This is a genomic window from Moorena sp. SIO4A1, assembly GCF_010672065.1.
Taxonomy (GTDB): domain Bacteria; phylum Cyanobacteriota; class Cyanobacteriia; order Cyanobacteriales; family Coleofasciculaceae; genus Moorena.
Window position 1 is genome coordinate 1 of sequence record NZ_JAAHHX010000026.1, and the last position, 57,671, is coordinate 57,671.

At 43.3% G+C, this 57,671-nt stretch carries 52 protein-coding genes and 5 pseudogenes; 30 read left to right on the forward strand and 27 right to left on the reverse strand.

Annotated elements, in window-relative coordinates:
* Positions 1 to 131: 131 nt before the first annotated feature.
* Positions 132 to 518 (forward strand): annotated as a pseudogene (locus F6K53_RS18210) (transposase); the annotation flags it as partial.
* Between the two features lie 110 nt (positions 519 to 628).
* Here the strand turns inward: F6K53_RS18210 and F6K53_RS18215 are convergent.
* The 6 genes and pseudogenes from F6K53_RS18215 to tnpA (F6K53_RS18240) all read right to left on the reverse strand — a co-directional run bounded on the left by F6K53_RS18215 (position 629) and on the right by tnpA (F6K53_RS18240) (position 5,928).
* Positions 629 to 874, reverse strand: a complete 246-nt coding sequence (locus F6K53_RS18215; RefSeq protein WP_293070336.1) for a hypothetical protein — start codon at positions 872 to 874, stop codon at positions 629 to 631.
* Between the two features lie 21 nt (positions 875 to 895).
* Entirely contained in the window at positions 896 to 1,795 is a 900-nt protein-coding gene (locus F6K53_RS18220) for a mechanosensitive ion channel domain-containing protein (RefSeq protein WP_293070334.1), read from the reverse strand.
* 1,076 nt (positions 1,796 to 2,871) lie between these two features.
* Entirely contained in the window at positions 2,872 to 3,798 is a 927-nt protein-coding gene (locus tag F6K53_RS18225; protein WP_293070332.1) for a hypothetical protein, read from the reverse strand.
* A gap of 46 nt (positions 3,799 to 3,844) precedes the next feature.
* The gene (locus F6K53_RS18230) at positions 3,845 to 4,417 is read right to left on the reverse strand and encodes a hypothetical protein (protein ID WP_293070331.1); all 573 of its coding nucleotides are present in this window, start codon (positions 4,415 to 4,417) and stop codon (positions 3,845 to 3,847) included.
* Between the two features lie 296 nt (positions 4,418 to 4,713).
* On the reverse strand, positions 4,714 to 5,190 hold the full coding sequence (locus F6K53_RS18235; RefSeq protein WP_293070330.1) for a hypothetical protein: 477 nt from the start codon (positions 5,188 to 5,190) through the stop codon (positions 4,714 to 4,716).
* A 178-nt stretch (positions 5,191 to 5,368) separates the two neighbouring features.
* Positions 5,369 to 5,928: pseudogene (tnpA, locus tag F6K53_RS18240) on the reverse strand (IS200/IS605 family transposase).
* Between tnpA (F6K53_RS18240) and F6K53_RS18245 the strand changes: the two are divergent.
* Complete coding sequence (locus tag F6K53_RS18245) at positions 5,842 to 7,101, forward strand: transposase (protein ID WP_293070329.1); 1,260 nt, start codon at positions 5,842 to 5,844, stop codon at positions 7,099 to 7,101. The pseudogene tnpA (F6K53_RS18240) and the gene F6K53_RS18245 sit on opposite strands and share 87 nt — an antisense overlap.
* Here the strand turns inward: F6K53_RS18245 and F6K53_RS18250 are convergent.
* From F6K53_RS18250 to F6K53_RS18270, 5 genes are all read right to left on the reverse strand, one after another.
* Positions 7,089 to 7,961, reverse strand: coding sequence for a hypothetical protein (locus tag F6K53_RS18250; RefSeq protein ID WP_293070327.1), 873 nt, complete (start codon positions 7,959 to 7,961; stop codon positions 7,089 to 7,091). The genes F6K53_RS18245 and F6K53_RS18250 overlap by 13 nt on opposite strands.
* 225 nt (positions 7,962 to 8,186) lie before the next feature.
* Complete coding sequence (locus tag F6K53_RS18255) at positions 8,187 to 8,456, reverse strand: hypothetical protein (RefSeq protein ID WP_293070325.1); 270 nt, start codon at positions 8,454 to 8,456, stop codon at positions 8,187 to 8,189.
* A gap of 81 nt (positions 8,457 to 8,537) precedes the next feature.
* Positions 8,538 to 9,635, reverse strand: coding sequence for a dTDP-glucose 4,6-dehydratase (gene rfbB / locus F6K53_RS18260; RefSeq protein WP_293081590.1), 1,098 nt, complete (start codon positions 9,633 to 9,635; stop codon positions 8,538 to 8,540).
* A gap of 384 nt (positions 9,636 to 10,019) precedes the next feature.
* The gene (locus F6K53_RS18265) at positions 10,020 to 11,093 is read right to left on the reverse strand and encodes a glucose-1-phosphate thymidylyltransferase (protein ID WP_293070321.1); all 1,074 of its coding nucleotides are present in this window, start codon (positions 11,091 to 11,093) and stop codon (positions 10,020 to 10,022) included.
* Between the two features lie 50 nt (positions 11,094 to 11,143).
* Positions 11,144 to 11,305, reverse strand: coding sequence for a hypothetical protein (locus F6K53_RS18270; protein WP_293018436.1), 162 nt, complete (start codon positions 11,303 to 11,305; stop codon positions 11,144 to 11,146).
* A gap of 63 nt (positions 11,306 to 11,368) precedes the next feature.
* On the opposite strand from F6K53_RS18270, the gene F6K53_RS18275 reads away from it, so the two are divergent.
* Positions 11,369 to 11,584 (forward strand): hypothetical protein, encoded by a 216-nt coding sequence (locus F6K53_RS18275; protein WP_293081593.1) that lies wholly within the window; start codon positions 11,369 to 11,371, stop codon positions 11,582 to 11,584.
* A 3-nt stretch (positions 11,585 to 11,587) separates the two neighbouring features.
* On the opposite strand, the gene rfbD is transcribed toward F6K53_RS18275, so the two are convergent.
* The 5 genes from rfbD to F6K53_RS18300 all read right to left on the reverse strand — a co-directional run bounded on the left by rfbD (position 11,588) and on the right by F6K53_RS18300 (position 15,044).
* Complete coding sequence (gene rfbD, locus F6K53_RS18280) at positions 11,588 to 12,478, reverse strand: dTDP-4-dehydrorhamnose reductase (RefSeq protein ID WP_293081596.1); 891 nt, start codon at positions 12,476 to 12,478, stop codon at positions 11,588 to 11,590.
* Positions 12,478 to 13,020 carry a dTDP-4-dehydrorhamnose 3,5-epimerase gene (gene rfbC, locus F6K53_RS18285; protein ID WP_293070315.1) on the reverse strand — a complete coding sequence of 181 codons (543 nt, stop codon included), beginning with the start codon at positions 13,018 to 13,020 and terminating at the stop codon, positions 12,478 to 12,480. The genes rfbD and rfbC overlap by 1 nt, the downstream gene beginning before the upstream one ends.
* A 398-nt stretch (positions 13,021 to 13,418) precedes the next feature.
* Positions 13,419 to 14,066 carry an alpha/beta hydrolase gene (locus F6K53_RS18290; protein WP_293070342.1) on the reverse strand — a complete coding sequence of 216 codons (648 nt, stop codon included), beginning with the start codon at positions 14,064 to 14,066 and terminating at the stop codon, positions 13,419 to 13,421.
* A 118-nt stretch (positions 14,067 to 14,184) separates the two neighbouring features.
* Positions 14,185 to 14,790: a hypothetical protein gene (locus tag F6K53_RS18295; RefSeq protein ID WP_293081599.1), complete on the reverse strand. Its 606-nt coding sequence runs from the start codon at positions 14,788 to 14,790 to the stop codon at positions 14,185 to 14,187.
* Entirely contained in the window at positions 14,787 to 15,044 is a 258-nt protein-coding gene (locus F6K53_RS18300) for a hypothetical protein (RefSeq protein WP_293044942.1), read from the reverse strand. Before F6K53_RS18300 ends, F6K53_RS18295 begins: the two co-directional genes overlap by 4 nt.
* A 38-nt stretch (positions 15,045 to 15,082) precedes the next feature.
* On the opposite strand from F6K53_RS18300, the gene F6K53_RS18305 reads away from it, so the two are divergent.
* From F6K53_RS18305 to F6K53_RS18325, 5 genes are all read left to right on the forward strand, one after another.
* Positions 15,083 to 16,603, forward strand: a complete 1,521-nt coding sequence (locus F6K53_RS18305) for a hypothetical protein (RefSeq protein WP_293070311.1) — start codon at positions 15,083 to 15,085, stop codon at positions 16,601 to 16,603.
* Complete coding sequence (locus tag F6K53_RS18310; protein WP_293070309.1) at positions 16,596 to 17,768, forward strand: DUF1822 family protein; 1,173 nt, start codon at positions 16,596 to 16,598, stop codon at positions 17,766 to 17,768. Before F6K53_RS18305 ends, F6K53_RS18310 begins: the two co-directional genes overlap by 8 nt.
* 80 nt (positions 17,769 to 17,848) lie before the next feature.
* Complete coding sequence (locus F6K53_RS18315; protein ID WP_293081601.1) at positions 17,849 to 20,281, forward strand: CHASE2 domain-containing protein; 2,433 nt, start codon at positions 17,849 to 17,851, stop codon at positions 20,279 to 20,281.
* A 60-nt stretch (positions 20,282 to 20,341) separates the two neighbouring features.
* Positions 20,342 to 21,031, forward strand: a complete 690-nt coding sequence (locus F6K53_RS18320) for a hypothetical protein (protein WP_293081604.1) — start codon at positions 20,342 to 20,344, stop codon at positions 21,029 to 21,031.
* A gap of 568 nt (positions 21,032 to 21,599) precedes the next feature.
* Positions 21,600 to 21,788, forward strand: a complete 189-nt coding sequence (locus F6K53_RS18325) for a hypothetical protein (protein WP_293045170.1) — start codon at positions 21,600 to 21,602, stop codon at positions 21,786 to 21,788.
* Between the two features lie 11 nt (positions 21,789 to 21,799).
* Here F6K53_RS18325 and F6K53_RS18330 read toward each other — a convergent pair whose 3' ends face one another.
* On the reverse strand, positions 21,800 to 21,949 hold the full coding sequence (locus tag F6K53_RS18330; RefSeq protein WP_293018454.1) for a hypothetical protein: 150 nt from the start codon (positions 21,947 to 21,949) through the stop codon (positions 21,800 to 21,802).
* Positions 21,950 to 21,966: 17 nt separating this feature from the next.
* Here F6K53_RS18330 and F6K53_RS18335 point away from each other — a divergent pair, with 17 nt between their 5' ends.
* The 3 genes from F6K53_RS18335 to F6K53_RS18345 all read left to right on the forward strand — a co-directional run bounded on the left by F6K53_RS18335 (position 21,967) and on the right by F6K53_RS18345 (position 23,063).
* Entirely contained in the window at positions 21,967 to 22,149 is a 183-nt protein-coding gene (locus F6K53_RS18335; protein ID WP_293070303.1) for a hypothetical protein, read from the forward strand.
* Positions 22,150 to 22,314: 165 nt separating this feature from the next.
* Positions 22,315 to 22,677, forward strand: coding sequence for a hypothetical protein (locus F6K53_RS18340; protein WP_293070344.1), 363 nt, complete (start codon positions 22,315 to 22,317; stop codon positions 22,675 to 22,677).
* Positions 22,617 to 23,063, forward strand: coding sequence for a putative sulfate exporter family transporter (locus tag F6K53_RS18345; protein ID WP_293081648.1), 447 nt, complete (start codon positions 22,617 to 22,619; stop codon positions 23,061 to 23,063). Before F6K53_RS18340 ends, F6K53_RS18345 begins: the two co-directional genes overlap by 61 nt.
* A gap of 319 nt (positions 23,064 to 23,382) precedes the next feature.
* Here F6K53_RS18345 and F6K53_RS18350 read toward each other — a convergent pair whose 3' ends face one another.
* A complete protein-coding gene (locus F6K53_RS18350; RefSeq protein WP_293070301.1) occupies positions 23,383 to 23,571 on the reverse strand; it encodes a hypothetical protein in 189 nt (62 codons plus the stop codon).
* Positions 23,572 to 23,608: 37 nt separating this feature from the next.
* Here F6K53_RS18350 and F6K53_RS18355 point away from each other — a divergent pair.
* Positions 23,609 to 24,154: pseudogene (locus F6K53_RS18355) on the forward strand (putative sulfate exporter family transporter).
* 244 nt (positions 24,155 to 24,398) lie between these two features.
* On the opposite strand, the gene F6K53_RS18360 reads toward F6K53_RS18355, so the two are convergent.
* The 3 genes and pseudogenes from F6K53_RS18360 to F6K53_RS18370 form a co-directional block, all read right to left on the reverse strand.
* Positions 24,399 to 24,974, reverse strand: a complete 576-nt coding sequence (locus F6K53_RS18360) for a Uma2 family endonuclease (protein ID WP_293070299.1) — start codon at positions 24,972 to 24,974, stop codon at positions 24,399 to 24,401.
* A gap of 82 nt (positions 24,975 to 25,056) precedes the next feature.
* Positions 25,057 to 25,842: pseudogene (locus F6K53_RS18365) on the reverse strand (endo-1,4-beta-xylanase); the annotation flags it as partial.
* A 29-nt stretch (positions 25,843 to 25,871) separates the two neighbouring features.
* The gene (locus tag F6K53_RS18370) at positions 25,872 to 27,254 is read right to left on the reverse strand and encodes a transposase (RefSeq protein WP_293045176.1); all 1,383 of its coding nucleotides are present in this window, start codon (positions 27,252 to 27,254) and stop codon (positions 25,872 to 25,874) included.
* Positions 27,255 to 27,285: 31 nt separating this feature from the next.
* Between F6K53_RS18370 and tnpA (F6K53_RS18375) the strand changes: the two genes are divergently transcribed.
* Complete coding sequence (gene tnpA, locus F6K53_RS18375; RefSeq protein ID WP_293018467.1) at positions 27,286 to 27,705, forward strand: IS200/IS605 family transposase; 420 nt, start codon at positions 27,286 to 27,288, stop codon at positions 27,703 to 27,705.
* Between the two features lie 52 nt (positions 27,706 to 27,757).
* On the opposite strand, the gene F6K53_RS18380 is transcribed toward tnpA (F6K53_RS18375), so the two are convergent.
* The 3 genes from F6K53_RS18380 to tsaB form a co-directional block, all read right to left on the reverse strand.
* Positions 27,758 to 27,958, reverse strand: coding sequence for an endo-1,4-beta-xylanase (locus F6K53_RS18380; protein WP_293070296.1), 201 nt, complete (start codon positions 27,956 to 27,958; stop codon positions 27,758 to 27,760).
* Positions 27,959 to 27,961: 3 nt separating this feature from the next.
* Complete coding sequence (dprA, locus tag F6K53_RS18385) at positions 27,962 to 29,098, reverse strand: DNA-processing protein DprA (protein ID WP_293081607.1); 1,137 nt, start codon at positions 29,096 to 29,098, stop codon at positions 27,962 to 27,964.
* Between the two features lie 124 nt (positions 29,099 to 29,222).
* The gene (gene tsaB, locus F6K53_RS18390; RefSeq protein ID WP_293070338.1) at positions 29,223 to 29,936 is read right to left on the reverse strand and encodes a tRNA (adenosine(37)-N6)-threonylcarbamoyltransferase complex dimerization subunit type 1 TsaB; all 714 of its coding nucleotides are present in this window, start codon (positions 29,934 to 29,936) and stop codon (positions 29,223 to 29,225) included.
* Positions 29,937 to 30,007: 71 nt separating this feature from the next.
* On the opposite strand from tsaB, the gene F6K53_RS18395 reads away from it, so the two are divergent.
* From F6K53_RS18395 to F6K53_RS18435, 9 genes and pseudogenes are all read left to right on the forward strand, one after another.
* The gene (locus tag F6K53_RS18395; RefSeq protein WP_293018474.1) at positions 30,008 to 31,285 is read left to right on the forward strand and encodes a valine--pyruvate transaminase; all 1,278 of its coding nucleotides are present in this window, start codon (positions 30,008 to 30,010) and stop codon (positions 31,283 to 31,285) included.
* A gap of 89 nt (positions 31,286 to 31,374) precedes the next feature.
* Entirely contained in the window at positions 31,375 to 33,120 is a 1,746-nt protein-coding gene (locus tag F6K53_RS18400) for a histidine kinase dimerization/phosphoacceptor domain -containing protein (RefSeq protein ID WP_293070291.1), read from the forward strand.
* 12 nt (positions 33,121 to 33,132) lie between these two features.
* Positions 33,133 to 34,242: an ATP-binding protein gene (locus F6K53_RS18405; RefSeq protein ID WP_293081610.1), complete on the forward strand. Its 1,110-nt coding sequence runs from the start codon at positions 33,133 to 33,135 to the stop codon at positions 34,240 to 34,242.
* Positions 34,243 to 34,485: 243 nt separating this feature from the next.
* Positions 34,486 to 36,021: a ferredoxin--nitrite reductase gene (locus tag F6K53_RS18410; RefSeq protein WP_293018480.1), complete on the forward strand. Its 1,536-nt coding sequence runs from the start codon at positions 34,486 to 34,488 to the stop codon at positions 36,019 to 36,021.
* Between the two features lie 127 nt (positions 36,022 to 36,148).
* Positions 36,149 to 37,522 (forward strand): CmpA/NrtA family ABC transporter substrate-binding protein, encoded by a 1,374-nt coding sequence (locus F6K53_RS18415; RefSeq protein WP_293045257.1) that lies wholly within the window; start codon positions 36,149 to 36,151, stop codon positions 37,520 to 37,522.
* Between the two features lie 452 nt (positions 37,523 to 37,974).
* Positions 37,975 to 39,495 carry an MFS transporter gene (locus tag F6K53_RS18420; protein ID WP_293018484.1) on the forward strand — a complete coding sequence of 507 codons (1,521 nt, stop codon included), beginning with the start codon at positions 37,975 to 37,977 and terminating at the stop codon, positions 39,493 to 39,495.
* A 279-nt stretch (positions 39,496 to 39,774) separates the two neighbouring features.
* Positions 39,775 to 39,855, forward strand: a pseudogene (locus F6K53_RS45905) (integrase); the annotation flags it as partial.
* Positions 39,842 to 41,488: a transposase gene (locus F6K53_RS18430; protein WP_364304686.1), complete on the forward strand. Its 1,647-nt coding sequence runs from the start codon at positions 39,842 to 39,844 to the stop codon at positions 41,486 to 41,488. The pseudogene F6K53_RS45905 and the gene F6K53_RS18430, both read left to right, overlap by 14 nt.
* Before the next feature lie 240 nt (positions 41,489 to 41,728).
* A complete protein-coding gene (locus F6K53_RS18435) occupies positions 41,729 to 43,990 on the forward strand; it encodes a nitrate reductase (protein ID WP_293071944.1) in 2,262 nt (753 codons plus the stop codon).
* Positions 43,991 to 44,016: 26 nt separating this feature from the next.
* Here the strand turns inward: F6K53_RS18435 and F6K53_RS18440 are convergent, their stop codons facing one another.
* A complete protein-coding gene (locus F6K53_RS18440; protein WP_293018490.1) occupies positions 44,017 to 44,232 on the reverse strand; it encodes a hypothetical protein in 216 nt (71 codons plus the stop codon).
* A gap of 254 nt (positions 44,233 to 44,486) precedes the next feature.
* Between F6K53_RS18440 and F6K53_RS18445 the strand changes: the two genes are divergently transcribed.
* From F6K53_RS18445 to F6K53_RS18480, 8 genes are all read left to right on the forward strand, one after another.
* Complete coding sequence (locus F6K53_RS18445) at positions 44,487 to 44,960, forward strand: DUF429 domain-containing protein (RefSeq protein ID WP_293071943.1); 474 nt, start codon at positions 44,487 to 44,489, stop codon at positions 44,958 to 44,960.
* A 582-nt stretch (positions 44,961 to 45,542) separates the two neighbouring features.
* A complete protein-coding gene (ltrA, locus tag F6K53_RS18450) occupies positions 45,543 to 47,267 on the forward strand; it encodes a group II intron reverse transcriptase/maturase (RefSeq protein WP_293081614.1) in 1,725 nt (574 codons plus the stop codon).
* A gap of 199 nt (positions 47,268 to 47,466) precedes the next feature.
* Positions 47,467 to 48,096, forward strand: coding sequence for an IS607 family transposase (locus F6K53_RS18455; protein ID WP_293081617.1), 630 nt, complete (start codon positions 47,467 to 47,469; stop codon positions 48,094 to 48,096).
* Positions 48,083 to 49,183 carry a transposase gene (locus F6K53_RS18460; RefSeq protein WP_293081619.1) on the forward strand — a complete coding sequence of 367 codons (1,101 nt, stop codon included), beginning with the start codon at positions 48,083 to 48,085 and terminating at the stop codon, positions 49,181 to 49,183. The genes F6K53_RS18455 and F6K53_RS18460 overlap by 14 nt, the downstream gene beginning before the upstream one ends.
* 2 nt (positions 49,184 to 49,185) lie before the next feature.
* Positions 49,186 to 49,497 (forward strand): hypothetical protein, encoded by a 312-nt coding sequence (locus tag F6K53_RS18465; RefSeq protein ID WP_293074749.1) that lies wholly within the window; start codon positions 49,186 to 49,188, stop codon positions 49,495 to 49,497.
* 75 nt (positions 49,498 to 49,572) lie between these two features.
* Positions 49,573 to 50,640: a magnesium chelatase ATPase subunit I gene (bchI, locus tag F6K53_RS18470; protein WP_293074746.1), complete on the forward strand. Its 1,068-nt coding sequence runs from the start codon at positions 49,573 to 49,575 to the stop codon at positions 50,638 to 50,640.
* 466 nt (positions 50,641 to 51,106) lie between these two features.
* The gene (locus F6K53_RS18475; RefSeq protein WP_293081622.1) at positions 51,107 to 52,507 is read left to right on the forward strand and encodes a CHAT domain-containing protein; all 1,401 of its coding nucleotides are present in this window, start codon (positions 51,107 to 51,109) and stop codon (positions 52,505 to 52,507) included.
* Positions 52,504 to 52,677 carry a hypothetical protein gene (locus F6K53_RS18480; RefSeq protein WP_293081625.1) on the forward strand — a complete coding sequence of 58 codons (174 nt, stop codon included), beginning with the start codon at positions 52,504 to 52,506 and terminating at the stop codon, positions 52,675 to 52,677. Before F6K53_RS18475 ends, F6K53_RS18480 begins: the two co-directional genes overlap by 4 nt.
* Before the next feature lie 19 nt (positions 52,678 to 52,696).
* Here F6K53_RS18480 and F6K53_RS18485 read toward each other — a convergent pair whose 3' ends face one another.
* Both F6K53_RS18485 and F6K53_RS18490 read right to left on the reverse strand, forming a co-directional pair.
* On the reverse strand, positions 52,697 to 55,510 hold the full coding sequence (locus tag F6K53_RS18485; protein ID WP_293081628.1) for a CHAT domain-containing protein: 2,814 nt from the start codon (positions 55,508 to 55,510) through the stop codon (positions 52,697 to 52,699).
* Between the two features lie 164 nt (positions 55,511 to 55,674).
* Positions 55,675 to 57,639, reverse strand: a complete 1,965-nt coding sequence (locus tag F6K53_RS18490; RefSeq protein WP_293067142.1) for a ShlB/FhaC/HecB family hemolysin secretion/activation protein — start codon at positions 57,637 to 57,639, stop codon at positions 55,675 to 55,677.
* Positions 57,640 to 57,671 lie beyond the last annotated feature (32 nt).

Below are 57,671 nucleotides of genomic sequence, written 5' to 3' on the forward strand. Positions count from 1 at the left end.
GCCACCAACAGATACATTGGAGCACTCCGAAAGGAAAGGATATCTAGGAGCCGTGTGAGGTTAAAGCTTCATGCACGGTTCTGAAGGAGAGGTGCTCCCCTTAATAGGGGACATCGACTCTAACAAAGGGATTACTGGATGAACATGATCTAGTAGCTCATGAGAAGCTAAATATTAAAGGTCTGGCTAAGACCAAATTGGCTAAATCTATATTAGATGCTGGGTGGGGTCAATTCCTCTCAATCTTGTCAGTCAAAGCCGAAAATGCTGGACTGGCAACGAAAGCAGTGAATCCCCGAAACACTAGCCAAAACTGTTCCAATTGTGGAACAAAAGTCCCTAAAGAATTAAAAGACCGCATCCATTCTTGTCCTCACTGTGGTTTTACAGCAGATCGTGATGTGAATGCGGCAATAAACATTTTAAATTTGGCGGTGGGGCGTCCCGTCAGGAGTAAAGCTTGCCGAGTAACCGAAGGGGTACCTGGTGTTGGCAAGAAGCCCGCGTTGTCCCGTTAGGGCAACGTCGGGAGTACGTCACCATCATAGCTAAGGCTGATAGCTGACGGCTGACGGCTGTTCGCCTAGCGTGAGCTTTTAGCTGACGGCTGACGGCTGACGGCTGAACACTAAATTATCATAGCCACACTGGGAGAGCCATTCTGCTTCAGCTGTTTGTAGTCTTGAAGTTGCTTTTCCAGCTCAACATGCAGGTGATCAATTTCCTCTTTTTCCAGGATTTGTAATAGGGCTAGATTCAAGTTTTGCTGGGCAGCAAAGTAGAGGTTGGGATCAATCACAAATACCCTAACTATAATCACACGAGCATTCTCTTCAATGTGGGAAAATAAAACTAATAGTTTCTGCTTGTGCAAGCCATCGATAGACGGAATTTTTTATTCAATAGCCTGACAAATTCGGCTAGTTTGCTCAGCCGAAATCCCATCAACTTTCAGAGTTAAATTTATGCCCCACTCAAAGGTATCGCCAGTCTTCTGGGACCAATTTTCCACAACGCCAGCAATCATTTTAGAATTGGGAACTTTTTTGATAGAACCCCACTCAGTCAGACGAAGCTGTGTACTTCTCAGACCAATACTGACGATCTGAACAAAACCATTTACGCCGTCCACTCCTACCCAGTCACCGGGTTTATAGAGACCATCAGCGTAGATAATCACCGTACAAAACCAGTCATAGATAATATCTTTCAATAACAAACCTAAGGCGACACCTGCGCCACCGACTAGACCGATCAGTGCACCGGCAGATGCCCCCAACAAAATCTCACTTGCTTTAATCACAGCAATCAGGATTGCTGCTGTCTGAAAAAGCCTTGGGAAGTAGGGGACGAACAAATCGTCCAGTTCAGTTTCAGTGTGTGCCGCCAATCCGGCTAGCAGCTCCCCCAGTAGTGGAGCAGCACGGTAAAGAATATAGGTGACAATGAACAGAGCGCTGACAAAGAGAATCTCGGGGATTTTCTGATTCTGTTCAGGACTAAGATGGGTTGCCACAACACTATTTACTAGCCATAGTCCAGCCAGCCAAATTAGCCAGCCTAATGGTGCTCTAAGAATCTTAATAAACTCATCGTCTAGGGTGCTTTCTGTAGCGCTAGTCAGACGCTCGATTCTGTCAATGATTATGGCAGTGAACAAACCTCGACATATGTGGGTGAGGAGGAGGATGACCACCACCATAAGTATCTTGGAAACAGGGATGTTGGCGAGCTGGAAGTCGGAATCAAATATCCTTTCTTTGATTAGGTTGATTGTAGTATTAAGGTTTTCCATAGTTTTGACTAAAATAGAACAGCAGAGAGCTCCATCTGCCTAGTTGCACTGGTTCTTAAACTTAGATATTGCACTAGGACAAAACTAGTTAATAATAGGTAAAGTTGGCTGGAATAGCAGGTGAGTTAAAGACTAGTTATTAGTTACAGCGGTTTGCACTTCAGTTAGGTACAAAGTTTTGGGTTTGTAGGGAGCAGGGAGCAGGGAGCAGGGAGTAGGGAAGAGGGAAGATGAGAAACAATGTGTACCTGATAGTTATGCAAACCGCAGTACTGTGTTTAGCTAATAACTAGTCGAGGTTTTATCAATGTAGATAATAATTTGTGTTCCATGAATCTTAACTAAGAAGTTATTAGCTTTTAGTTAAAGGTAAGACATCTCAGTATAATCTAAAAAACTCAACACCAACTATAGTAATAATACTGTAGTAATAATACTGATCATAAATGTATTATCAATTAACGTAGTAATTGCTTAAGTAAGAGGACTTATAAACTATGATTCAAGGAATCAAGAATCCAGCTATAGCAAAGGGAACAGGGAAAAAGAACAGGAAACAGGGAACAGGGAGTAGGGAGTAGGGAATAGGGAATAAAAATTATCACAATTTGTACAGGGATTGCTAGACTGAAATAAGTAATGATTTACCTCTTAACTATTCAAAATATAACACCATCAAATAACCGTTCGAATCTTCATAGTTTTAACCTGAAATTAAGTAATTAATATTTCAAATAACTCTTAGTAGTTAGTACTTAATTATTGTCTCGACTATCAGTTTAGATCTAACTCAGCTAAAATTTATCAAATTCAAGGCAAACTAACTAAAACTTTAACTATATCAAAATTAGATAAAAAAAAATCTGATGATAGAAAATTCGATAGTTTATCCCTTTCCCCAAAAGGGAACAGGGAACAGGGAAAAGGGAACAGGGAAAGAAAGGTTGTTGTGGGAGATATGGGAGGTATGGGAGGTGTATAAAAATAGGAAAAAGTGCCCTTGTGGAGGCTACCACAAGGACCAAGATAGCGTTATGGAAATTCCTAAACTATGGCGCTTTAAACAGAAATCAATTCTACAGACCCAAAAGGTAAGAACCAGCAGCAGCGCCTAACCAACCTGCCACCTTAAGGATGATAGGCTTGGCTTTGTCCCAGATGTTTTTACCCGCATCAACCGTCTTACTCGCTGTTTCGAGAGTTTCTGCTACACTCTCTAGGTTGGCGAGTGCTGTTTCCTTCTTCGGTTCTTCTTTTTCCGTCGCTTTTTTGGCAGCACCAAGATACATGGTTGCCTCTTCTTTGGTATCTTCTGGCAGTTCTGCTCCTCGAACCAGCTTGTCGAGTTTTGCTAACAACTCAATAACCTGCTCTTTGGTTAGCTGTTCTTCGGTTGATCCAGCACCTTGACCTTGGATTATTTGAGTGTTATTGTCACCTTGCAGATTGTTGTCACCTTGTTGGTTGTGGATATCACCACCGACAGAACCACTTACAGAAAATCCACCGGGATTGTTAGTCATAGTACCTACCTCTTTAACATTTGTGTGTGTATAAAAACTCGGACGCTGTAGCGCTGTTTCTACCTGTCTAATTAAAAGATTAATTAAATTATCTTTTTCTTGAATCAAACCTAGCAAAGCATCTTGAGATAAAGATTTAAGTTCTTGTTTCGGTTGAAGGTTTTCCTTTGGCTTCCAGGTGCTACTCAGAGATTGCTCCCTCAACTTTGACTGCTCGCTCCATGGAAGCGATTGGATAGTTTGCTTGATAGTTCTAAAGAATTCGACAATAGCTTTTTCTCTTTGATAGTTTGAAAGTCCAGAATACTCAAAACTTCTGGGAATTGAATAGGGAATAGTGTGATCTCTGAGAAACTGTTCAAAGCTAGCAAAAGCAATGAGATGTTGTTCGTAGGAAAGACTCCTCCTTTTTTCTAAAAAGCGATCGCATAACTTAATTATTGATTGCGCTATGCACTTTGTCTGGTAAATTTTGGACAAAGTACCTTGTAAATTCTTCGTTTTTCATCCCTTATCTCTAATCAGGTCAACTTCCTTTTTTTAAAATATCCAAGATTTTACGAGATAGTTCCATTCCTGTTAAAAAATCTAAATTACCCGAAAACTTGAAAGTTTCTACTTTACTCGCTAAGTTGTCTGGCAGATCACCGACTTCATAGATCAGGATAGTTCGGTCATAAAAAAGAGTCATGCAAGTTGCTAAATCCATATAAGCTATAGGATTGAATTGTTCAGATTGTTCTTCTTTTGGTAGACAAATTATCGCGCTATAACAAGACTTAATTTCATGAATTCTCGTACTAACTGTTTCTAAGCTATTAGACTGCCTACGAGCTATATGTTCTAAGTTAACCATCTCAGCATCTAGTGCGCCTAAAGTAGCGAATATAGTCTCAATTTGCCTAAAAACTTCCTCACTGTAATAGGATACAAATATTTTCTGAGGTTTATTCTTAGTAGGATTTTTTTGCATATTACCTAGGTTTGGTGGTCTTGTTTCTGGTGTCGTATTTTCTTCAATATACCTAATACAGATTAACAAGATTTCTTTCCCCTTTTCAAAATCATCCGAGTTTACTGGCTTTTTTTTGACATCCAAGATGTCTATCCCTTGGCGAAACGGTTCATCTATCCGTTGATATGGAAATTCATTTGATGCTTTCTTTACTAAAGGTTTTAACTTTTCTTATATAAATTCCTTAAACTTACTTGTCCAGGACTGCCAGTATCCTGTTTTGGAATGTTTATTCGCAAAGTTATCGTAATTAAAATTTTCTAGTTCTGACTTTAGTTCCTTAGCTTTTACGTTCATTTCGTTTTTATTCATTTTTATTCCTTCTTCTCCAAGGATAGATAAGCTCTTTCAGCGTGCTCCTGCCAATCTAGTCCATAATTTTATTTCTCAGGGGATACTCTGATTCCGAATCTATAATCCAATCCTTTTAACACCAATAATACTACGATGAATGACCAGAAAGGGATTAGAAATGAACCTAATAATTGCTTACCTAAATGAATCTTCTCGCCTTGGGCAAAGAAACCAGTAGCTAATCCTCCCCAAATACCGCAAAAGCAATGTACGGGAATAGCACCAACAGCATCATCCATTTTATTGTGGCTCAACAAATCAACACCCAAAATCACAATTACCCCAGAAACTATTCCTATGAATAAAGATTCAAGTGGCTCAACTACATCAGAGGAAGCTGTTATTCCTACCAGACCCCCCAAGATGCCGTTGAGGATAGTTGAGAGGTCAACTTTGCGAGGTTTCTTGATCCACCTCCAGGCTATGACAGCCAAGGCGCTAGCACAGCCAGCGAGACTTGTGTTTAATACAATCTTCCCTACAGAGTCTGGTGAAAAATCCAACTAAACAGGTAAGGGGTCTCCCGTTATACCCGCGCATGTTAGCGGGTTTGTTCGCGAAGCGTCGGCTACGCCGAAGTTACCGTAAGATAGGGTCGCCTTATTAAAAAAGATTTAACCCTTTTCTGCATAGTCTGCTAACTATAAAGGCGACCCTATCTAAGGTTTCGTCTCCGGGGAATTACCTGACGGGGTATTCTGGCCCGTGGACATAACTCTTTAGTTGCTCAATCGTTACGCCGCCACAAGAGGCTACAAAATAATATCCTGTCGGTGAAAACCTTTTTGTCTGGTGTAAAACCGTTTTAAGTAATCAGAAAATCAGTAACGAATTAATCTACTAGTCACAGTCTTGATATTTGCTATTAGTTTAACTGGAGCGACTTTAGGGTTAAGGTCAACAAGTAAGTGAAGGTGATCTTTCTCTCCGTTAAATTCTACTAGGTTACAGTCCCATTTAACACAAGTGTCAGAGCAAATTTGCTTTAACCTGTTCGCGCAGCGGAGGCCGTAGGCCACATCAAAATTTGATCTGATATGACTTGTCATCTGTACTTTGTTACTAGTAGAATATTTACAGTAATACGATAGATACACCGGTTTTTTTTGTGTAGTTACCTTTCATAACTATGGGATAAATGCTACAATAAAACCATGATACTCACTTACTGCTACCGGTTCAAGCCAAGTCCTGAACAAATCGCCACTATGGAGTGGTGGCTTGAACTTCTGCGTCGTCATTGGAATTACGCTTTGGGACAACGACTGAATTGGCTTCATCGGACTCGATCTCCGATTGATAGATGTAGTTTAGTAAGTGAGCCGATTGGTGAAATTCCAGAACCGGTCAGCTATTACACCCAACAAGCAGCTCTCAAGGAAACGAAACGTTTGTTTCCTGAGTACAAAAAAATCTATGCAGAAACTCAACAGGTGAATCTACAACGCCTTAACAAGGCGTGGGATAGATGGCGGAAACCTGATGCTAGCGGTAAACGTGGAGGTAGACCTCGTTTCAAAAAGACTGGCGAACTTCGCTCGTTTGTTTTTCCTAGGGTAAATAGTTCTAAGGCTGGGGCACATTTAATTGACGGCGTTTTAAAACTAAGTCGAATTGGATCGATGCCCGTCATAATGCACCGACCATTACCTAGAGGTTTTACCCTTAAACAATGTACTATTGTTCGGAAGGCAGATGGTTGGTACTGTTGCCTTTCAATGAAAGATGATACAGTTCCTGAAATACTGCCTATAGATTCAGTTAAAACTGCTGTCGGTATTGACGTTGGCTTGGAAAAATTCTTAACCACATCTGACGGGGAAGCGGTATCTATTCCGAAGTTTTACAGAAAAGCTCAGGACAAGCTAGCTCAGGCGCAAAAAGTTATGTCCCGTCGTGTCAAGGGATCTAAAAACTGGAAAAAAGCCAAGCACAAAGTGGCTTTATTGCACCTTCATTTAACCCGTTGTCGAAAGGAGTTTCATTATCAGGTTGCTCATTGGTTGTGTAATAAGTACGACTTAATTGCTCACGAAGACTTAAACATCAAAGGACTTGCTCGAAGTAAGTTAGCCAAATCAATACATGATGCAGCTTGGGGTGCATTTCTGGAGATATTGCAAGCAGTGGCGGTCAAACGCGGCTTGTTAGTCCAAGAAGTCAACCCACGGGGGACAAGTATTGAGTGCTTTAATTGTGGTTCTAGGGTTGAAAAAAGTTTGAGTGAGCGTGTTCATTGTTGTTTATGTTGTCAAGTCAAAATTGACCGTGATTGGAACAGTGGTATTAATATCTTAAATCGTGGATTAATGGCGGTCGGACTGCCGCTCAATGGCTGTGGTAAATCAATACAGGATATTGAGGAACAGCAAGTCTCATACGTGAGTTTGAGAAGCCCACATCATAATCTTTGATTTGATGTGGGAGTAGTCACAGTACTACCTGCGTTAAAGCCATACCACCCAAGCCACAAAATAAAAGTTCCCATCGCAGCAAGGGGTAAACTGTGGGGCTTTAACTCACTTTGTTCTCTTGGGGATAGTTGACCTCCACCATCAAACCTTCCTTTTCTTGGACCTAAAATAATCACACAAGCCCAAGCAGCAGCTCCTCCAACAGAATGTACTACCAGAGAACCAGCAAAGTCATGGAATCCCAAGTCATCTAGCCAGCCACCACCCCACACCCAAGAGCCGCTGATGGGATAAACTAAGCCTGTAATAATAACTGTGAGTAAAAGATAGGCCAGGGGTTTGATGCGACCAGCAACAGCTCCGGAACAGATAGTTGCTGATGTGGCAGCAAAAGCAGCCTGAAAGAAAAAGTCTATGTAAACCGACAAGTGTTTAGCTCCTGCTCTGGGAAGCAAGTGGTTTAAAGCAAGATAGGAGCTACTTACTCTTAAAACTCCTTGGATACCTATTACGTTTGAGTCAGTACTAGTGGCAGGGTGGTACATTAGAGCATACCCAAACAGAAAAAATACTACTATCCCTAAACAGACACCAGCAACATTATTGAACAGTACGTTAACGGTGTTTTTGGCTGGGCTAAACCCTGCTTCTAGCAGGGCAAATCCTAGCTGCATGGCAAATACTAAAATTCCTGCTATCAGCACCCAAAGATTATTGATTAAATCTTCCGGTGATGTGATTGTATTTTCCGGGGATTCGTTCGTATAAGAGGTAGAAAATACAATTAAACGAATCAAGAATCCAGCTACTGCAATAATTAGGTATTTCGACCATTTCAGTTTAGTTAAGGGTTCTTTCATAATCATTGGGCTTTATCAACTGCTCTATACTTCACCGAATTGAAAAATGCTATATTTGGAAATGCTATCGATTTCTTGACTAAGGGAACACCATGAACTGACATATCGAATACCAATAGTTTTAACCTGGATGTAAGTAATTAAGAGTTTAATCAACTCTTGATAGTGATTGCTTAATTGTCTCGACTATCAGTTTAAATATAACTCAGATAAAATTTATAAATTTTAATAACAATTAACTAAATCTTTAACTAGATAAAGCTTGGATAAAAAAAAATATGATGAGAGAAAATTTGATAGTTTATCCCTTTCCCCAAAAGGGAACAGGGAACAGGGAATAGGGAATAGGGAACAGCGGCTCATAGCAACAGGTAACAGTAGGAAAGAACTTGAAGGATTTTTTGGTGTTATGAAAAAGCGATGCAGAGGTGCGACCCGTGGCGAATTTAATTCGCCTACGGAAAGCGCACCTAAGCGGTCTTGACCACACTGCATCGCTACTCCCTACTCCCTACTCCCTACTCCCTACTCCCTACTCCCTAAAACCTAGGACAAGGTACTCAAGCCTTAACCCTTCTAGGCATAAACTTTCTGATAATAAGCTTGATACTCTTGGGATAGCAATGGTTGCCACCAATCCCGGTTGCTTAGATACCACTCAATGGTTTTACGTAGTCCACCTGCTAAGGTTTCTGTTGGTACCCAATCCAGTTCAGTTTTAATTTTAGTGGCATCAATAGCATAGCGACGGTCATGGCCTGGGCGGTCTTTGACAAAGGTAATTAACTGTTGTGCTGGAGCGACCGGTAGATCAGGGGCTAATTCATTCATCAGCTCGCAAATCTGGTGAACTAGGTCAAGGTTTTTGACTTCGTTATTGCCACCAATGTTATAGGTTTCCCCTGCTTGACCTTTGTGAATCACCACATCTAAAGCACGGCAATGATCACCCACATAGAGCCAATCTCGAATATTTTGTCCATCCCCGTAGACCGGTAGAGATTTGCCCAACAGGATGTTGATGCACATCAGGGGAATTAATTTTTCTGGAAAATGATAGGGTCCATAGTTATTGGAGCAATTAGTGATAATAGTGGGGACCCCATAGGTATGGTAATAAGCCCGAGCAAGATGGTCACTGCCAGCTTTGGAAGCAGAATAAGGACTGTTGGGGGCATAGGGTGTGGTTTCACAGAAGGCTGGGTCATCAGCACTTAGACTGCCATACACTTCATCCGTGGAAACATGGAGGAAGCGATAATCCCTTGGTTGTCCTTGATTTTGCCATTTTTGCCGGAAGGACTCTAGTAGGGTAAAGGAACCGACTACATTGGTGCGGATAAAGGCATCGGGTCCTAAAATGGAGCGGTCAACGTGGGATTCAGCAGCAAAGTGGGCGACGGTGTCGATGTTTTCTTCCTGTAGCAGGCGGTCTACTAAAACGCGATCGCATATGTCTCCCTGGACAAACCGCAAATTGGCTTTCTCTTCCAGACCAGCCAGATTCTGGCGGTTGCCAGCATAGGTCAGAGCATCTAGTACCACCACGCGATCGCCTGGGTACTGTTCACACCAGTGATGAACAAAATTCGAGCCAATAAATCCTGCACCACCTGTTACTAGTAATTGGCGAGGTTGTCTAGTAGTCAGGGATTTTTGTTCAGAAGAATTCATGATTAGTTTGAGTATGTCAGTACTTCAGTTGGTTATTATAAAAAATAGGCAAAAGGTTAAAGGTTAAAGGTTAAAGGTTAAAGGTTAAAGGTTAAAGGTTAAAGGCCATAAGTATTAAATAGGCAGGCAATATGCCAGCTATCAATAGGCTTTCATAAACAATAATTGACCCAAACAGCATCATCAAACTACCTTTTCAATAGAGAGGTCTAATTTTATCTATTAGTAATGTTTAACGAGGTATTGGTTAACCATTAAACCTTATCAGTCAACCTACCCTACGGTAACCCCAAGGGCAAACAACCTGATCAACTTAAACCTGATAACCTTAAACCTGATAACCTTAAACCTGATAACCTTCAACAGTTAACTCACAAACTGTACTTAAGTTAATTCAACTTGTGAGTCATCACCAATCATGAATCGTAATGCTTTTGGATGTTGGGGTGCAGCTTTAACTTTAGCTCTTTCTCCAATTAAACTATCAACAATTCGTTGATGAATACCCGTTAATTTAGCACCTTTTAGAATCACGCTATGCTCAATGTCAGCATCTACCAGAGTAGCTTTGTCAGCAATGCTAGTATATGGACCAATGAAGCAGTTTTCCAGATGGCAGTTTTCACCAATGGTAACTGGACCACGAATGGTACAATTAGTAATATAAGACCCCTTACCAATCTGTACCCGTCCGCTAATTCGACTTTCGGAGTCAATTTCACCATCAACAGCAGATTCTAGGCAAGTATCTAGAATAATCTGGTTAGCAGCTAACAAGTCATCTTTTTTACCAGTATCCAGCCACCAACCTTTGATTTGAAAAGCTTCTACATTTTTTTGCTGATCAATCAAGTATTGAATCGCATCGGTAATTTCCAGTTCCCCTCTAGCAGAAGGCTGGATGTTAGCAATTGCTTGATGGATAACAGGAGAAAATAGGTAAACACCTACCAGTGCTAGATTAGAAGGAGGAACTTTCGGTTTTTCTACTAGCTGCAACACTCGCCCAAATTCATCGACTTTGGCAACACCAAAAGCAGTAGGATTTTCTACCTCCCTTAGCAAAGTCAGAGCATCCAGATTTTTATTCTGGAAATTCTCTACAAATAAGTTCAGCTCACTTTGAACCAAGTTGTCTCCCAAGTACATTACAAAGGGAGAATCTCCCAGAAAGGGTTGGGCGACTTTAACGGCGTGGGCAAGTCCTAAGGGTTGGTCTTGGAGGATATAGGTAATGTTAGCTCCGAAGCGATCGCCATTTCCTGTTTTAGCCTTAACTTCTTCCCCAGTTTCAGGACTGATAATAATACCGATATCAGTAATACCAGCAGCGATAATCGCTTCAAGCCCATACCACAAAATTGGTTTATTAGCAACAGGTACTAACTGTTTGGCACCAGTATAAGTTAGGGGACGTAAACGAGTGCCTTTTCCCCCAGAAAGAATTAGTGCTTTCATAAGCTATATAAAATCCTCACTATAAAGTCTGAAATATGAAATATGAATTATTAAGGTTGAAGGTTAAAGGTTAGCAGGTTGAAGGTTGAAGGTTGTTTGGTTGAAGGTTGTTTGGTTGAAGGTTGTTCGCGTAGCGTGGCCTTTTGGCCAAGGTTGTTCGCGTAGCGTGGCCAAAGGCCAAGGTTAGCAGGTTGTTCGCGTAGCGTGGCCAAAGGCCAAGGTTAGCAGGTTGAACGCGATGGACGAAGTCCCGCTTTCAGCGATCGCGTGGCCTATTGGCCAAGGTTGAAGGTTTAAGGGTGAACTTGAACTATAGCGGTTTTCATAGTAATCAGGTACACAGGATTTTTTTCCAATTCCCGATTCCCGATTCCCGATTCCCGACTCCCGATTCCCGATTCCCTACTCCCTACTCCCTACTCCCTACTCCCTACTCCCTCCTCCCTACTCCCTACTCCCTACTCCCTACTCCCTACTCCCTATGCTTATAGCAATTACCCAAGCTTCTGATAAAGTTCTGCTAGCATTTGCCTCAAGGATTGACGCCAATGGGGCGGATAGGTTCCCAAGGTTTGGGATATTTTCTGGTTTGAGAGAACTGAGTAAGCTGGACGCTGAGCAGGAGTGGGGTATTCTGGGGTAGTAATTGGGACAACTCGCTGCAATTTTAAGGGGAAGCCCAGGAGTTTGGCTTCTTCAAAGATGGCAACGGCAAAGTCATACCAACTAGTGACACCACTGTTGGTGAAGTGATAGATTCCTCCTACCACTGGATTAGAATCCATTGCTTGCAAAAGTTGAGTAATGGTTACTGCTATATCCTTAGCCCAGGTAGGAGTACCCACTTGATCCGCTACCACCCGAAGCTCTTCTCGCTCAGCCCCCAGTCGTAACATGGTTTTAACAAAGTTGCCATGACCACGAGTACCGTAAACCCAAGCAGTCCTCAGGATGAGATTGCGATCGCATTTTTGCTCAACCCCTTCTTCCCCTTGCAGTTTCGACTTACCATAGGAACCGATGGGGTTAGGAGTGTCTTGCTCCGTGTAAGGAGTATTTTTTTTGCCATCGAACACATAGTCGGTGGAAATATGCAGCAGGATCGCCCCTAAATTCTGAGCTTCCTCTGCCATGATGGTCGGAGCAACAGCATTTATCGATTTAGCCAGTGCCAGTTCTGTCTCTGCTTTATCCACAGCCGTGTAAGCCGCTGCATTGACAATCACGTCAGGCTTAATCTGATGAATTACCTGACGAATACTCTCTGGCTCAGCTAAGTCCATATCCGAGCGCCCCACACCGATTACTTGGCCTAGGGGACTCAGAGTATCTTCCAACTCTTGACCCACTTGTCCAGTGATGCCAGTGAGTAAGATTTTTTTCATTAAAAAACCTCGGCTGTTTTGAAAGACTTACCCGCTTGATCTTTAGCCGACAGACTAGGAGAGTCGGTCAGAGGCCAATGAATGGCTAGGTCAGGGTCATTCCACAAAATAGTCCGCTCGTGATCAGGAGCGTAGAAGTCGGTAGTCTTATATAAAACTTCAGCGAATTCAGAGACCACCAGGAATCCGTGAGCGAATCCAGCCGGAATCCAGATTTGTTGTTTATTTTCTGCACTCAGCAAACAACTAACCCACTGTCCAAAGGTCGGGGAGCTTTTTCTGATATCCACTGCCACATCAAATACAGTCCCCAGTAAAACCCGCACCAATTTACCTTGGGGCTGTTGAATCTGGTAGTGTAATCCTCGAAGCACTCCTTGGGCTGAACGGGAATAGTTATCCTGGACAAACTCAGCGGTGATCCCAGCTTTATCTGCTAGAACTCTTTTGTTGTAGCTTTCAAAGAAAAAACCACGGTCATCACCAAAGACGCGGGGTTCAATAATTAAGACTTCTGGTATTTTGGTTTCAATAACATTCATAGAGTTCTCTGGTGGATTAGCGAAGCGCGTTAAAGTGACCAACTACTCATCAAGTTTGTGTTATCTACACTGAAAGAATTTCAAGATTTTGTAAACTTTTTGTGAAATATATCAGTTTCACACTTTACACCCTAGTCGTCTGTTAATTGAAAACAAACAAGATTGATAGGGGAGTAATTATAGTAGTCTGCACTCAATTAGACTACACCTAGTTGTGTAGAAAGGGAGGGATGGCAAGATGGGGAAGATGGCTCTAGGCTTAATCTGACAAACTTTTGTATTCTACTGAGTTTCTAATTGTTATCAGGATTTCGGAATCGAAAAAATTAAATTAACTAAAAGTCCTTGACCTTGGCCTATTGGCCACGCTACGCGAACGGTCACGCTACGCGAACAGATTACCGATTAGCCATTACTTCAAGAACAAAATTACGAAATAGCACTACTACCTCTGGGATGATTTGATGTCCCATGTCAAATTCTTGATACTTGACCTGTATCCCTAAACCAGTTAAAGTATCTCTAGCATTGTGAGCAGCCATTAACGGTACAACCTCGTCTTGTCTGCCATGAACTATCAAAATCGGTGGTAACGATGAGCTTGTAGGAAGTTGGGGTTCGCTATGTAAATAGCCACTCATGGATACTAAGCCTGCTATTGGCAAGGCTAACCCTACATCTAATGTCATGGCTCCGCCTTGAGAAAATCCACTCAGAATGGTGCGGGATAGGGGCACGCCAGTGCTCACTTCGTTCGCGTAGCGTGGCCTTTTGGCCAGGGATTCGAGCCAATCAATCAGCTTCTGTCTGCTTTCGGTTAAGCCTTGATAGCCGGGGACATTCAGATCATACCACATTTTCCCCCCAGGTACAGCAGGATGGTCAAAGGGAGCTTCAGCAAATAGAAACTGATAGTCTGGTAAGTTTAGCGCCTTAGCCAAAGATACCAAATCTTCGGAGTTGGCTCCAAAGCCGTGTAAGCAGACAATTAATCCAGTTGGTGGTTGATTGTTGGTAGGGGCAACGTTAATATACTTCAGTGACAACGAATTATCTCCAGAATCAGAGTAGATGATCTCTTGAGAATTGTAAGCTTTTCGGCAACCAGTTGATAACAGAGTTATTCCCAGAGCTCCTAAACTTTGGAATAGAAATTTTCGTCGCTTAAATGGATTGAGTTTCACAATTAATAGGTTTTTGAACGCGATCGCGTGGCCTATTGGCCAAGGTTGGGAGGTTGTTCGCGAAGCGTGGCCTATTGGCCAAGGTTGGCAGGTTTGAGGTTGGCAGGTTGTTCGCGAAGCGTGGCCTATTGGCCAAGGTTGGCAGGTTGTTCGCGAAGCGTGGCCTATTGGCCAAGGTTGGGAGTTTGTTCGCGAAGCGTGGCCTATTGGCCAAGGTTGGGAGGTTGTTCGCGAAGCGTGGCCTATTGGCCAAGGTTGGGAGGTTGTTCGCGAAGCGTGGCCTATTGGCCAAGGTTGGGAGGTTGTTCGCGAAGCGTGGCCTATTGGCCAAGGTTGGCAGGTTTGAGGTTGGCAGGTTGTTCGCGAAGCGTGGCCTATTGGCCAAGGTTGGGAGGTTGAAGGGTTGAAGGTTGAACGTGATCGCGTGGCCTATTGGCCAAGGTTGAGGGGTGAAGGTTGAAGGGTTGAACGTGATCGCGTGGCCTATTGGCCAAGGTTGGAGGTTGAAGGGTTGGAGGTGGTTTTTGTCCAGGCGTCCGTTGTAGGGTAGGTTGGAGTTTGATGATTGACGGTGAGGGAATCTCAAATTCTAGCAGTCGCCAGGGCAGGCGCGGACATGACAAAAGTCTCAAACCTAAGTAAGCGCAAGAGTTTGACTTCTGACTTCTGACTTCTGACTTTTGACTTCTGACTTCTGACTTCTGACTTCTGACTTCTGACTTCTGACTTCTGACTTCTGACTTCTGCTATAACATTACTGATTACACTCAATCGTTCCACCATTGACCAACCCCTTGCTTGTTGCTTTTGCTTGAGAAAACTGCACAGGTTAAATAGCATGACATCTATATACTAGTGGAGTGCTGTCTCAATCGGTTATGGATGCATCTAGATACTCGACAATTCGGGTATTTGACCCAGCCAATAACGAAGAAGGCTACAAAGTCTGCCATCAACAGCAAGCACAGGAGTTTTTTGAACAAACACTCCTGGGATTACATCCAAAGGAAAGATTATCAGCTCAGTGGGAGCGAGATATCCAGGATTTACTGCTATCCTGGTTTCGCCCTGAGCTATCTACTGTTGATCCTACATGCCAGGCGTTAGCTGGACTTTGTCTTCGGTGCTATGTTTCTTCCTCGATCCTAAAGGCTTGTAAAACACTAGCGAGTCAGTTTTGCCTTGACTATCGGTTAACTTACCGTGAGCTGCTATCCTATGTACTCAATGATGATGGCAAAACTCCGATTATTCTCGATAGTGATGGCAAAGCTCAACTGGTTGTTAATAAGCAAGGTGACATTGAACCTGGACTTGGTCAGTTTTTTACGATTGATGTCTTGGCAAGCTATCGTCTGAACTCATCAGCTCGCCTCAGTTTGGACAATTGGGCATATCTTAAAACCAAACAACATCCTGAGATCAAACGTTGCTTAGCTGAACAGGGATTGCCCTTGTCCAGTAACTGGTCACTGTTGGGACGAGTTAAACTCAGACATCTTGAACAGCTCTATCCACGCGATCGCAAACTAGTTGAAACGTTCCATACTGTCTATTCTCAAGACAGACAACAGCAACGGCGCAATAGAGTTAACCATAGAGTTAAGCATAGAGTCAACCATAGAGTTAACCAATGCCTTGAGCCTAGGGATGACCAACTCCAAGACATGCTCCACCTGTTGCCAGAACGTGGTGTTATAATCAATTCCACCAAAGAGCTTCACAAAGAACTAACCAGGATAGCCAAGGGTCTGCAAGAGGAGGAGATTTGGAGCCGCAGAGGAAGTCCGATCTGGGAACCTCTAGAAGCACGGGATCCAGAAACTGGCGAGTATGTCCCGAAAGAATTACCTGATCTAAACTCTATTAATACCATAGATCATTTAGGACAATCTGAATTGCAGGATTTTCTTGAACAGGGACTGATTGAGGTTTTAGATCACGCTATAGCGCAAGCGTTGGCTGAGCACATTGCCTCTTTAGAGCAAAAGCGCCGTTACGCTTGTTTTGCTTCAAAGGTTATCCCAGGTTTCCGATTCCTTTACTGTGAGGGTAAGTCTCTTAAAGAGATAGCAACCCTTTTGAATATGACCAATCATTCCCAAGCCAGCCGAGTCTTGGCACCAGGGAAACTGCTGAATCGCGTTCAGTATCTGAGTGTAGAAAATTTTTTCCAGCTTATCTCAACAACTACTAAAGGATTAGCTCTGGAAAAAAATGCCACAAAGCTCGATTATTTGAGTAACCTGATGCAGGAATTCGAGGCTTTCTTGAACACACAATTTTTTCAAGAAGCGGTAGCCGAACTGAGTACTTCTAAAACCCGTTCAATGACTAGTTTATATGCTCAGCGACTGTGCCGATATCTAGATGAACACAAGGATAAAACTAATGAATAATGCTAGGATAGATTCCAGGGATATAACCCTTTCAACTCTAGAAGTATTTTGGCTCGAACCTGAAGACTTTGACCAAGCGAAAAAGATTAGTAAAAAATTGAATAATGAGGCAAACCATTGGCAAAATTATCTAAATGGTTTAGCGTTATTTGGGTTTGAAAGATGGTTAGAAGAACGGGTTGATAAGCTACAAATTAATAATGATAAATGTTCGGTGTTTCAACCAGACTATGCTAATCTGATTGAAACGGTATGTAATTTGAGAGTTGGGGATTTTAATCTGTGTATACTTGTCACGGAAAATCTCCTAGAGCCAGGGGTTAATGTTCCAATAGCTGCTGTTGAATTACCAGAAATTGCCGCTCATTTCTATATCATAATTGAGGTTAAAGAAACCCAAGAACACGGTATTATTAGAGGTTTTTTACGTCACGACGAGTTGGTTAAATATCGCGAATCAGCTAACTTACCACAAGGTAACCGTAACTATAATTTACCTCTGTCTTTATTTGATGAGCAACCAAATCATTTACTGCACTACTTGCGTTGGTTAGATTCTCAAGAGATCACAATTCCAGTTGCTGATACTAAGCGTTCTGTTCAGGAAATCCTACCATTCTTTGCTGAAACAGCCATTAATACAGCAGAGTGGCTGCGAGGAGAAATGGATCAGTTAGCAAGCTGTTTATCTTGGCAACTGCTTCCTGACTATACTTTTTCTAAGCCATCGATGCGTCGGATTAGTCCAGTATCGGATGAACCGGACAGATATCGAGCGATCGCTAAAGAGTTGAGACGACAAAAAGGATTAATTGTTCCGGCTCATGCTCGTGGCTCTTACCAAACTGTTAATTTAAATGGCATTCTGTTCAAACTATGTGCTGTTACCTGGTTCATTTACCAGAAAGCACCAGAAGATACTCGAGAATGGGCATTGCTATTGCTAATCGAAGACTGTCTTGGTAATACACTTCCCCCTGGTATGAAGTTACGAATCAGTGAATTCACTGGTGTTGTCTCTGAAGCGGTATTGGTAAATGAACGTTATCTCCATGTTGCAGTAGCAGGTAGCTGGAACCAAAAATTTGTAGTAACCATTTCTTTAAGTAACGGAGCATCATTAACTCTACTTCCCTTTGCTTTTGAGCCTGATAAATGTTTATGATATTTTAATAGGGAGTAGGGAGTAGGGAGTAGGGAGTAGGGAGTAGGGAGTAGAGAGTAGGGGGAATAAACAAGGAACAAATGACAACTAATCATCAAAGTAGTTTTAGACTAAATATTTGGCAAGCTGATTCATCCTGTCTGTTTTATTTACGGGGTAATCACGGACAGGAAGTCTCCGCAAAGTTGGACTATCCAGCTAAAGTAATAGACTGTTATGAAGAGTGGCGATACCTTTACCTCCAGTTTTACCCGAAATTGCGAGCAAGAGAATTATCTAGTGGTGCCATCACACCAGTAGTCGATGACTTGGGACATGAATTAGAAGAAGCAAAAGAGATATTTCTGGATGTTTTTCAACGGTGGTTAGGTCAATTACAGACTATTCGAGAAACAATTCAACATCAAATTTTCACTATTGCTAGAAAGGAATCACAGTCAAATAAGACAGCAGAAGCCTATCGAGAAGTAGCTATTTTTATAGCCTGCGATTCTGTGGAATTGGCACGGCTTCCTTGGGAAGCATGGCAGTTGGTTCTAGAGGATATCCCCAGTGGAACCATTCGGATTACCAGGATTCCGATGACCACTCAGGGAGAAACAATAGCGCTAGATAATAACCTGCGCCATGGTAAACCTCGGATTTTAGCGATTTTGGGGGATAATACAGATCTGAATTTGGAGAAAGATAAGCAGGCTGTTAAGTTGCTCAAAGGAGTTGCTCAAGTAGAGTTCTTTGACTGGCAACAGCAAGAGGATGGGGTTAATCTTAAAGCAGCACTGGCGGCAGAAATAACGGATGAAAGGGGGTGGGATGCTCTATTTTTTATGGGTCATAGTGATGAAACAAAAGTTACTGATGGAAAATTAGCGATCGCGCCAGAGCAGTTGGTATCTATCAGTGAAATAAAGGAATACCTAACTACTGCTAAAAATCAGGGACTTCAGTTGTGCGTCTTTAACTCCTGTAATGGTCTAAAAATAGCGAATCGGTTGGCTGATTTAGGATTGCAAGTGGTGATCATGCGGGAGGAAGTTCATGATAGTGTTGCTCATGTATTTCTCAAAGAATTTTGCAGCCGCTTAGCTCAGTATCAGGATGTCCAGGAAGCAATGCTGGCAGCTTGTCGCAATTTACAGGTAGGTGAGAAGTTTGTTTATCCATCAGCTTACCTGATTCCTTCGTTTTTTAGTCCCTATGGTGCTAAGCCATTTCGGATTGAGCCTTGGGGTTACCAGAAACTACTTCAGCAGTGGCTACCTAAACCAAAAGAAGCGATCGCATTAGCTAGTGTGCTTTTAGTTAGCGCTATGGTTCCTGTACAAGACATGTTGCTAGATGGGCGAACGTTTCTTCAAGCGGTCTATCGCGATAGCACAAACCAGTTTCCTCGGGAGGGGTTATCCTCCGCCAAGCCACGCTCTGTACTGTTAATTGCTATTGATCAAGACTCAATCAATCAGGCGCAACTGGAGATAAAAGGCTTTAAAACCCAGCCGATGGAACGGGAATACCTTGGCAAATTAGTCAGACAACTCTCTAACTCAGGCGCTAAGGTAATTGGAATTGATTATCTGCTGCATACCCAAGAACCAAGAGAGGAAAAACTGGCTAGTGCGATTCAATCCGCTGTCAGTCAACAGGATACCTGGTTTGTCTTTGGGGTCAATCAGGATAAAAATCGCAAGGTGTTTCCCAAAATTGCTAGCCCTAAATGGAGTCTACAAGGGGATATTACCTTTTTCCGTTGGGATATGGAACTCCCCCAGGATGCCACCTGCAACAAGTCATGTCCTTTTGCCTATCTACTGGCTCTATCACACCAGTTGCACCAACAGCCAAACCACGGGATAGGATTAAATCCTAATGTTGAAAGTACCACCAACTTTCAGCAGCAAGTTAGTCAGTATCTTCAGCAAGTCAGTAGCCAGGATAATGCGATTGGCCGTAGGCCACGCTACGCGAACGCATCTCTCAAACCAAAGAATCTACCTTTAGGGATGCGCTATATTATTGACTTTTCTATTCCTCCAGAACAGGCTTATGAGCACAAGCCTGCTTGGGAATTCCTCAAAAGTGACTTTCCTAACATTGAGCAGCAAGTGGTTATCATTGCCTCTGGGGGATATGATGAAGCAGAGGATAATTTTTCTCTACCTCTAGCTATTGAATATTGGTGTCATCCACTGAATCGAACCAGAAAGCCACCAGATACTTGTCCCAAGGTATTTACCGGAGGTGAAGCCCATGCTTACATGGTTCACCATTTTTTATCGCAGCATACAATAAAATTAATTCCCGACAGCTGGATGATTCTATTAGCAGCATTGTTAGGAAAAGGAACAACCCTGGTACTGCTGCAGCAAAAGCCTCAAAAACGACAGCAATCAATATTGATCTTAGTTGGTGCTACAGCGGTCTATGGAATAATCGGACTACAGGCTTATATCTCAGCTTCTATTTTAATTCCTATAGCTTTACCATCCATTATACTCTGGTTTTATATTATTTAGTTAATTATTAATTGGTAATTATTAATTTAATTCCCGGCAAGCCTTTAACATTTAAATCCTATGTATCGATTAATTAGAGTCTTTTATCTACTGCTAATTACTGGAACGATGAGTATTAGTTTTCCGACCTCATCAGTATCAATTGCAGCTTCGTTTACCAGTCAAGGGAATCAAGTAGCGAAAGCAGTGAGTCAAACCAAACAGAAAACACAATCTGTATGGGCTAAGATCCGAGATATTTTTCGTAGGAAGAAAGATGAAGCAGGTACCCATGGAGAGTTTTGTTCAATTTCTCCTAATATTGCTGCCTATCGCACCTGGAGTGACCAACCTCTATTTGCTTGGGAAGGAAGTGTTAATATCATTCAAGTTCGTTCCTCTCGCTATGGAAAAGCCTTATGGTCTTATCAGGTAAACGATAATCAGACTAGTGTTATTTACAATGCTGATGGTAAAGGTCAGCCACTTCAACGAGGTAAAGAATATTATTACTGGGTACAGTATAACACAACTGATAATAATGGACAACTAATTACAGATACCGAAACTATTCCCTTTCAAGTTATGGGTGGTGAAGCGTATCGGATTATCCAAGCTGAATTGCCAGCTGAGCATAAAACTGCTCAGCTGGCGAGTTACTTTGCTGATCAGGATCTTTTCCTAGATGTGGTACGAGTGATTTCCGTGTTTGGGGACTTAGATAGTTGGAAAACTAATACTGAGGAATTATATCAAGAGTTTTGTGAGTAGTCAAGGGCGAATTTATCTATCTTAAAAATTACTGAAAAATCAATTAGTCTGACTCCTGACTCGAAGCTCCTCAATCAGAGGATAGTTTGTTATGTCGAAATCAGGTATTATCAGTCTTCACAATTCATAATTTTTAGTTTTCATAATCTAACGATACTAGTCTTAACTACAGGAATTAGACAGCAAATATACCTGTAGTTAAGACTACATATAGTTGTTTTTGACTATTTTTGCCTAAGTCCTAAACTAGTTTCATATTTCCTTAAAGCTCTCTTCACAACTTCCTTGATTATATTGATAATAACTTGATACAAGTTGTCCGGAGCATTTGATAAGATCATTATAATCAACGTCACTTGATTGTTTTTACAGAAACCTGGAACGGCATAGGAAGCTATAGTTATCAACTTCATTGAGGAGTTTGAGGGAGCTCCTGAATTATATTAGCGCTGTTAGTTATAACCTCTCGTTGCTAGGGAATTGATCAACTACCAATCTAATCAGCCATTAAAGTTAATTTTTGTTTGAACAGTCATTAGTAACCAAATGTAGTCGAGATAATCTAAAAATGAAAAAAAAACTTGCCAAAATTGTTAATAATGCACTCACCAGTGTTGCTCTGTGTATTGCGATCGCATCTTACGTTTATAAAGCAGAGGCGGCTCCTGTGTTTCTAAATCTTTCCTGGGAAGGAATTAATGGGTTTACAGTTGAATTTATGTTCAGCTTCGACCAGCAGTTTGTACTGGGATTTTAAGATAAACCCTCCTAAATAGCCTCAAAAGCAGATGCAGATCTAGCGTCTATCAGCAGTATTTCCTTCTCTTGATGCAGTCGCTGCTGCACTTGGGTTTCGGTCATTGTGGTAGCGCCGACGTATGTCTGAGATCTTGCACCATTGTCATTAATCGTAGTCATTAATCGTAGGGTGGGCAGTGCCTACCAACGCGCTTTGCAAGCTTCATTATCTGTCTGGTGCACTGCCCACCCTACATGAACCTTGGGTTTCGGTCATTGTGGTAGCGCCGACGTATTTCCCTAGCTCTGGTTGGCTTTCAGGGGATTTCGAGTTTAGAGCCTTTGAAAGTACCACTAGGAGCAATCGTTACCGAGAATAAAGTATAGCGCTCTGCCCAGGGAATAGGAAATAGTTAAAGAAACTGACCCCGGCGTGGGGAGATCGCCATCTTCCCATCTGCATCTTAGCGTGCTACTTTTACGAATTGGTATTATGAATTGATATTATTTCGGTGGTGCGTTCCAGGGTAAAATAAAATCTACTAATGAGTCAAACAAAATGGTCTAACCTTTACAAATTAGAAGACTGGTGGTCTGTATGGATTGGTCTGCTGTTATTGGGGACAGTGTTTAGTGGCATCATAACCGTTGTGCCAAAGATGCCCAAATGGAAAGGGATAGATCTATTATCGGCACTCCCCTGGGAATTGCTTCCTAAACTGGCATTGCTCGCCATTGGTTTATGTGCTCTGTTTACCCTTGGCAACCTGGTAATGAAGGGAAAAGAAGGCAGAAACATGATACCAGGCTTTTTGCTTATCTTTCTTTTAGCAGTTTATCCTATATACTGGGGAATTCACAGACCGCTAAAGCAATTAACCTCGGCTATGCTTTCTGGGCATTGTTGATTGGACTAATCATCAGCAATACTATTGGTACACCAAGGTGGATGATGCCAGCGGTGCGTACTGAATATTACATCAAGACTGGCTTAGTGATTCTCGGTGCAGAAATTCTCTTTAACCGAATTGTGGAATTCGGACCCTATGGTTTAGCGATCGCTTGGCTAGTTACGCCTATTGTGATCATATTTATGTATCTGTTTGGTACTCGGGTTCTGAACATGCAGCAGAAATCACTGGTGATGGTAGTCGCCACATCCACATCAGTGTGTGGTGTATCAGCAGCTATTGCAGCAGCAGCAGCTTGTAAGGCGAAGAAAAACGAGTTGACTTTAGCTGTAGGGATGACTCTCATTTTTACCAAAACTATTGGGTTTAAAGCCCCGTCCTAGAAGGACGGCTTTTTATTAGAAACTTGCAAAAAAACAATAAAATATTTTATGGACATACACGAATATTTGTTGTATAATCAAGATAGATACAGGCTGAAAAACCGTAGGCTGAGCCGGGAGAGAGACCCGTAACTTATAGACCTCAAAGTAGTAATGTCTAGAGGGTAGGGAAAGTCCTCTTTAAAAACCCAATCATCAATTAACAGTTGGTGTGTGAACCCAGAAGAATCACTCTTGAAATAAAAACGGTACGGTGGGGCACACCGAAACCAAACGAAAGGAAGAGAAACAGACTTAATGAGGCACTTCCAATGAGTAGTTAAACGCTATCGCGAAAACTGCCCTCTGGGTCTGTCGTGAATTGACTAGGAACTTGGTCTTGACGGGTTTTTGGTTTAAGTATTGTCCTATTTTTGGCGGCGTCATAGATAGGAACACGGCGGTTTAAGGCGGTTCGCAGATCTAGGAATCCCCGTTCTTCCAGGACGGGGAGTGTCAATGTTGCCATGATGGTGATCATGCCCTTGTTTGTCAAAGCTGTGGGTATGAATGAATTAGTCAGTGGTGCATGGCTGGGGGGAACCATTGATTCTACTGGCGCAGTTGTCGCTGCTGGTGAAACAGTAGGGGAAATCGCTGGTCAAGCTGCTGCTTTAGTTAAAATGATTCAAAATATGCTGATCGGAGTGATAGCTTTTGCGATCGCTTTATTTTGGGTCTTTTTTATAGAGCGCGAGCCAAATGCTCCTAAACCACAAATGAGGTAATTATGGGTACGTTTGCCCAAGTTTATCTTAGGTTTTATAGCTGCTTCTCTGTTAGTGTCCTTTGTTTGTATTCCCTTGATGGGGATGGATACAGTTAAAGACATTCTTAGTCAAACCAAGACCTATCGTGGCTGGCTATTTTGTATCGCATTTTTTTCCATTGGTCTAGACTCGAACTTTCGGGATTTAGGGACACAACTTCAGGGTGGTAAACCCATGATTCTTTATTTGGTAGGGCAGAGTTTTAACATTGTGCTTACTTTGGCTATAGCGTGGCTAATGTTAAGCGGAATTATTTTTCCTATACCGGAGTTAGCACAGTGATAAACACTATCCGAAAATCCCTAATCTTTTTGATCAGTATTTGCGCACTTCCGCTACTACTGTGGTTATTGAATAGCTTGATAGTAGGTGGTTATTTGGGGTCGAGCGTACAGGATCTCTACGAAAACGAGAGTGATGCTTCAGGAATTTTCTGGACAGATGTAGAGATACTATCTCACGATTAGCCTATTCAACTATAGCACTTATCAATTGGGTTGGTAACTGCTCTATATAGCATAAGATATCAGATAATTTCTGATAAATTTAAAGTAAATCCAGGCAAAACATCTTCTCCTGATAAGGTTTTCGGAGATTGGAGAATTTCTACATCTTGATTGGGACGATAGATTTCCACAACCTTATTTTGGGGATCAATTAACCATCCTAATCTAGCGCCATTTTCCATATATTCTCGGAGTTTAGTTTGCACCATTTTCAGGGAATCACTCGGAGAACGCAATTCGAGCACAAAATCAGGACATAAAGGGACAAATTTATCCTGTTCTTCTGGTGTTAACCCTTCCCAACGCTCTCGTTTAACCCAAGACGCATCAGGAGAACGATTTGCTCCATTAGGCAATTTAAATCCTGTATTAGAGTCAAATGCAACACCAAGTTTCATTTGACTGCTCCACAATTCTAGTTGAGTCGATAGTTTAATATTTCGTCTACCTGTATTTCCTCCCGTAGGTGACATGATGATTAAATCTCCTTCAGAGGTGCGCTCAAATCTTAAATCCCTGTTATCTTGACAAAGCCGGAAAAATTGTTCGTCACTCAAATTAATAGTTAATTCGAGGGTATCAGGTAAATATACCATGTTAATTACCTCCAAAATTATACAATAACTTATTGAATTAAAAAGGATAATTTAAGCGATTTTTATTTTTATTTTTTACTTTTTAACTATCAATTTTTAAAACTTGAACCATCGCGTGATAAGCAGCTTTAGGACGATAGGAGTTATCGAAAGGTAGAGGGGAATCTGGTTTACCAAATAAATCCGGAATCCAGGAATGATGATCTGCAAATTCCCAAGTTAAGAAGGCTGTACAATTGGGAGCCTCTAAACAAACTTGGAGGATATCTCGATATACCTTTGTCTGAGCAGCCACCCGTTCTTCTTGTGTGCCGCTACCATCATGGATTTTTACGTCCATCTCGGTAACCTGAACCTGCAATCCCAACTCACCCAGACGCTTCATGTTTGCTGCTATGTCTTCCGGCTTAGGAGGATTTTGAATACTAATGTGCATCTGAAAGCCAATGCCATGAATTGGGACATCCCGTTGCCGCAAGTCTTTGACCATGGCATAAATCGCATCTGACTTTGCCCCAAGTCCTTCTCCACTGTAGTCATTATAAAACAAGGGAACTGTGGGGTCAGCTTCATGAGCCCAGCGAAATGCCAACTCAACGTATTCTGGTCCAATGCCGCGCAACCAAATTGTATCTCGTTTCCTTTGTCCTGCTGAGTCTTGGTCTGCTACCGCTTCATTGACCACATCCCAAGCTGCTAATTGTCCCCGATAGTGACCAACAACAGTATGAATATGTTGTCGCAGGATATGGATTAACTCTTCCGGTGTCCATTGTCCGTGGGTTAGCCACCAAGGCACACTATGATGCCAAACTAGATTATGACCGCGCACCTGCATGTGATTGGCTTTCGCAATGGCTACAAAGTTATCAGCAGCATGAAGTCTCCCCCAGCATCCTACGGATAACTGGGGGTGTCAAAACCCACTACACTAGAACTAGGAGTGTTCCAGAGTGTAGAAAGCGTAACAGCCCGACTTCTAGGCGCTAAACGGGTTCTTTTGCCACGTTTAGCCTCACCCTTTTTATGGACAAGCTCATAGAACCAATACTTTGCAGCAATGTTGTAAGTTGCCTGCAAATCTGTGTTGTATCGTTTCCCAGTTGGGAATGTACACAGACCATAGTTTTTAGAATCGCGTTTGACCGAACCCGAACCATCATAGGCATTGCTGGAAGTGCCCCTAGGATTGACGTACTTAACCGTACCGCCTAGTTCATTCCACTTGGCTTCAGTCCAGGTTGCAATAGCCCTGTGAAGCCATCCATGGAAGCGTTGGCGCAGATTAGAACGTTTCCGTCCGCCTCTAGGTTTCCAGCCTAAGAGAAGCTCAAACACAATAAATTTGGCTCCCCACGCTTCCGCAAAGTCCACCAGTTCTCTAGAGACAGAGTGAGCAATCTGGGTATTGATGTTGCTAGCCTTGCGGTAGTTGCCCCGACAAAAACCTTTATGCAACTTCCCATTGCTCAGACTGGCTTTTTTGCTGATTCCCTTGAGTCGTTTATCTCTGCGGTCTATGTCTCTACCAGGGTGAATGAAGCGCCTAGCTAGAACAGTGCCATCTGAGGTAACAACTGAAGCAACAGCAGTGGTATTGATGCCAAGATCAACTGACACGACTCTATTAGTTTCCTGCCTGTCATCTGGATTGCATCTGAACGGGACTGAGAGGTGACACTTTTTCTCGTTGACGATGAGATAGGGTGACAGCTTCTCATTGGTATCAAGCAAATGACGTTTGTATCCAGGTTCGATTTCTACCGGAACGAGGGTCCATACCCAGTCTGTGCCAGTGAAAACCTTAATCTTGGCGGTATCCATCGCAGCACCAAACAAGATGCACTGACCTTGGTACAGGGCAGGGTAACAGCCACAATCAGCGTTTAGCCGTGGTGGTTTAGCGTCTCTGCGCTTTCTGATTCCTGATTGCCACTCCATATAACGGGTGACAAATGAGGAAACTTGACCAATGGCAAAACTGATAGCAGACCTCCGGTAGTAGGAAGGGAACTTATAGAAACGACGAATGAAGTACTCGTACTTAGGATATTGATTCTGACGTGTCTTGTGCATCAACCGCTCAACCGCTGGAATTCTTTGCTTGCTGGAAAGACCACCTAGTTCAGGCCAATGGGTAAACACGACGCTAATCAACCCACGACAAATAGAACGGAACTCTTGAACTGTCAGCCTTAGAAGTTGACGTTGTAGCTGAGATGGCTTTAACTGCCATTTGTCCGTCCTAATTAAATCCTTTCGTCGTTTTTTCTGTGCCATAATGACTAATATTAGCATATGTCGTTAACCCATGGCTAGACAGTTAAACCGCCATGCTCACAGTGTCACAGCATTGAGTGTGCATATGGTTTTTGTCACGAAATATCGCCATGCTTGCATCACGGATGATATGTTGAAACGTATTCGTGAAATCATCGCCAAGATGTGTCTTAAGCGTGGTTGCATCCTAATGGATTGCCAGACTGACTTAGGCAAGCGTGACCATATTCACCTTTTAATAGACAAACATCCCAATATTTCCGAATCTGAGCTAGCAATGGCACTTAAAACCATCACCAGTCGAGAGATCCGGAAAGAGTTTGCACAATATCTGAAGCAGTTCTATTGGAAGCCTGTTTTTTGGAAGCGTGGTTACTGTGCTGTATCAGCTGGGGGAGCCAGTCTCGACAAGCTGAAGGAGTACATGGAAGCCCAAGGGAATGCAGACTAGCCCCAAGACCCCTCACCCCCACCTGCTTCGCAAAGTGGGGGAATGTTGGGTTTCAGTCAAAATTATAGTGATGGCGTTGGGGCTGTAGCGGCTCAAACTTGATGATATAAGTTGGTGTCACAATGTTATATTCACGTATCAACACCTCCTGATAACTAGGATCGTCCCGCAACGGTTCCATGGACACTCCCGTTCCAATCGCCAATTTGCGCTTTTGTGCCAAGGAACGTAAATTACTGTTATTTGTATTCATCCTTCATCTTCCACTGATTAATTTTCGATATCGCATCCCTGGTGACTGAGACACTAATCCCATTAGTTCCAACTGTAACAAGGCACTGGATACTGAGCCTGCTTCTAAAGCTGCTTGCTGGACAATGATATCGAATGGGGTTGGTTCAAATGCGATCGCATCCAACACTTTTGCTAATTCTGGCTCTAAGGTCGGTACAGGTAAAGCGGGTAAAGGTTGTTCTAGAGCCGAGTGGGGGTCAAGTTCTGGAATAGCTCCGAGCATTTCCAACAAGTGACCTTCACTTAAAATTACATGGGCACCCCGATTTAACAGTCCCAAACAACCAATAGAATTGGGATTATCTAAGGAACCTGGTAGTGCATAGACATCCCGACAGAACTCATTGGCTAGCCTAGCAGTAATTAGCGCTCCGGACTTGTTAGGCGCTTCCATCACTAAAACTGCACGACTTAAACCAGCAATAATCCGATTCCGTTGGGGAAAGTTGGAGCGTGCGGGTTTCGTACTGGCTGGATACTCGCTGATTACCAATCCCTGCTCTTGAATTTGTTTATAAAGATAACTATTGCTCAAGGGATATACCACATCAAGACCAGTTCCCAAAACTGCTATGGTCCTACCACCCGCTTCCAGACACCCACGATGGGCTTGTGTATCAATTCCCACTGCCATACCGGACACCACTGTAAAACCATGCTTAGCAAGGGTAGCACTGATTTTGCGAGTCCAACGTTTACCGTATTCGGTGGGATTGCGGGTACCCACAATACCGACTATCGGCTTGCTACCGTAATTTTCTTGTAGATCAAGTAGTCCGCTATAGTATAGCGTTGCAGGAGGACTAGGAATTTCTAGTAACAAGCGGGGATACTCCCCATCCGCTGGTGTCCAGAAACAAGGATTTTTGACCAAGTGTTGCTCAAGTAGCTGTTCCGGATTAGTTTGCCCACGCATTTTCACTACTCTTTCGATCAGCCGCACCCCGAACCCTTCAACTGCTCCTAACTCTGAAGCTGAAGCTTTCCAAGCCTCTGCTAGAGTCCCAAACTGTTGCTGTAGCCGTTGGAGCAATACTGATCCGATACCGGGAACTTCGGACCATGCCAGCCAGTACGCACGTTCTTCTTCCTTGGTCAATCGCTTCGCTCCAATTATAAATTATCAATTTATATTTCAAAAATACCCCATAATTTGAATTATAAATTTTCAAAAAAAATATAATTTTCTTAATTCTTAATTCTTCATTCTTCATTCTTAATTCTTAAACTGGATGCTGTCCATAAAACGGCAGTACTTCTGACCAGTTGGGGCACTTTCCCTGTTGCCAATCGAGATAAGCAAGTTCCAAAACACCCCTAGCATAACTCCCCAAATTTGCCGGAGCCTCTAGCAATCGTAATGGTGTTTCTAAGGTATCCAACACTTGTTTCCATTGATCTGAAGTCATGACAGCATCTGGTAATATCTTGCTCAGCCCCAGACCAGCTATTGATGGCTGATAGATGGCGGTATACAGCTGGCCTCGTTGGGCAGGCATTTGAATGGCAATCTGTTCGCTTAGCGTGGGCGTAGCGCATGTGCTAATTGCTGATTCTGAGTTTTCTTGATACATAGCTCCCTCTTCCCGCTCTTCCCGTTCTTCTCTCTCTTGCCCTAACCATGCGATCGCTGCCAGTGTAGAAATGCCAAACAGGGGAATATCTAACTGTTGTGCTATGGTACGAGCAGTAACTATACCGATACGGGTACTCGTAAAGCTACCAGGTCCGATAGCTACCGCAATGAATTCTAAGTTTTCCCAAGTTTGGGAATTGAGAAATTCAGTCAAGTGCTGATGCAATTGACCAGACAACTCTCGCCCTAAGTCCCAAGTTTGGCAGCGGGTATCCCTGGCAAAGTTACTGGTCACTAGCCCCAATTGAGGACTAGTGGTGTGAAGGGCAAGAGCATATTTGTTTGCTTCGAGAATCGGCATTTGTTGGTATGATTTTCGATTGGAGAAGTCTTGATTAAGTACCCTCACTCGCCAAAAGGTAATCACTATCCATGGATCCTACCCTGACTCAAATTGGGACTCAGATGTCCAAACTGACTGGTGTCCGAGCGATTATGAAAGATATTATCGAAACGCTACGAGCTGGTCAGGGACAAGATTGGATTAATCTCAGTGCAGGAAACCCAGTGATTTTGCCACAAGTCGAGCAACTTTGGCGCGATTGCACGGCACAACTGTTGGCTAGCTCAGAGTATGGTGAGGTGATTTGCCGCTACGGGTCATCTCAAGGATATCAGCCTCTGATCGATGCGATCGCAAAGGATTTCAATCAACGCTACGGTCTTTCCCTAAGCGATCGCCATATCCTGATTACTCCCGGTTCTCAATCGATTTACTTCTACGCCGCTAACGTTTTTGGTGGCTACACCAGCAGCGGCCAGCTCAAACAAGTGGTCTTGCCCCTTTCTCCAGAATACACTGGCTATGGAGGAGTAAGCTTGACTCCAGAAGCAGTATATGCCTACAAACCTACTCTGGAAATTAATCACGAGCAACACCGTTTTAAGTATCGCCCTGATTTCAGCCAATTAAAGATTAGCCAAGAGACTGGCTGTGTAATTGTTTCCCGTCCCTGTAATCCCACTGGCAATGTCCTAACCGATGAAGAAGTAATCAAAATTTCGGAAATGGCTGCACCCTTCAATGTGCCAGTGTTGATTGACGCAGCTTATGCTCCACCCTTTCCAGCACTGAACTTTACCGAAATGACACCAGTCTTTCGAGACAATATCATCCACTGTCTGAGTTTATCAAAAGCTGGACTACCTGGGGAACGGGTTGGTGTAGCAATTGGAAATCCGGAGCTAATTAGCATTTTAGAATCCTTCCAGACCAATCTTTGTATTCATTCGGCTCGCTATGGACAAGCTATTGCCGCAAAAGCGATCGCATCTGGAGCGCTCCCTGAGATTGCCACTAATGTGATTCGCCCCCACTACCAGCAAAAGTTTGTGACCCTTGAACTGACATTAGACAAATTCATGCCCAAAGACTTGCCTTGGTTCTTGCATCGGGGTGAAGGAGCTATCTTTGCTTGGTTGTGGTTACAGGATTTGCCAATTACTGACTGGGAACTGTATCAACAGTTGAAGCAGGTGGGTGTGATTGTCGTGCCTGGCAGTACATTTTTCCCCGGCTTACGAGAAGACTGGTCTCACCAGCAACAGTGCATTCGCATCAGCCTTACGGCTACTGAAGAAGAAATTGAAATCGCCATGCAGCGTTTAGCAACATTGGTCGAGGAAGTCTATCGGATGGGGTCAAGTTAGTGTTTCCTAGCAGGTGTTGTGATAATCTAACACCGTTCCAGAGTAATTGTTCGATGAGTACTAATTAAATAATATTCCCATTATAACAGATGGAACAGCAGCAGCTAGCACAAGTGTTGGAAACTGGCGATATAGGGGAGTTGCTAGGCATTATTAACCAGCCTAACTTGCTCACAACCCTTGACTCTACACAGATGTGTAGGATTATCAAGGGACTTGGGCAAGTAGTGGAACAACAAACTGCTCAGTTAAATCAGGTTAATCAGCAATTACAACCGGAAATTACCAACTGTAAGCAGGCTCAGGAGAAATGGCAACAGGGTGATCAGCAATTGGAATACCAATTTCAAAAACAGACAACAGAATTGTCCGAAGCTAATCATCAGCTGCGACAAGCAAAAGAGCAACTAGAGGCAGTTTTGGATGCTGTACCGGGAGCGGTGTCTTGGATTAGTGCTGATGGTCGATATCTTGGGGTTAACCGACATCTGGCTCAGAGCCTGCAATTACCTCCAGAGACTTTTGTCGGTCAAGAGTTGGGTTTTCTGGAGAGCAGCCCTCAGTTTGTCGGCTTTATGACTCAGTTTCTCGCCTGTCGGGACTCAGGATCTTCCCAGGTGGTTGAGCTCAAAGTGAAAAATTATTCGAGATATTATCTAATTGCCGCTCAGAAGTACCAGCAAGGTGCTGCAGCCGTGTGTGTAGGGATTGATATCACCGAGCATAAACAGGCAGAATTAGCTCTACAACAGCTCAACCAGGAACTAGAACTGAGAGTCGAACAACGGACTTCTGACCTACAGAACGTCAATGAACAACTTCGCAAAAGTGAGGAACAATTTCGCCTGATTTTTGAACTATCTCCCATGGGTATGGCAATTACCAGCACTGATAACTCCGTGCTAAAGGTTAATCAAGCCTTTTGTGACACGGTTGGTTACACAGCCGAGGAACTGGGGCAGAAAAAGGCTACAGATATTATCTACCCCGATGATTTCACAATTAACCTTACCCCGAATCAAGAGTTGTGGCCAGGAAGAACATCCCACTTTCAGATGGAAAATCGCTTACTGTCGAAAGATGGTAGAGTGATCCATGTTTTGACCAAGAAAGCAGTTTTAGTCAGGGATGCTCAAGGTAAGCCCCGAAAATTTCTGTATCAAATTGTAGATATCACCGAACGCAAGCAAGCGGAAAATCAAGTTAGAGCCTCTCTAACCGAAAAAGAGGTTTTGCTCAAAGAAATTCATCACCGGGTCAAAAATAACCTGCAAATTATTTCTAGCCTACTCCGCCTACAGTCGAGGCAAGTTGAAGATCCACAAGCATTAAGTTTGTTCAAAGATTCCCAGCATCGGGTTCAATCTATGGCTCTGATTCACCAGCAGCTGTATCAATCCCCAAATTTAGCCCAGATTAATTTCGGAAAATACATTCAAACCTTAACCAATAACTTGTTCCGTTCCTACGGGATTAACCGACAGACAATCGCCCTCAATATTGAAGTTACCACAGCTCCCTTAACCATTGATGTAGCTATTCCCTGTGGGCTAATCATCAATGAATTGGTGTCTAATTCACTCAAATATGCCTTTCCTGAACATAAAGAGGGTAAGATTGAAATCAGTCTAAGTTCAGATCAACAGGGTCAGCTAATCCTTACGGTAAGTGATAATGGTATTGGTTTACCGGACAATTTAGACTTTCAATCCACTAAATCCCTTGGTTTGAGTATTGTTCGTAACTTGACTGCACAACTGGGGGGTAACATCATCCTTGACTGTAGCCAAGGCACTAGATTAAAAATAAACTTTCCCCATTCACTGGATCTCTAGGGCAAGTCGAGCATGACCAAGAAAAAAATCCTAGTTGTTGAAGATGAAACACTTGTGGCTATGGATATCAAGAATAGCCTCAAACTTTTAGGGTACATGGTTCCTGCTGTGGCTGTATCTGGAGAAGAAGCAGTTAGAAAAGCTGAGGAAATCCAACCGGATTTAATCCTGATGGATATTCGTCTGAAAGGGGAAATAGATGGAGTGACTGCTGCAAGGCTGATTAGGACAAAATGGAATATCCCAGTGGTCTATTTGACTGCCTATAGCGATGAGCTCACCCTAGAAAGAGCTAAGATAACCCAACCCTTTGGTTACCTTCTGAAACCATTTGAGGAAGAAGAACTGCGAGTTACCATTGAAATTGCCCTTTCTCGCTTTCAAGCAGAAGCAAAAATCCGTCAAGCACTAGTAATAGAACAGGAGCTTAGAGAGCAAAAATCTAGCTTTGTCTCTATTGTTTCCCACGAATGTCGTACACCTTTGAGTAAAGTTATCCTAGCTACTGAATTGTTAGAACGCTATAGCAAACATTTGGTCAAAGATAAACATCGCAAGTATTTTGAACAAATTAAAGGCTCTATCCAAGATATGAGACAACTCTTGGATGAAATTATATTTATTGAAAAAGCAGAAGGAAACAAGCTAACTTTTAACCCAACTCCAATTAACCTAGTAGAATTATGCTCTGATTTGATAGAGCAGATGCAGTTGGCTACCGGGGGGATCCATAGGATTATTTTTACTCCTCAAGGTAATATTCCTGATGCCTATATGGATACCCAACTCCTTCGATATATTTTCAATAACTTGCTATCCAATGGGATTAAGTATTCTCCTGAAGGGGGAACGGTAGAGTTTCAGTTAACCGTGGAAGGTAACTGGGCAATTTTTAAAATAACAGACTCGGGAATTGGTATTCCCGAACAAGAGCTTTCTCACCTGTTTGAACCTTTCCAGCGAGCTAGCAATGTTGGAGATATTCCTGGTACAGGTCTAGGATTATCGATTGTTAAAAAGAGTGTAGAGCAGCACCGTGGCCAAATTTTGGTAGATAGCCAGGTTGGTGTAGGAACTTTGTTTACCGTTAGACTACCCCTGTCGAGTCAGGATTGGGAGTAAGCTGGTCTTCCTTTGAATGCCATGGTTATGACAGCAGGGGAGCAGGGGCAGACTTGATCTAACTTCATAATACAATTTATGCATTTAATTTATGCATTTTTTTAATTAAAATCAGTATTTAGTAACAAAATATACAAAATTTTAGCAATACTTTAAATTAATTTATCAACATCAAGAGTAGTGACATCAGAGGCTCTGGACAAAACTTCTGGCAATTGAGCAAAAGGCAACGAGGGAACAGCTATGACCAGCGCAGCTAAGCCAGCCGCAAAATTGAACAAATTTGAGAAATTCAAGGCAGAGAAAGATGGTCTTGCCATTAAAGAACAAATAGAAGAATTTGCCAGAATTGGCTGGGAAGCAATAGATCCAGATGACCTACAGCATCGGCTGAAGTGGATGGGTGTCTTTTATAGACCTGTCACTCCAGGCAAGTTCATGCTAAGGATGCGGACACCCAACGGCATTCTCAACAGCACTCAGATGCAGGTACTAGCTGAGATAGTGCAGCGCTATGGTGAAGATGGTAGTGCTGATATCACGACCCGCCAAAACATCCAGTTGCGAGGTATCCGCATTGAAGACATGCCTGATATTTTCCGCAGGTTCGAGCAAGTTGGCTTAACTAGCGTCCAATCCGGTATGGACAATGTCCGCAATATTACTGGTTCTCCCATGGCGGGGATAGATCCCGATGAATTAATTGACACTCGGGATCTTGTCCAAAAGGTACAGGACATGATCACTAATAACAGCCAAGGGAATTATGAGTTTACTAACTTGCCCCGTAAATTCAATATTGCTATTGAAGGGGGTCGGGATAACTCAGTCCATGCTGAAATTAATGATATTGCCTTCGTGCCTGCCTACAAAGATGGACAACTAGGCTTGAATGTACTCGTAGGTGGCTTTTTCTCGGCCAAGCGTTGTGAAGCTGCTGTTCCCCTCAATGCTTGGGTACTGCCTAATGATGATGTAGTTGACTTGTGTCGTGCTATTCTGGAAGTTTATCGCGACGAAGGCTCGCGGGCGAATCGGCAAAAATCCCGGATGATGTGGTTGATTGATGAGTGGGGGATTGACAAGTTCCGCGAGGAAGTCAGTAAGCAGTTTGGTAGAGAACTCCCTACGGCTGCTCCTCACGATGAAATAGATTGGGAAAAACGAGACCATATCGGTGTCTTTGCCCAAAAGCAACCAGGTCTGAATTATGTGGGTTTACACGTGCCCGTTGGTAGGCTTTATGCTCAGCAGATGTTTGATCTGGCACGGATGGCTGAGGCTTATGGCAGTGGCGAAATCCGCCTCACGGTTGAGCAGAATGTGATTATTCCCAATATTCCGGATGCTAATCTCGACGCTTTCTTAGCTGAACCCCTCTTGCAGAAATTTACCCTTGAGCCCAAACCTCTAGAACGGCTTCTAGTATCTTGCACAGGAGCCCAGTTCTGCAATTTTGCTCTGATTGAAACCAAAAATCGTGCCTTGGCAATAGTTCGGGAACTCGAAGAAAAGTTAGATATACCAAACCCAGTGCGGATTCATTGGACAGGTTGTCCCAACTCTTGTGGTCAACCCCAAGTAGCTGATATTGGTTTGATGGGAACTAAGGTGCGTAAAGACGGTAAGTCTGTTGAAGGAGTCAATATTTACATGGGTGGCAAAGTTGGCAAAGATGCTAAACTGGGCGAGTGTGTGCTTAAAAGTGTGGCTTGTGATGACTTACCAGAAGTCTTGGGTAATATACTGATCGAGAATTTTGGAGCAAAATCCCACTAGGTTAGTGCTTAGTTGGACCTCATCGCTAATTCCTCATAACTGTTGTCAAAGATTAATGGTTAATGGTTAGGTAATGGTGAAAACTTAGTTTTCCATTTTCCATTGTCCATTAATCGGAAACGACAATATGGAGCGCCGCAAGTTTCTCAAATACATCGGCTGTGCCACGGTAGGATGTGGCTTTAGTGCTTGTAGTTCAAATAATCTATTCGATTTCCCAAAACGCGATCGCTCCTCTGAGCCCACTCAACGACCTCCAGCTAGCTTTGGTAAGTTAGAGAAAACTAACCTCACCATTGGCTTTGTTCCTGTAACTGACTGTGCTCCTTTAATCATTGCCAAAGAAAAGGGCTTCTTTCAGCGTTATGGTTTGAATGTGGCTCTTAAGAAATATCCTGACTGGTCAGCGGTTCACAAAGACTTACTATCATGGGGTATAGATGCCTGCGTTGCCTTGTTTGGATTGCCAATGCTCACCAATTTTGGTTCAGCCAAGGCACCAGTGATATCTCTAATGATGCTCAATCGCAATGGCGCTGGAATCACTTTTTCCAAAAAAGCTTGGCAAGGTGCTATTCGTCCTTCAACGGAATACTATAATTTCCCAGATTTTGCCAACTCCTACAGGAAATACATTAGACGATTAACCGAGCCCCTAAAAGTAGGGATAGACTTGACCAACTCCATGGCAAACTATACCCTTCTCTACTGGCTATCAGCTATGGAGATTAATCCCGAGAAACAGATTAAGCTAATCGAGTTTCCACCATCTCAAATGGTATACAAACTTCAAGCTGGGATAGTAGATGGCTACTGTTTAGATGAGCCCTGGAACCAAAGAGCAGTTGTAGACCAGGCTGGATTTACGGTTTATGTAAGTCGGGATATTTGGAAAGGTCATCCAGGAAAAATACTAGCAACCATGGGACCTTGGGCAGAAAAACATCCCACAACCGCCCGAGCCTTAGTAGCAGCTGTTTTGGAAGCTTGTCAGTATTGTGACCAACTAGAAAATCGCCAGTCAATTGCTCAGATTATATCTAGGAGCAAATACATCGACACTAAAGTAAGCTATCTGGAAGGTTCTTTACTGGGCAACTATAATTATGGTGGCTTTGACCAGAAAGACCGATTTGAATCAATCCCTGATTTTAATTTATTTCACTTCCAAGATACAGACTATCTGAAAAAGCCCAATCATGCTAATTATCCTTGGCGCTCCCATGGTGTTTGGCTGCTAACCCAAATGATTCGCTGGCGTCATATTAACCGACGTCAATATCCCAAGGATGCGGATAAAATTATCGACCGGGTTTATCCAGTGAAAATTTATGAAGAGGTTGCCAAGGCGTTGAAAATCGATCTACCTAGTGAGCGTATGAGGCTTGAACCTGCTGATGTGTTTGTGGATCAAAGAGCATTTGACCCTAGTCAGCCAGTTAATTACCTCAATGGTTTCGATATCCGAGCTGATCGTTCTCAGTTAATCGGCTTGGCTTAACTTAGGAATAAACCTCAATTCATTCGAAAATTAAGCAACACCCCAATTTTCTGGCTCTGATGTAACCATTGAATATAAATTATGCATTTAATTCATCACCAGAAATAATTTGTAACAAATCATACGAAACTTATGTTTCAGGGGTGTAACTATTAGTACCTGAACAATAGTATTAAGTTAACCTCAGAAAAGTAGTATCTATGGGCGAGTACTTTAGCAATCAATTCCGAAAGAATTACCCTAAACCAATAAGCTATAGTATTCAAACTAATAGGTAACTTTAATCAGTCAGCAAGTTGATGGCAACCGATCAGCTGGATTGTTTTGAAAGGGATTCTTTGGAGTAGTTTTTGGAGGATACTAAATCCACCCAAACGTTCAGCTTTTATCACTAATGCTGTTGGTGCGTGAATCTTCTGTTTTCGTAGTTTGAGTAGAGGAAAGGTATATAGATGCTCGCAGAAATGTGGTCTTTTCGTGGTAGGTATAAAATCCTCCACATGACCTGGTTTGCTTTCTTCCTGTCGTTTGTAGTGTGGTTCAACTTAGCACCCCTAGCAACACAGGTGAAATCAGACTTCGGTCTCGAAGTAGGTCAAATCCGAACCATCGCAATTTGTAACGTTGCCCTGACAGTGCCTGCCCGTATCATCATCGGGATGCTGTTAGATAAATACGGACCAAGAATCACCTACTCCCTGTTGCTGATGTATGCAGCAATACCTTGTATTGCTTTTGCCTCGGCACAGAACTTTAGCCAACTGGTGATTAGCCGCTTGGCACTGAGTATCGTAGGTGCAGGTTTTGTGATTGGCATCCGGATGACGGCAGAATGGTTCCCTCCCAAAGAAATTGGTTTAGCCGAAGGGATTTACGGGGGCTGGGGTAACTTTGGTTCTGCAGCAGCAGCCTTTACCCTACCTACCATTGCCGCTTTTTTAGCCTTTGGCAGTCCAGGTCTCAACTGGCGCTTTTCCATTGCTGGTACCGGGATTATCGCTGCTCTCTATGGCGTCCTCTATTATTTTAACGTCCAAGATACTCCCCCAGGCAAAGTTTATCAGAAGCCCAAAAGCGCCAGAGGAATGGAAGTCACCACTAAGAAAGACTTCTGGTTTCTGATGGTGATGAATGCTCCTCTATCTATCATTCTTGGTGTTCTGGCTTGGCGCTTGAATAAAGTAGGCTTTTTCGAGCAAAATGTTCTATATATCGTCTGGGCTGGTCTACTTGGGTTGTATCTGTTCCAAGCTTACAACTGCTGGGCAGTTAACAAAGATTTGTTAGCAGGTCGTAAGCGCTATCCTCCTGAAGACCGCTTCAATTTTTCTCAAGTTGCCATTCTAGAGTTGACCTACGTTGTTAACTTCGGTTCTGAATTAGCTGTAGTTTCTATGCTCCCTGCCTTCTTTGAAGGCACCTTCGGACTGAGTAAACAAGCAGCGGGGATGATTGCTGCTAGCTACGCTTTCATGAACTTGATGTCCCGTCCTGGTGGCGGCTTAATCTCTGATAAACTGGGTAGCCGCAAGATGACCATGGCAGTTCTAACATTCTGTATGGGTATTGGCTATCTGATTTTCAGTACGGTGAAAGGAGGCTGGTGGCTTCCTGGTGCGGTACTGCTGACCATGGCTTGTTCCTTCTTTGTGCAAGCTGGAGAAGGCTCTACCTTTGCCATCGTACCTCTGGTCAAGCGACGGATTACCGGTCAGGTGGCTGGTAACGTGGGTGCTTACGGAAACGTTGGTGCTGTTGCTTACCTGACTATCTTTAGTTTATTGCCAGCAGGAGATGTGGGTAACCGCATATTCTTCCAGGTGTTGGGTGTTACAGCTTTGGTTGTTGCCTTCCTGTGCTTCCTAGTATTGAAAGAACCTAAGGGTTCCTTTGCTGAGCTCCATGAAGGGGAAGAAGAATACGCTACTGCTGCTAGCCCAGCTGCTATGGAAACTGGAGACGTGATGAACTAGTTCCTTGGTGGGTCTAGTTGAAAGCACTCTACACTAGATGGCTGAAAAATATCTAGATAGAAGTGGGGCAATCTTAATTAAGATTGCCCCAAACCCGACGGAATAATTGCTTATTAAACAAGGTAAAAAAATCCTCAGCCTTTAGCTATCAGCTCTTCCAGCTCTTCAGCACTGAGCAAGATTTTGAATTAACGAAAACTTTCATAAAAGCCTCTGGAAAAGAGGCATGTGACAGTTGCTATAAATATCCACTAATCTACCACTATCTACAACGGACTAATACCACGACCTAAGGCGGTCGAACTTACGGGACTATCACGGAACACTTTAAGGAAGTACGCAGATAATGGGACTCTCAGGTGCGAAAGAACGCCAGGCGGGACTAGACTCTTTGACTCAAGAGATCTTCTTCGTTTTGGAAAAGCTCCAAAGTCTAACAGGTCACATTACTACACCATCTGTTACTGCCGAGTCAGTACCAACTTTCAAAGAGACGACCTCGACAGACTTCTCGCCTATCTCCATTCCCTCTTCCCGGAAGCGGAAATCATCAAAGATATCGGCTCAGGTCTCAACTAAAGATTTGGGCTTAGAGCCGTACTGGAGCGAATCGTGCGCTATGATCAGCTCACGATTGTTGTTGCCTGTAGAGACAGGCTCACCCGATTCGGGTTTGAACTCATTGAGTACTTGGTCGGTCTCAACGGTGGAAAAATCCTGGTTCTCAGTCAACCTGAAAGCTGCCCCGAATCTGAACTTACCGCAGATATTCTGTCCATCATTCACGTCTTCTCCTGTAGGGTTCACGGACTCCGGAAATACGGTAAGAAAATCAAAGAAGATTCGACTGTTCCTAAGCTCTGAACAGCGCTCGCTTGTTCGGCAATGGTTTGGAGTGTCCCGTTATGTTTTCAATAAAACCGTCAAGATACTCTCTGATGGTGAGACCAAAGCTAATTGGAAAGCTATTAAGACTGGCATATTAAATGACCTCCCTGAGTGGTGTAAAGCAGTGCCTTATCAAATCAAATCTATAGCGATAAAGGATGCTTGCACTGCGGTTAGGGAGGCCAAGAAAAAATACAAAAAAACTTCACAAATTAACCGAGTAAGATTTAGGTCTCGTAAGAACCCTGTTCAGTCTTGCTATATCCCTAAGTCAGCAGTGTCTAGCAAAGGTGTCTATCACACAAAGCTGGGAGAAATTGCCTTTGCTGAGACTCTACCTGACAATATCTGTGATTGTCGATTAACTAGCACTAACGGGAGTTGCTACCTGGTAGTTCCCCATGAAGCAACTAACACAAAAGCCGAAAACCAAGGTAGAGTGGTTGCTTTAGACCCTGGAGTCAGGACTTTTATTACTTTTTTTAGTGAAAAATCTGTGGGAAAGATTGGGCACGGAGATTTTTCCAGAATTCAGCGAATATGCCAGCATCTAGACAACCTGTTATCAAGGATTAGTAAAGCCAAGGGTGGGCAGAAGCGTCGAAGGAGAAAAGCTGCTCGACGAATGGTAATCAAGATTCAGAACCTGATAAATGAGCTTCATCATAAGACAGCTAAATTCCTAGTTGACAACTTTGATGTTATTTTACTTCCCACGTTTGAGACGTCTCAGATGTCAAGGAAGGAGAAAAGGAAAATTAGGTCTAAGACTGTTCGCAATATGCTTACTTTTGCTCACTATCGGTTCAAGGAATTCTTGAAACATAAAGCTCAAGAGACTGGGAAAGTTGTTGTTGATGTTTGTGAAGCTTATACCAGTAAGACTGTTAGCTGGACTGGTGAACTGGTCAATATTGGTGGAAGCCAAATCATCAAATCAAAGATTGATGGTCGATCTATGGATCGCGACATCAATGGCGCTCGGGGAATATTTCTTCGTTCGCGCAGCGTGGCCTACGGCCATGCCTTGGGAGATACCCCCTGGCTGAGAAATCAGCTTGCATTAGTGAGCCAGAATCCGCCATTGGTAGATTTTGGTAGCTAAAAAGTATCGGATATGATTGCTCGTATAACAGCATAAATCAGCTAAATAATTTAGGTAACTAGCTAAGTACTAACGAACTAACTAATTGATTAACTAATTAATGATTGATTTGATATAAACGTTTGTTATAAATAGCTGATATTTGATATAAGAATTATTAATTAAAAATTAATTGCAAAAATATTTAATCTAGTCACAAAATATACTAAAAAGACTCAAAAAAAATTGGGGGTAAAAATCATGACTGACTCAGCTAAGACACTCTGTCCCTACTGTGGGGTTGGCTGTGGTCTGGAAGTATTACCTCCAGCTGGTTCTGGTCGTGCTACCTATCGAGATAGTCAAGGCAATCCGATTTGGAAAGTTAGAGGCGATCGCTCTCATCCCTCAAACCAGGGTATGGTTTGTGTCAAAGGTGCCACGGTTAGTGAGTCTTTGGATAAAGACCGCCTCAAGTATCCCATGATGCGGGATTCCCTAGATCAACCATTTCAGCGAGTGAGTTGGGATGAAGCCCTAGACCGAGTAGTGAATCGGATTCAGACGGTTCGTTTCACCCAAGGACCAGAAGCAATTTGTATGTACGGTTCCGGTCAGTTCCAAACCGAAGACTACTATATTGCTCAGAAATTGCTCAAAGGTTGTCTGGGTACCAATAACTTTGATGCTAATTCCCGCCTGTGTATGTCCTCAGCTGTAGCTGGATACATCCAAAGTTTTGGTTCCGATGGTCCTCCCTGCTGCTATGACGATCTAGAATTAACTGACTGTGCCTTTTTGATTGGGACTAATACAGCAGACTGTCACCCGATTGTATTTAATCGTTTGCGTAAGCATCACAAAAAGCATCGTCATGTTAAAATGATAGTGGTAGACCCTCGCCGCACGTCTACCGCTAAGCTGGCTGACTTACATCTAGCGATTAAACCGGGTACTGACATTGATTTACTCAATGGTATTGCTCACTTACTATTGCGCTGGGGTAAACTGGACACTGAATTTATTGAGGAGTGTACCAGCGAATTCTCCGCATACGCTCAGGTAATTATCAACTATCCACCGGATATCGTTGCCGAAAGATGTGGTATACCGGTGCATGAACTTGAGGAAGCTGCTCGCTACTGGGCAAAATCGAAGCGTGTCCTGTCTTTGTGGTCAATGGGGGTCAACCAATCATCAGAAGGTACTGCTAAAGTCCGCACCATCATTAATCTGCACCTGATGACAGGCAACATTGGTAAACCAGGAGCAGGACCATTTTCTCTAACTGGTCAACCTAATGCGATGGGAGGACGAGAAGCTGGAGGACTGGCTCACATCTTACCGGGTTATCGGGTAGTAAAGAATCCCCAACACCGCAGTGAGGTGGAACAGTTATGGAAACTCAAGCCAGGGACAATTTCCCCCAATGCTGGTCTTGATGCTTGGAGCATGATCAAAGGTCTAGAAACTGGAGATGTCGGTTTCTTGTGGATTGCTGCCACTAACCCAGCTGTGAGTATGCCGGATATTGAACGAACTAAGGCAGCCCTAAGAAAATCCTCCTTTACTGTCTATCAAGATGCCTACTACCCCACTGAAACCGCTGCCTATGCTCATGTCTTGCTGCCAGCAGCCCAGTGGAGTGAAAAGACTGGCGCTATGACTAACTCTGAGCGAGTTGTCACCTTTTGCCCCCAATTCCGTAATCCACCAGGAGAAGCCAGACCGGATTGGGAAATCTTTGCGGAAGTAGGGCGTCGCCTCGGCTTTACTAAAGAATTTGACTTTACTGACTCTGCCGCTGTCTATCGGGAATTTGTCCAACTTACCCGTGGACGACTTTGTGATATGACTGGACTTAGTCACGAGCGCTTACGGAAAAACGGTCCGATTCAATGGCCCTGCCCTGAGGAGTTCCAAAACCAAGAGTCTTCTGAGTCACTGAGCAATCAGCAATCAGCACTAAATACTGGCAAACGGCTTTATACTGACTTCCGATTCAATACGCCAGATAGCAAGGCAAAATTTGCTGCCTTCCATTCTAAAGGACTGGCAGAACCCCCCGAGGAAGAGTATCCTTTGGTTCTGACAACTGGCAGACTCTATGGTCACTGGCACACTCAAACCCGCACCGGCAGGATTGAGAAAATTACCAAAATGTACCCCAATCCGTTACTAGAAATTCATCCCCGTGATGCCCAGAAGCTGGGGATTAAAGATGGGGGTTGGGTAGAAGTGCGATCGCGTCGCGGAACTTGCCGCTTCCCAGCTCAAGTCACTAAAGCGATTACTCCTGGTACAGTCTTTGCCCCCATGCACTGGGGAGCTTTGTGGGCAAATCAGGCAGAAGCTAATGCTCTGACCCATCCTGAATCTTGTCCCATTTCCCTAGAACCAGAATTAAAAGCCTGTGCTGTCAACTTGGTGCCCATCAGTGAAACTGACAGTATGCGATCGCAAAATCCCAACCAAGAGCCATTAGGAACACCGATTTTACAAAAGCTCAAAGTTTTGAGGTAATTGTTAAAAGTTTTAACCTTCCATTCTTAATTCCGCTCTCCGAGAGTTTCCCAAAGACCTGCCTCACCAAGGGTGATTGGAGTCTGGGTTTGTGTCTGGGCAAGATTTGAAATAGACATAAACGGCACTAACCCCATCACCAAGGAGCACAAAACTATCAGCATAGTCATCCTGACTGGATGCTGCCAGTGTGTAGTTACAACATGAGACTGGGTTGTGCTGCTAAGCTCTTGCATGCTCATGACTAAAACCTCAGAATAGATGTGTACGAATATAGGGATATTTCACTGTTGTCTTTGAGGATGCAGTGCATTGTTCCTATTCATGCCAAGTTGCAGGGACAGTCGGCAACTTGGTATTTTTTTATGCACTAAAATCCTTTACATTTTGAATCATACAAAAATTTTTGGAAAAAGTAGCTAGATTTACCAAATAAAAACATAAAAAGTAACATTAGTTACTGAATTTAATTAATTTTTGTGAAATACAGTAAGTTATGAGGTTTTTAGGCATAGACCTGGGCTGGACTTCTGGAGCAACTGGTCTTTGTTGCTTAGATTGGTTTGACGGCACCCTAAACCTGCTAGATTTAGACCGCAAAGAGTCAATCACAGATATCCTGAACTGGATAGACCATTGGTCACCATCTCCAGAACCCGCCATGGTAGCAGTAGACGCTCCTACCCTGATTCCCAACCCTACAGGAATGCGTCTACCGGATAGACTGACCCATAAATACTTTGGTCGCTATCATGCTGGGTGTTATCCCGCCAACCGCCAACGCCCCTTCGCCCAGCGCACTATAGAATTTGGTCTGAGCCTAGAAAAACGGCAATTTATCCATGCCCCAACTATCACTCACCAAAAACTAGGGCGCTACCAAATCGAAGTCTTCCCCCATCCCGCCATCGTTGAGCTATTCAACCTCAATCGCATTCTCAAATACAAAAAAGGGAGTGCGATTCGTTGAGCAGAAACCGGTTCCAGCCGGGGGATTGCTCGAAGGGATAAAACCCTTTAACTGTGTGGTTCATGTAGGTTAAAATCCTACAACCAAGATGTCTGGTTACTCCATATTCCTAGGCTTGGAGACTGAGTATCAAAGAGTCGAGTGCAAGGAATAATAAGCGGTGTCACGCCAAAAGTCATTTGAGGCTCAAACCGCAAGGGAGACCGAAAGGGTAAGACAACGAACTGGTGCCAGACGCATCGTCAGTGTAAGATTCAGGACACAATGACTTAAGTCCTTTATCGATTTAGAGATGAAAAGGAAACAGGTTTTGCCTTGCTTGTTTCGACATCCTTCTCCCGAAAGGGACATCTCTCGGTGTATAGCCAGTACCCAACCCGGTCAGTCAATGGTCACACGGAACGAAGTAACCGGGATAGTTCCTCCCAATATGGGTAGGTACTCAACCGCAAGGGTTATCCCGGAAAGACGGTGTCAGAAGCTAACGCCCTAGGGAAAGCCTAAGGATATGCAGACGGACACCCCTGAGTCGGCAAGAGTAGAACACGAGTAGCAGATATGTCCAATACACACGAAACCGTGATGGTGGAACTGAATAACTGGAACTCTCTCAACTGGAAGTCCATTGAGAGGGCAGTGTTCAAGCTGCAAAAACGTATCTACAAAGCCTCACAGAATGGGGAAAGAGCTAAAGTTAGAAAGCTCCAAAAACTACTAACCAAATCAAAATCTGCCCGGTTATTAGCCGTAAGAAGAGTAACCCAGGATAATAGAGGCAAAAAGACAGCTGGTATCGATGGGAAGAAAAGTCTAGCTCCAAAGGAAAGGTTAGCTTTAGCCCAGTCATTAGAACTGGATGGAAAGGCAAAACCGGTAAGGAGAATAATGATACCCAAACCCGGCAAGAAAGAAAAAAGACCTCTAGGTATCCCCACCATGGAAGACAGAGCAAAACAGGCTTTAGCCAAGTTGGCTCTAGAACCAGAATGGGAAGCACAGTTTGAACCTAACTCTTATGGCTTTAGACCAGGTAGAAGCACTAAGGACGCAATAGCAGCCATATACGCTGACATAAACAAGAGCAGCTACTATGTGCTAGATGCGGACATAGAAAAGTGCTTTGACCGAATCGACCATGAAAAACTGTTAAATAAAATAAATACTTATCCTCGGATGAGAAGACAGTTAAAAGCATGGTTAAAAGCTGGAGCCTTAGGAAAAGAAGGGTTCATTGAAACCCCAGCCGGAACACCTCAAGGAGGAGTAATCTCACCATTATTGGCAAATATAGCTCTCCATGGGCTAACACAGCTAATGAATGAGACCTTCCCCGTAAGGTACACAAACCGACATCTGGCAGAAAGATATAATCTCCCACAGAAAATAAATCTAAGACCACCGCTGGTTCACAGATATGCGGACGACTTTGTTGTCCTACACAAGAGCTTGGAGATGATTCTGGAAGCCAGAGGGGTCATCCAGGAATGGCTAAAGGAAATCGGACTAAATCTAAAAGAATCAAAAACCTCAATAGCACACACCTTAGGGAGGAAAGGAACAAAAGCAGGTTTCGACTACTTGGGTTTCAACGTCCGACAATACGAGGTTAATCAGGTCAACAGCAAAAAGGACAGACAAGGGAACAAATTAGGATACAAAACCCTAATAAAACCCAGTAAAGAATCCGTAAAGAGACACCTAAGGAACCTAAAGGAAGTTGTCCGAAGCCACAGACACTCAGACCAAGCCAGGTTAATCGGGGAATTAAACTCCAAAATCACTGGATGGGCTAACCAATACAACTCAGTAGTAAGCTCCCGAATATTCAGCCAAATCGACAGTAAACTATTCCTAAAACTTGAGCGATGGGCTAAATACAGGTCTCCTAACAAAGGAACCAAGAAAGCCATAGCCAACTATTGGTGGATAGATAAAGGTGAAGGATGGATATTCAGAACTCCTGACGGTCAGTACACCCTAAATAAACATACGGATACACACATAAAAAGGGTGATTAGACTAAAGGAAGGAAAATCGCCATACGATGGTGATTGGTACTACTGGGCTGAAAGATTAGCCAAATATCATGGTGTAAAGCCAACTGTGAATAAACTCCTGAAAAGGCAAAAAGGGAGATGTGCTCTGTGTAATCACAGATTCATGTCTGATCATGTATTTGAAATAGACCACATCATCCCTAAAAGAGCCGGTGGTAGTAATAAGCTAGAAAACAAACAGCTCCTACACTCCCACTGTCATAATAATAAAACCAGACAGCAAAGAGCGGAATATCCCCATGAAGTATAGGCAAGATACCAATGCCACCAGGAGGAGCCGGATGATTGGGAACAGTCATGTCCGGTTCTGGAGGAGAGTTCGGGGGAGGAATCCCTCGTTCGACTCTAATAACTAAGGGAAAGAGGTGTAACTATTAGCATTTAATCTCATCAAACCTTTTCATATCTCTACAAAGATGTTAGTATAGATTTGTAGAGGTTAAGCCGTTATGAAAAAATATGTCACCCCAAAAGAGGCAGCCGAATATTACGGTGTCTCCATTACAACACTCAGGAGATGGGATAAAGACGGAAGACTTGACAGCATCAGGACTCAAGGGAATCAAAGAAGGTTTTGTGTTGAAGGACAAGACCCGCAGAGTAAGCCCATTGTCGCTTATGCAAGAGTCTCTACACACTCCCAACGAGACGACCTTGATAGACAAGCTGAATTTTTACGGTCAAAATACCCAAACGCTGAAGTTATTTCAGAAGTTGGATCGGGACTCAATTTTAAACGGCGAAAGTTTATCAAAATATTGGAACGAATATACAGCTCTGATATCTCGGCATTTGTCATTGCATACCCAGATAGAGCAGTCCGATTTGGATTTCCGTTACTTGAATGGTTGTGCCAAAAAAGTGGAGTTAAACTCTTGGTTCTCCATGAACGTAAATTATCCCCAGAGCAAGAACTCGTCGAAGATATCTTGTCCATCCTCCACTGTTTCTCTGCTAGGCTTTACGGACTCCGAAAATACCAAAAACAAGTCACGAAAGCGGTACAAGAAAAAACCTCGGAATCAGACGGTGAAGTTGACACCCAACAGTGTCTCAAAGATCAGGGTGTTTCCGTCTAAAGAACTTCATAAAGTTTGGAAAACTTGGCTCAACGCTTATCGGTGGGTTTATAACTGGTCAATAGCTACTATCAAGAATGGCTATCAAGGTAGTGCTTACGATTTACAGAAATTAGCAAGAAGTGCGGATAGACCAGAGTGGGTAAAGACATTACCAGGCCACCAACTACAAGAAGCCGTGGCAGATGGGTTCGATGCAGTTAAGCAGGCGAAAGCTAACGGAGGTTTTGCTAAGTTTAAGTCCTGTCGAGAGACAAGGCAGGTGATCAAGTTCAAAGCAGGAAACTTCAAGAAGGGTTTCTGGTACCCAACAAAAGTAAAAGGATTGTCTTTCCGCTCACCTCAAGACTTCCCTAGCGAATGTATCTACGGAACTCAATTAGTGTGGATCAAAGGAAAATGGTACGGGATTTTTCCTGAGTACATTGAGCCCACTCCTACTGAAGAGGAACGAGTAATAGCCTTAGACCCAGGTGTTAGGACATTCCTTACTGGTTTTGATGGCAGAAATTATATCGAAATAGGTAAGAGCGATATTGGTAGAATCCAAAGACTTTGTCAACAATTAGATCGGTTGATGAGTCGTATTGACTTAAGCTCTGCCAAACGTCAGAGACGAGGAATGAGGAAAGCCGCTCATCGTTTACGCCAAAAGATTCAAGACTTGATCAAGGACACCCACAACAAGTCGGCCTCCTTTCTCGTTAGTAACTACAAGCTGATCTTTTTACCAAGGTTTGAGACATCTTTGATGGTGGTAAAGTCAGCTAGGAAGTTGAACAAGAAGACAGCTCGCAATCTGCTCACCTGGAGTCATTACAAATTTCGTCAACATTTGATACAAATGGCAGATCGGCATGATGTAAGGGTGGTATTAGTTAATGAATCTTACACGAGCAAGACTTGTCCGGAGTGCGGTCATATTCACGAAAAATTAGGCGGTAATAGAAAATTCCAATGCCCAAAATGTGGTTTCTCATTACCACGGGATTGGAATGGCGCACGGAACATAATGATTCGTGCTTTGTCGGCAACAACCACCAGGTTTTCACCTGGTGCTATACAGGTCATTCCTGCTGATAAGTAGGTTTGCACAGGTTAAATGTTGCACATGCTGAACTAATCAAACTTCGTCAATATATTCTCGATACCCTACCCACCCTTACCCCTGCTCTCAACTCCCTATCATCCTCGCCCCTGACTTCTAGTCTTTGCAGTTCGTTTTTCCCCCACATCCCCACTACCGGCAAAGCCCTCAAAGCTGCCGAAGACCAGCTAGATAGCATCATCTGCGCCTATGTCGGAGCCTACTGGTGGTATTGGGGAACTGAATTTAATTGGGTATTAGGAGATGCAACAACTGGGTATATTATTACCCCCTGTCGAAACGGAAAAGACTGATCAACTCTCAAGGCACGCACTATGGCAAAATAGTAATCGTCGAGAAAAATCAACCATAACAATAAAGTAATCCCAGTGAGTCCTACTGCCCAAGCGCCCAAGACTACTCGCCGCCTAGTGTTTCCTTTCACTGCCATTGTCGGTCAGGAAGAAATGAAACTGGCATTGCTCCTAAATGTGATCGATCCCAAGATTGGGGGAGTAATGATCATGGGCGATCGCGGCACAGGCAAATCTACTACTATTCGTGCCTTAGCTGATTTATTACCAGAAATCGATGTAGTTGCTGAAGACCCTTTCAACAGTGACCCTCAGGAACCTGACTGGATGGGCAATGGTAATGGAGCAGCTGCATCTAGGACAACGGTCAAGAAAAAAGTTCCCATGGTAGATTTACCGTTAGGAGCAACCGAAGACCGGGTTTGTGGTACAATCGATATAGAAAAAGCCTTATCTGAAGGTGTCAAAGCTTTTGAACCAGGACTGTTGGCTAAAGCTAATCGAGGCATCCTCTATGTCGATGAGGTTAACCTGCTCGATGACCACCTAGTGGATGTACTCCTAGACTCCGCTGCTAGTGGTTGGAATACTGTAGAACGGGAAGGCATATCCATTCGCCACCCTGCTCGCTTTGTATTAGTAGGTTCTGGTAACCCAGAAGAAGGAGAATTACGACCCCAGTTACTAGACCGCTTTGGGATGCACGCGGAAATCCGTACAGTCAAAGAACCAGTGCTGCGAGTCAAAATTGTGGAAGAACGGGGAGAGTTTGATCAAAATCCCAACCAATATATTGAACAGCACCAAACTGAGCAAGAAGCGTTACAGAAACAGATAGTAATGGCTCAAGAGCGACTTGCTGAAGTAGAAATGGACTACGACTTTCGGGTGAATATTTCAGAAGTTTGCTCAGAACTGGATGTGGATGGACTCAGGGGTGATATTGTAACTAATCGTGCGGCTAAGGCTCTGGCTGCATTTGAAGGACGAACTGAAGTTACAGTGGATGATATCCGCCGGGTGATTACCTTATGTTTACGGCACCGCTTGCGTAAAGACCCCCTGGAGTCGATTGATTCAGGATATAAGGTTCTCAAATCCTTTAACCGTGTTTTTGGGGTTGAAGCAGCTGAAGAAGATTGAGTTACTATAGCGCAATACCTTTCTTAAATAATTAATTTTCTTTCTTGCATAAATAGTTAACTCAAGGCGGATAAGTACTATAGAGCAAGTCTAATCAGCAATCCTAATTCCCATTAAATAGGATTGCTATTACTCATTGCTTTAAGAAAGATTGACTATTCTGACAGATGGAGCAAAAATCCATCTGCTGTCAGTTTTGCTCTTTCTAATCGTAAGTATTCAGCGTTTAGCGTTTAGCTTTCAGCTAATCCTAATCAGGATAATCCGAAAAACGGAGATTTGTCAAGAAAAACTTATCTACTGGCCAGTTTCAGCCAAATTCCTAAGTTTTGCTTGATTCCAAAGCTGACTGGGTAAGTGCCTTCGTGTAAAGTGCGCGTAGCGCGATTGACCGTAGGTCACGCGGGGCGCGTTCGCTAAATACTTACGTTTACTACTTACCTTTGCTTTTATCCGTGAGGTAACTATGAAAGGAATAGCGACTAGCTTTAGCTGGTTCCTAGCGACACTACACTTCACCGGAACTATCAGTGCTTTTTCGGTGCAAGCACAAGTCACTAAGCCAATGTCTAACAATATTGGCTCCAATGCTCTTACTCAAACTATTGCTCAATCACCAGCTGTTAATCCCCCCAACTTTGGAACAGCCCTGGACAATAACCAAGTAGTAGAAGCAGTACCTTTAATTGAACAAACTTGGGAAAAACAATATCAGAATCACCTAGACATCAATTTCCCTGACCAATCCATCACTGTGGAAGAAATTGCTGATACTCTTGGCAAAATCACCAATCAAACTGGTCAAAAGCCTGGTCTTATCTACATGGTTCCGCGACCCCAGCAACTAGAGCTGGTATTAATTACACCAGAAGGTAAGCCCATTCACAAGCGTGTCTCCGCAGCCAATAAGGAAGCTCTGTTGAGTCTAGTGCAAGAGTTTATCCAAACTATTACTAATCCTATTCGTAGGCACTCTAAACATTATCTACCAGTAGCTCAACAACTCTATCAGTGGATCATTGAGCCTGTGGAACCAGACCTTAAAGCTCAAGGCATCAACAATCTAATTTTTTGTCTAGGTGGGGGGTTACGCCACTTGCCCTTTGCTGCCTTACATGATGGCCAAGAGTTTCTGGTGGAAAAGTATAGTTTAGCCCTGATTCCTGCCTTCAAATTAACAGATACTGTCTATACCGACCTGAAAAATTCCCAAGTTTTGGCTATGGGAGCATCAGAATTTAATGATCACAATCCTTTACCTGCTGTGCCAGTAGAGTTATCTGTTATCACCCAATATCCCTGGCAAGGAAAATCTTTCCTCAATAAAGATTTTACCCTAACTAATCTACAGTGGCAACTGGGATATCATAAGAATTTTCAAATCCTGCACCTGGCAACTCATTCAGACTTCCAGGCGGGAAAACCAAACAAGTCTTATATTCAGTTTTGGAATAGTAAACTGACTTTAGATATATTCACTGAATTGCGTTGGCACTCACCAGTGGTAGAATTATTGGTGCTGAGTTCTTGTCAAACTGCCATCGGGGATAAAGAGGCTGAGTTAGGCTTTGCGGGATTAGCGGTTCGCGCCAATGTCAAGTCAGCAGTAGCTAGTTTGTGGTCTGTCAGCGATGGTGGAACCCTAGTGCTGATGAATGAATTTTATCAGTCTCTTAAAACTGTACCAATTAAGGCTGAAGCGTTGCGACAAGCTCAGATCGGGATGTTGAAACAAAAGGTAAGTTTGGCTAGTCTTACTGATCGACCAAATGTGTCCTTGCCTCCAGAATTAGCATCTCTCAACTCTGAAGATTTATCCCATCCCTATTATTGGGCGGCTTTTACTTTAGTTGGTAATCCTTGGTGATAGCTTGCTCTTCTTTAAGCCATCAGCTATCAGCTATCAGCTATCAGTCATCAGCTATCAGTCATCAGCTATCAGCCATCAGCTATCAGCTATCAGCTATCAGCTATCAGCTATCAGCTATCAGCTATCAGCTATCAGCCATCAGCCATCAGCTGACCACTGACCGCTGACTGCTGATAGCTTACGTTATTACAACCAATTCCCTACCATGATATAAGGAGCCCAGAAATAAGGGTGTTCATAGCTTGGGTCTTGTAAAATTGATTTTTGGGCGCGATTGAGGGCTTCAGCTTTTGAGATTGATTTGTCAGTAAGTTCCTGGTAAAACCGATTCATTAACACAGCTGTGACTTCATCATCCACTAACCAAATAGTAGCAAGGGTACTACGTGCTCCTGCTTCTATCGCTACACCAGCTATACCCAGAGCCGCTCTCTTGTCCCCAGTTGCTGTTTGGCATGCACTCAGCACCAGTAATTCGATCGGAGTGGGTTGCCGTAGGTCTGTAGTTTGCAGTAATTCCTTCAATTCAGTAACATTGATATTACTATCCCAGGTCATAATGAAAGTCTTCTGGGCTTCAGAGCTAAATTGACCATGGGAAGCAATGTGTACTACTGGGAAAGTAGCTGCTTCCAAAGAATTTTCAAACCTGGTTTCAGTAAAGTCCTGATTGAGGAGGATTTCACTAGGAACTTGAGCCTTAATTTTCTCTAGCTCTACTTCTACAAACGGCAAAGGTACAGATCCCCGACGGGATTCAGACAACCCAGCCGTTAGGACTTTGATATCTTCCCTGACTAAGCGCTCGGGATTCATTAAATCTAGTCCAGGGGTTAGCGCTATACTATACTTCTCGACTAAATACTGCTTACCGTCGTGAAGTGCTGCCATGGGAATATTGCGCAAGGCTCCATCAAGAACAAATACTAGGGTGTCTACTTGAGAGTTAGCTAAATCCTCTTCAATCGGTCGGATTACCCAATTGTATACCTGCTGCGACATTGGTAAAAATGCCCGTCGATGAACCTGCTGTAAAAACTTACGCAGTTCTTCCAGAGTAGATTCAGTTTGGTCTTGGGGAAGCTCTGTTCTATAGTGGCGCAGTTGTTGTTGGGGTAAGCGGATAATGATATCCACGCTTTCTGGTAATATGATAGGATAAATTAATGCTGCTTTAGTATCAACTTGGTCGATGACTTGATCAATCACTACAGGAGTAGCGTTTAAACAGGCTGAGCGAAAATAGTTATCTAGTTCGGCTAGCTGCAGTGACTCAATGATCTCACGGGCTTTTTCCAAGTTGTCGGGATTGGAATTCCTGCTGTCTGATTGCAGCAGTAATTGCACGAATTCTCGATAGACTGGCTCTACACTCTCTCGAAATGTAAACCTGACCTCTTGGTTAACAGCTACTAGGTCACTCCGTAGAGACTTGAGAGTGTTAACTGCTTCGGTGTAAGCTGCGATCGCATTTTGCTCTTCCCCCTGCTGTTTCAAAATACGTCCTAGTTGCCATTGCCAGCGATAGCTAATATCTGGAGCATTGATTTCTTGAGCTAACTTTAAGGCTTGTTGAGTCAGGTCTTGAGACTCTGGTAACTGCTGATTCTTCTGATAGAGTTGACCTAGACTACCAAGAGCATAAGCTTCCGCTCGCTTATCTCCCAATGCTTTAGCCTGTTGTACTGCAGTAGCTAGGATTTTCGCAATTTCATAAGAAGGCTCAACCCCAGTCTTAGCCGAAAGCTGAAGTCTCTTGGCTGAAGTCTGAACATTTCTTTCATCCTTGATACTTCTGACTTCATCCTTCATTAGGCTTTGAGCAAAATTAATCCTCAGATAGATACTGCGGCGGCTCAGAGGTAAGGATTCCAGTTGAGGCCAGATTTGAGGAATTAATGCTTGTGCTTGCGCAATCCTTTTATTGTCAATCAATAAGCTAAGTTGATTTAATTGGGCTTCAAGCTTAGTGATTGGATCTAATGACTCATCGAATGCTTGTTGATAGTAATCAATAGCTTCGTCTAATTCTTGCTGAGCCCGTGCTGTATTCCCTAAGCTAAATAATGTAGCGCTAATCTCTTCAGACGATGGTAAGTTTCGGGCAATCTCTAAGCTTTTTTCTAAGGTTTCCCGGGATTGACTCAGCTCTCCTACTAATTGACGCATATTTCCAAGCGATCGCAATCCTATCGCTTTGTTCAAAGAGTCAGGTTGAGCAGTTAACGATTCCTCGACCTGATTGAGTAGATTCAACGCCCGCTTATACATTCCTAATTCTTGTAGGGCTTGCGCTATATTAATCCGACTCCGAATCTGACCGGCTTCATCCCCTAATTCACCATAAGTTACCGCAGCTTGCTCCCAACTTTCCATTGCTGCTTTTGCTTCTGATGAACCAAGCTCAATACTTCCTTTGATCATTAGGGATTGAGCCAGCACTTGTAAGTATCCTGTAGACTTATCGGTGGCTTTTAGAGAGCGCAATATTTTTTCACTATTAGCGATCGCATTCTTGGCTTGAGTCCATAACCCCAGTTGCTGATAAGCCAACGAGAGATTACTTAACACCATCGCTTCTGAGAGTTTATCTCCCTGAGTTTGATTACTCTCAAGAGCTTGTTCTAAAACATCTACTGCTTCGGCGAATCTACCTGAATCGTAGAGACCTTTGCCCTGTTTAAGTAACGTGGAAATTTTAAAGTTAGCAGGTTGAAGGTTAGCCGGTTTAAAGTTATCAGGTTTAAAGTTAGCCGGTTTAAAGTTATCAGGTTTAAAGTTAACAGCTTGTTCGCCTTTGGCGTTCGAGTAGGGTAGGTTAGCCGGTTTCAGGTTTGTCCCTTTAAGAGCAATATCCCCTTCAACATTCAACCTTTCAACCTTCAACCCTTCAACCCCTTCAACCTCCAACCCTTCAACCTTAAAGGTTTGTGGGATTTTTGCTAAAACCGGAGGTACTAAATTGCACAGTAATGCTGTTAGCAGAGCAATCAGAGGCAACCTTATCCACCTCTTTATCCTCAACCCTAAGGATTTACGATTTACTCTACCTATACTACCACAATATATCTTTTTTTTTACCATGGCTGATTTTCTCCCTTACTGCACCTCATCGCTATCAAAAACGCTATATTCATTAGAATCTATAATTTTTATTTTTCTGTTCAAAATGGTCTAAAAATCAACGAAAAGTAGAATCCATCTTCCTGTAACGTTCTATCTCTAGTTTCAACATCCACCAACTGCAAGCCCCAGCCGATATTAGCCTCTAGTAAATCTCCTTGCTGCCATCGCAAACCTAGACCAAGGGATGCGATCGTGTTATCATCAATATCATTTTCATCGTCTTTATTCCAGCCAGTACCAAAATCAAGAAAAGGAGTTAACTGCACTAGAGTTCCGCTATCAGGATTCTGAATAATTGGCAGACGCAGCTCCGCAGAAATAAAGGCACCATTGTCTGATAAAATTAGATCCTGGCGATAGCCCCGTACACTCTGTAAACCCCCAATCCCTATCTGTTCTAATGGTACCAAGCCTCGGTCTGCTAGTTGCACATCCCCTCGGATTAATAAGATAGTGTTTGGTGCCAGTAGCCTTACCCATTGCCCTTGACCACGCCACGCGAAGAAATTGCTATCTGGTTCACCCCTGTTAATGGTAGTATCTCCTGAACTAATCCCGATACTTAACTGGGAACGAGCTGCTAAAACTTGTTGTTCACTGCGCTTCGTCCACTCTTGGAATAACCGGATGGCATTAATCCGCGTACGCCCTTCATCATCAGCTCCTGCTGATAAAGGAAAGGGCGTATCTAATATAGATGTTTCACTTTCCTGGCGTGAGCCGGTGATACCAATAGCTACTTCTTCCGTAGGAGTTTGGAATACAGGCTGGCGCAGGGTTATTTCATAAAACCGTGATTCTGAGTCAATATCTATCCTATCAAAAGGAGGCTCAATTACTTCACTAGCTGTTGTCCCATAAGCCAAGCGCAGAGTACCATTACGAGGATTAATCGGTAAGGTATAGCTAACATCAAAGGTATCACTACCATCAGTGTTAGTATAGTTTAATTCTAAGGCATCTCCCAATCCCAGTAAATTGCCTTCTCGAATTTGGGGACGACGCCGAAAGCTTCCGACACTGGGAGAGCGCCCATTATCTAATGTTATTTGGGTGCTGAAGGTATCGGCTTCAGTTACTTTTACTTCTAGCAAACTCTCCCCAGGCTCAATACCCGCCGACAATTCAGCTGAGATGTTGGCAATTAGAGGGTCGAGTCGCAGCATTTGTAAGCCGTTGAGTAAGCGCCTTACATTCAGAGGCTTCTTGGTAGCGATCGCAAGACGGCTTTTGATGTAATTAGGATTAAGCCGACTCAGACCCTTGACAATAATATCTTCTAATTCCCCTTCGATAATGTCAATTCTAACTACCCCATCTTCAAGTTGCTGAGGTGGGATATAGGCTCCAGAGTTAACGTATCCTTCTTTATCATATAACTCCGTGATCTCAGACCGGATTTTAAATAATGCTGGGAAAGATATGGGTTGATTGAGGAAAGGATCGGTAATTTCCGCTAATTTTTCCTGGCTGAATACCGTTGAGCCAATAATATTAAAGCGTTTAATGACAATTCGTTTTGGAATGTCCTCCAGAATTTCGTCCGGTAGATCAGGGCTAGGAGCAGATGGGTCAAGAAGTTCGTCCACAGGAGGAAGTTTCTGGGGAGGTTGAGGTTCTGGTGCTGGTTCCAGAGAGGGAGGTCGTCTAGGCTCGGGGAAAGGGATTCGCCGCCGATCCTCGGGTAGCTCTATACCCGGAGGTAGGTTTGGAGGTAGGGCTTGACTAATTTTTGCCGAGGCTGGAGGACTCGGTAGTTGGTTAATATCGATGGCGTTGAGATTTGTTACAGTGTCGCTCCCTAAAACTTGATTATCCCTTTTGTTCAAGTTCTCTGGAATTGGCACTGGCTCCTGTGGCCATGAATCCTTTACGAAGATTAGACTCTGATCATTAACAGCAGCTCCAGCTTCTAAAGGTTTCAAGATTAGGCTACTAACGACTGCTAATGCACCCAAGGTTAACAGAGATGAACTCCTGACTACCGCAACAAATCTAAACATTACTTACCAGATCGCAATTGTTTTTAGTAGGT

Bases quoted from the DNA above. Each gene is read 5' to 3' on its own strand.
- F6K53_RS18395 (WP_293018474.1), top strand. From the start codon at position 30,008: ATGGATCCTACCCTGACTCAAATTGGGACTCAGATGTCCAAACTGACT.
- F6K53_RS18475 (WP_293081622.1), top strand. From the start codon at position 51,107: ATGAAAGGAATAGCGACTAGCTTTAGCTGGTTCCTAGCGACACTACAC.
- F6K53_RS18300 (WP_293044942.1), bottom strand. From the start codon at position 15,044: ATGCTATTTAACCTGTGCAGTTTTCTCAAGCAAAAGCAACAAGCAAGG.
- F6K53_RS18325 (WP_293045170.1), top strand. From the start codon at position 21,600: ATGAAAAAAAAACTTGCCAAAATTGTTAATAATGCACTCACCAGTGTT.
- F6K53_RS18310 (WP_293070309.1), top strand. From the start codon at position 16,596: ATGAATAATGCTAGGATAGATTCCAGGGATATAACCCTTTCAACTCTA.
- F6K53_RS18255 (WP_293070325.1), bottom strand. From the start codon at position 8,456: ATGCAGTGTGGTCAAGACCGCTTAGGTGCGCTTTCCGTAGGCGAATTA.
- F6K53_RS18380 (WP_293070296.1), bottom strand. From the start codon at position 27,958: ATGAATACAAATAACAGTAATTTACGTTCCTTGGCACAAAAGCGCAAA.
- tnpA (WP_293018467.1), top strand. From the start codon at position 27,286: ATGGCTAGACAGTTAAACCGCCATGCTCACAGTGTCACAGCATTGAGT.
- rfbD (WP_293081596.1), bottom strand. From the start codon at position 12,478: ATGAAAAAAATCTTACTCACTGGCATCACTGGACAAGTGGGTCAAGAG.
- F6K53_RS18220 (WP_293070334.1), bottom strand. From the start codon at position 1,795: ATGGAAAACCTTAATACTACAATCAACCTAATCAAAGAAAGGATATTT.
- rfbC (WP_293070315.1), bottom strand. From the start codon at position 13,020: ATGAATGTTATTGAAACCAAAATACCAGAAGTCTTAATTATTGAACCC.
- F6K53_RS18350 (WP_293070301.1), bottom strand. From the start codon at position 23,571: ATGGCAACATTGACACTCCCCGTCCTGGAAGAACGGGGATTCCTAGAT.
- F6K53_RS18415 (WP_293045257.1), top strand. From the start codon at position 36,149: ATGGAGCGCCGCAAGTTTCTCAAATACATCGGCTGTGCCACGGTAGGA.
- F6K53_RS18490 (WP_293067142.1), bottom strand. From the start codon at position 57,639: ATGTTTAGATTTGTTGCGGTAGTCAGGAGTTCATCTCTGTTAACCTTG.
- F6K53_RS18430 (WP_364304686.1), top strand. From the start codon at position 39,842: ATGGGACTCTCAGGTGCGAAAGAACGCCAGGCGGGACTAGACTCTTTG.
- F6K53_RS18410 (WP_293018480.1), top strand. From the start codon at position 34,486: ATGACCAGCGCAGCTAAGCCAGCCGCAAAATTGAACAAATTTGAGAAA.
- F6K53_RS18445 (WP_293071943.1), top strand. From the start codon at position 44,487: ATGAGGTTTTTAGGCATAGACCTGGGCTGGACTTCTGGAGCAACTGGT.
- F6K53_RS18320 (WP_293081604.1), top strand. From the start codon at position 20,342: ATGTATCGATTAATTAGAGTCTTTTATCTACTGCTAATTACTGGAACG.
- F6K53_RS18315 (WP_293081601.1), top strand. From the start codon at position 17,849: ATGACAACTAATCATCAAAGTAGTTTTAGACTAAATATTTGGCAAGCT.
- ltrA (WP_293081614.1), top strand. From the start codon at position 45,543: ATGGTGGAACTGAATAACTGGAACTCTCTCAACTGGAAGTCCATTGAG.
- F6K53_RS18330 (WP_293018454.1), bottom strand. From the start codon at position 21,949: ATGACTACGATTAATGACAATGGTGCAAGATCTCAGACATACGTCGGC.
- F6K53_RS18360 (WP_293070299.1), bottom strand. From the start codon at position 24,974: ATGGTATATTTACCTGATACCCTCGAATTAACTATTAATTTGAGTGAC.
- F6K53_RS18400 (WP_293070291.1), top strand. From the start codon at position 31,375: ATGGAACAGCAGCAGCTAGCACAAGTGTTGGAAACTGGCGATATAGGG.
- tsaB (WP_293070338.1), bottom strand. From the start codon at position 29,936: ATGCCGATTCTCGAAGCAAACAAATATGCTCTTGCCCTTCACACCACT.
- F6K53_RS18455 (WP_293081617.1), top strand. From the start codon at position 47,467: ATGAAAAAATATGTCACCCCAAAAGAGGCAGCCGAATATTACGGTGTC.
- F6K53_RS18440 (WP_293018490.1), bottom strand. From the start codon at position 44,232: ATGAGCATGCAAGAGCTTAGCAGCACAACCCAGTCTCATGTTGTAACT.
- F6K53_RS18340 (WP_293070344.1), top strand. From the start codon at position 22,315: ATGAGTCAAACAAAATGGTCTAACCTTTACAAATTAGAAGACTGGTGG.
- F6K53_RS18245 (WP_293070329.1), top strand. From the start codon at position 5,842: ATGATACTCACTTACTGCTACCGGTTCAAGCCAAGTCCTGAACAAATC.
- rfbB (WP_293081590.1), bottom strand. From the start codon at position 9,635: ATGAATTCTTCTGAACAAAAATCCCTGACTACTAGACAACCTCGCCAA.
- F6K53_RS18265 (WP_293070321.1), bottom strand. From the start codon at position 11,093: ATGAAAGCACTAATTCTTTCTGGGGGAAAAGGCACTCGTTTACGTCCC.
- F6K53_RS18435 (WP_293071944.1), top strand. From the start codon at position 41,729: ATGACTGACTCAGCTAAGACACTCTGTCCCTACTGTGGGGTTGGCTGT.
- F6K53_RS18405 (WP_293081610.1), top strand. From the start codon at position 33,133: ATGACCAAGAAAAAAATCCTAGTTGTTGAAGATGAAACACTTGTGGCT.
- F6K53_RS18250 (WP_293070327.1), bottom strand. From the start codon at position 7,961: ATGAAAGAACCCTTAACTAAACTGAAATGGTCGAAATACCTAATTATT.
- F6K53_RS18305 (WP_293070311.1), top strand. From the start codon at position 15,083: ATGGATGCATCTAGATACTCGACAATTCGGGTATTTGACCCAGCCAAT.
- F6K53_RS18420 (WP_293018484.1), top strand. From the start codon at position 37,975: ATGCTCGCAGAAATGTGGTCTTTTCGTGGTAGGTATAAAATCCTCCAC.
- F6K53_RS18370 (WP_293045176.1), bottom strand. From the start codon at position 27,254: ATGGCACAGAAAAAACGACGAAAGGATTTAATTAGGACGGACAAATGG.